At 60.4% G+C, this 56,295-nt stretch carries 55 protein-coding genes and 3 pseudogenes (1 of these 58 only partly in view); 24 read left to right on the plus strand and 34 right to left on the minus strand.

Features of this window, described 5'->3' with window-relative positions:
- Positions 1-1,412: 1,412 nt before the first annotated feature.
- The gene (locus AB4Z51_RS24195) at positions 1,413-1,568 is read right to left on the minus strand and encodes a hypothetical protein (protein WP_441498133.1); all 156 of its coding nucleotides are present in this window, start codon (positions 1,566-1,568) and stop codon (positions 1,413-1,415) included.
- Positions 1,569-1,707: 139 nt separating this feature from the next.
- Here AB4Z51_RS24195 and AB4Z51_RS24200 point away from each other — a divergent pair, with 139 nt between their 5' ends.
- The gene (locus AB4Z51_RS24200) at positions 1,708-2,028 is read left to right on the plus strand and encodes a hypothetical protein (protein ID WP_441498134.1); all 321 of its coding nucleotides are present in this window, start codon (positions 1,708-1,710) and stop codon (positions 2,026-2,028) included.
- Between the two features lie 264 nt (positions 2,029-2,292).
- Positions 2,293-2,535, plus strand: coding sequence for a hypothetical protein (locus tag AB4Z51_RS24205; RefSeq protein WP_441498135.1), 243 nt, complete (start codon positions 2,293-2,295; stop codon positions 2,533-2,535).
- A gap of 247 nt (positions 2,536-2,782) precedes the next feature.
- On the opposite strand, the gene AB4Z51_RS24210 is transcribed toward AB4Z51_RS24205, so the two are convergent.
- The 3 genes from AB4Z51_RS24210 to AB4Z51_RS24220 all read right to left on the minus strand — a co-directional run bounded on the left by AB4Z51_RS24210 (position 2,783) and on the right by AB4Z51_RS24220 (position 5,852).
- A complete protein-coding gene (locus AB4Z51_RS24210) occupies positions 2,783-3,022 on the minus strand; it encodes a hypothetical protein (protein WP_441498181.1) in 240 nt (79 codons plus the stop codon).
- A 538-nt stretch (positions 3,023-3,560) separates the two neighbouring features.
- Positions 3,561-4,130 (minus strand): peptidase S14, encoded by a 570-nt coding sequence (locus AB4Z51_RS24215; protein ID WP_028160915.1) that lies wholly within the window; start codon positions 4,128-4,130, stop codon positions 3,561-3,563.
- A gap of 450 nt (positions 4,131-4,580) precedes the next feature.
- The gene (locus AB4Z51_RS24220; protein WP_441498136.1) at positions 4,581-5,852 is read right to left on the minus strand and encodes a DUF892 family protein; all 1,272 of its coding nucleotides are present in this window, start codon (positions 5,850-5,852) and stop codon (positions 4,581-4,583) included.
- A 247-nt stretch (positions 5,853-6,099) separates the two neighbouring features.
- On the opposite strand from AB4Z51_RS24220, the gene AB4Z51_RS24225 reads away from it, so the two are divergent.
- Entirely contained in the window at positions 6,100-6,825 is a 726-nt protein-coding gene (locus tag AB4Z51_RS24225) for a Crp/Fnr family transcriptional regulator (RefSeq protein ID WP_441498137.1), read from the plus strand.
- On the opposite strand, the gene AB4Z51_RS24230 is transcribed toward AB4Z51_RS24225, so the two are convergent.
- Positions 6,815-7,036, minus strand: coding sequence for a DUF6894 family protein (locus tag AB4Z51_RS24230; RefSeq protein WP_441498138.1), 222 nt, complete (start codon positions 7,034-7,036; stop codon positions 6,815-6,817). The two genes, AB4Z51_RS24225 and AB4Z51_RS24230, sit on opposite strands and share 11 nt — an antisense overlap.
- Before the next feature lie 320 nt (positions 7,037-7,356).
- On the opposite strand from AB4Z51_RS24230, the gene AB4Z51_RS24235 reads away from it, so the two are divergent.
- From AB4Z51_RS24235 to AB4Z51_RS24245, 3 genes are all read left to right on the plus strand, one after another.
- The gene (locus tag AB4Z51_RS24235) at positions 7,357-8,121 is read left to right on the plus strand and encodes an EAL domain-containing protein (protein ID WP_441498182.1); all 765 of its coding nucleotides are present in this window, start codon (positions 7,357-7,359) and stop codon (positions 8,119-8,121) included.
- 834 nt (positions 8,122-8,955) lie between these two features.
- Positions 8,956-9,138, plus strand: coding sequence for a hypothetical protein (locus AB4Z51_RS24240; protein WP_441498139.1), 183 nt, complete (start codon positions 8,956-8,958; stop codon positions 9,136-9,138).
- Between the two features lie 325 nt (positions 9,139-9,463).
- Entirely contained in the window at positions 9,464-9,556 is a 93-nt protein-coding gene (locus AB4Z51_RS24245; protein ID WP_441498140.1) for a DUF2934 domain-containing protein, read from the plus strand.
- A gap of 743 nt (positions 9,557-10,299) precedes the next feature.
- Here AB4Z51_RS24245 and AB4Z51_RS24250 read toward each other — a convergent pair.
- From AB4Z51_RS24250 to AB4Z51_RS24260, 3 genes are all read right to left on the minus strand, one after another.
- Positions 10,300-10,533, minus strand: coding sequence for a hypothetical protein (locus AB4Z51_RS24250; protein ID WP_441498141.1), 234 nt, complete (start codon positions 10,531-10,533; stop codon positions 10,300-10,302).
- Positions 10,534-12,514: 1,981 nt separating this feature from the next.
- Positions 12,515-12,856, minus strand: a complete 342-nt coding sequence (locus AB4Z51_RS24255) for a hypothetical protein (RefSeq protein ID WP_441498142.1) — start codon at positions 12,854-12,856, stop codon at positions 12,515-12,517.
- 759 nt (positions 12,857-13,615) lie between these two features.
- The gene (locus AB4Z51_RS24260) at positions 13,616-13,816 is read right to left on the minus strand and encodes a hypothetical protein (RefSeq protein ID WP_441498143.1); all 201 of its coding nucleotides are present in this window, start codon (positions 13,814-13,816) and stop codon (positions 13,616-13,618) included.
- Positions 13,817-14,499: 683 nt separating this feature from the next.
- Here AB4Z51_RS24260 and AB4Z51_RS24265 point away from each other — a divergent pair.
- From AB4Z51_RS24265 to treZ, 4 genes are all read left to right on the plus strand, one after another.
- Positions 14,500-14,808, plus strand: a complete 309-nt coding sequence (locus AB4Z51_RS24265) for an SPW repeat domain-containing protein (protein WP_441498144.1) — start codon at positions 14,500-14,502, stop codon at positions 14,806-14,808.
- 8 nt (positions 14,809-14,816) lie between these two features.
- The gene (locus tag AB4Z51_RS24270; RefSeq protein WP_441498145.1) at positions 14,817-15,992 is read left to right on the plus strand and encodes a zinc-dependent alcohol dehydrogenase; all 1,176 of its coding nucleotides are present in this window, start codon (positions 14,817-14,819) and stop codon (positions 15,990-15,992) included.
- 29 nt (positions 15,993-16,021) lie between these two features.
- Positions 16,022-16,189, plus strand: coding sequence for a hypothetical protein (locus AB4Z51_RS24275; RefSeq protein ID WP_196236622.1), 168 nt, complete (start codon positions 16,022-16,024; stop codon positions 16,187-16,189).
- A gap of 267 nt (positions 16,190-16,456) precedes the next feature.
- Entirely contained in the window at positions 16,457-18,292 is a 1,836-nt protein-coding gene (gene treZ, locus AB4Z51_RS24280; protein ID WP_441498146.1) for a malto-oligosyltrehalose trehalohydrolase, read from the plus strand.
- Positions 18,293-18,756: 464 nt separating this feature from the next.
- On the opposite strand, the gene AB4Z51_RS24285 is transcribed toward treZ, so the two are convergent.
- The 4 genes and pseudogenes from AB4Z51_RS24285 to AB4Z51_RS24300 all read right to left on the minus strand — a co-directional run.
- A complete protein-coding gene (locus AB4Z51_RS24285) occupies positions 18,757-19,743 on the minus strand; it encodes an AI-2E family transporter (protein WP_441498147.1) in 987 nt (328 codons plus the stop codon).
- Positions 19,744-20,342: 599 nt separating this feature from the next.
- Positions 20,343-20,882, minus strand: coding sequence for a DUF4142 domain-containing protein (locus AB4Z51_RS24290; RefSeq protein WP_028160928.1), 540 nt, complete (start codon positions 20,880-20,882; stop codon positions 20,343-20,345).
- A gap of 9 nt (positions 20,883-20,891) precedes the next feature.
- Positions 20,892-21,383 (minus strand): YciE/YciF ferroxidase family protein, encoded by a 492-nt coding sequence (locus AB4Z51_RS24295; protein WP_028160929.1) that lies wholly within the window; start codon positions 21,381-21,383, stop codon positions 20,892-20,894.
- 402 nt (positions 21,384-21,785) lie between these two features.
- Positions 21,786-22,511, minus strand: a pseudogene (locus AB4Z51_RS24300) (exodeoxyribonuclease III); the annotation flags it as partial.
- Between the two features lie 338 nt (positions 22,512-22,849).
- Here AB4Z51_RS24300 and AB4Z51_RS24305 point away from each other — a divergent pair.
- Genes AB4Z51_RS24305 through AB4Z51_RS24315 form a run of 3 tightly spaced genes read left to right on the plus strand, consistent with a single transcriptional unit; the run spans position 22,850 to position 24,359 of the window.
- Positions 22,850-23,524 (plus strand): phosphatase PAP2 family protein, encoded by a 675-nt coding sequence (locus AB4Z51_RS24305; RefSeq protein WP_441498148.1) that lies wholly within the window; start codon positions 22,850-22,852, stop codon positions 23,522-23,524.
- Complete coding sequence (locus tag AB4Z51_RS24310; RefSeq protein ID WP_441498149.1) at positions 23,521-23,865, plus strand: DUF3147 family protein; 345 nt, start codon at positions 23,521-23,523, stop codon at positions 23,863-23,865. The genes AB4Z51_RS24305 and AB4Z51_RS24310 overlap by 4 nt, the downstream gene beginning before the upstream one ends.
- Positions 23,862-24,359, plus strand: a complete 498-nt coding sequence (locus tag AB4Z51_RS24315; RefSeq protein WP_441498150.1) for a DUF3147 family protein — start codon at positions 23,862-23,864, stop codon at positions 24,357-24,359. Before AB4Z51_RS24310 ends, AB4Z51_RS24315 begins: the two co-directional genes overlap by 4 nt.
- Positions 24,360-24,485: 126 nt before the next feature.
- Here the strand turns inward: AB4Z51_RS24315 and AB4Z51_RS24320 are convergent, their stop codons facing one another.
- From AB4Z51_RS24320 to AB4Z51_RS24330, 3 genes are all read right to left on the minus strand, one after another.
- Positions 24,486-25,271 (minus strand): sensor histidine kinase, encoded by a 786-nt coding sequence (locus tag AB4Z51_RS24320; RefSeq protein WP_441498151.1) that lies wholly within the window; start codon positions 25,269-25,271, stop codon positions 24,486-24,488.
- Between the two features lie 942 nt (positions 25,272-26,213).
- Complete coding sequence (locus AB4Z51_RS24325; protein ID WP_441498152.1) at positions 26,214-27,077, minus strand: hypothetical protein; 864 nt, start codon at positions 27,075-27,077, stop codon at positions 26,214-26,216.
- A gap of 576 nt (positions 27,078-27,653) precedes the next feature.
- The gene (locus AB4Z51_RS24330; RefSeq protein ID WP_441498153.1) at positions 27,654-27,836 is read right to left on the minus strand and encodes a hypothetical protein; all 183 of its coding nucleotides are present in this window, start codon (positions 27,834-27,836) and stop codon (positions 27,654-27,656) included.
- A 310-nt stretch (positions 27,837-28,146) separates the two neighbouring features.
- Between AB4Z51_RS24330 and AB4Z51_RS24335 the strand changes: the two are divergent.
- A pseudogene (locus AB4Z51_RS24335) lies at positions 28,147-28,706 on the plus strand (type 1 glutamine amidotransferase domain-containing protein).
- A 56-nt stretch (positions 28,707-28,762) separates the two neighbouring features.
- Positions 28,763-29,164 (plus strand): PPC domain-containing DNA-binding protein, encoded by a 402-nt coding sequence (locus tag AB4Z51_RS24340; protein ID WP_441498183.1) that lies wholly within the window; start codon positions 28,763-28,765, stop codon positions 29,162-29,164.
- A 203-nt stretch (positions 29,165-29,367) separates the two neighbouring features.
- Here the strand turns inward: AB4Z51_RS24340 and AB4Z51_RS24345 are convergent, their stop codons facing one another.
- Positions 29,368-31,149 carry a thiamine pyrophosphate-requiring protein gene (locus AB4Z51_RS24345; RefSeq protein WP_441498154.1) on the minus strand — a complete coding sequence of 594 codons (1,782 nt, stop codon included), beginning with the start codon at positions 31,147-31,149 and terminating at the stop codon, positions 29,368-29,370.
- Complete coding sequence (locus tag AB4Z51_RS24350; RefSeq protein WP_441498155.1) at positions 31,146-32,171, minus strand: aldo/keto reductase; 1,026 nt, start codon at positions 32,169-32,171, stop codon at positions 31,146-31,148. The genes AB4Z51_RS24345 and AB4Z51_RS24350 overlap by 4 nt, the downstream gene beginning before the upstream one ends.
- Positions 32,172-32,359: 188 nt before the next feature.
- On the opposite strand from AB4Z51_RS24350, the gene uvrA reads away from it, so the two are divergent.
- Positions 32,360-34,888: an excinuclease ABC subunit UvrA gene (gene uvrA, locus AB4Z51_RS24355; RefSeq protein WP_441498156.1), complete on the plus strand. Its 2,529-nt coding sequence runs from the start codon at positions 32,360-32,362 to the stop codon at positions 34,886-34,888.
- A gap of 92 nt (positions 34,889-34,980) precedes the next feature.
- Here the strand turns inward: uvrA and AB4Z51_RS24360 are convergent, their stop codons facing one another.
- The 4 genes from AB4Z51_RS24360 to AB4Z51_RS24375 form a co-directional block, all read right to left on the minus strand.
- The gene (locus AB4Z51_RS24360; RefSeq protein WP_441498157.1) at positions 34,981-35,283 is read right to left on the minus strand and encodes a plasmid stabilization protein; all 303 of its coding nucleotides are present in this window, start codon (positions 35,281-35,283) and stop codon (positions 34,981-34,983) included.
- Positions 35,284-35,459: 176 nt separating this feature from the next.
- A complete protein-coding gene (locus tag AB4Z51_RS24365; RefSeq protein WP_441498158.1) occupies positions 35,460-35,669 on the minus strand; it encodes a hypothetical protein in 210 nt (69 codons plus the stop codon).
- Positions 35,666-35,884, minus strand: coding sequence for a hypothetical protein (locus tag AB4Z51_RS24370; protein WP_441498159.1), 219 nt, complete (start codon positions 35,882-35,884; stop codon positions 35,666-35,668). The genes AB4Z51_RS24365 and AB4Z51_RS24370 overlap by 4 nt, the downstream gene beginning before the upstream one ends.
- 199 nt (positions 35,885-36,083) lie before the next feature.
- Complete coding sequence (locus AB4Z51_RS24375) at positions 36,084-36,347, minus strand: hypothetical protein (RefSeq protein ID WP_441498160.1); 264 nt, start codon at positions 36,345-36,347, stop codon at positions 36,084-36,086.
- Positions 36,348-36,569: 222 nt separating this feature from the next.
- On the opposite strand from AB4Z51_RS24375, the gene AB4Z51_RS24380 reads away from it, so the two are divergent.
- Complete coding sequence (locus AB4Z51_RS24380) at positions 36,570-36,785, plus strand: hypothetical protein (protein ID WP_441498161.1); 216 nt, start codon at positions 36,570-36,572, stop codon at positions 36,783-36,785.
- 227 nt (positions 36,786-37,012) lie between these two features.
- Here AB4Z51_RS24380 and AB4Z51_RS24385 read toward each other — a convergent pair.
- Positions 37,013-37,201 (minus strand): annotated as a pseudogene (locus tag AB4Z51_RS24385) (DUF6894 family protein); the annotation flags it as partial.
- Between the two features lie 1,059 nt (positions 37,202-38,260).
- On the opposite strand from AB4Z51_RS24385, the gene AB4Z51_RS24390 reads away from it, so the two are divergent.
- Entirely contained in the window at positions 38,261-40,819 is a 2,559-nt protein-coding gene (locus AB4Z51_RS24390) for an HWE histidine kinase domain-containing protein (RefSeq protein ID WP_441498162.1), read from the plus strand.
- Positions 40,820-40,848: 29 nt separating this feature from the next.
- The gene (locus AB4Z51_RS24395) at positions 40,849-41,355 is read left to right on the plus strand and encodes a response regulator (RefSeq protein ID WP_441498163.1); all 507 of its coding nucleotides are present in this window, start codon (positions 40,849-40,851) and stop codon (positions 41,353-41,355) included.
- A 58-nt stretch (positions 41,356-41,413) separates the two neighbouring features.
- Here the strand turns inward: AB4Z51_RS24395 and AB4Z51_RS24400 are convergent, their stop codons facing one another.
- The 3 genes from AB4Z51_RS24400 to AB4Z51_RS24410 are packed head-to-tail and all read right to left on the minus strand — an operon-like array spanning position 41,414 to position 43,017.
- On the minus strand, positions 41,414-42,145 hold the full coding sequence (locus tag AB4Z51_RS24400; protein ID WP_441498164.1) for an SOS response-associated peptidase: 732 nt from the start codon (positions 42,143-42,145) through the stop codon (positions 41,414-41,416).
- A gap of 2 nt (positions 42,146-42,147) precedes the next feature.
- The gene (locus tag AB4Z51_RS24405; protein ID WP_441498165.1) at positions 42,148-42,597 is read right to left on the minus strand and encodes a hypothetical protein; all 450 of its coding nucleotides are present in this window, start codon (positions 42,595-42,597) and stop codon (positions 42,148-42,150) included.
- Between the two features lie 18 nt (positions 42,598-42,615).
- On the minus strand, positions 42,616-43,017 hold the full coding sequence (locus tag AB4Z51_RS24410; RefSeq protein WP_441498184.1) for a hypothetical protein: 402 nt from the start codon (positions 43,015-43,017) through the stop codon (positions 42,616-42,618).
- Positions 43,018-43,109: 92 nt separating this feature from the next.
- On the opposite strand from AB4Z51_RS24410, the gene AB4Z51_RS24415 reads away from it, so the two are divergent.
- Entirely contained in the window at positions 43,110-43,403 is a 294-nt protein-coding gene (locus AB4Z51_RS24415) for a hypothetical protein (protein WP_441498166.1), read from the plus strand.
- Positions 43,404-43,650: 247 nt separating this feature from the next.
- Here the strand turns inward: AB4Z51_RS24415 and AB4Z51_RS24420 are convergent, their stop codons facing one another.
- From AB4Z51_RS24420 to AB4Z51_RS24445, 6 genes are all read right to left on the minus strand, one after another.
- Positions 43,651-44,559, minus strand: a complete 909-nt coding sequence (locus tag AB4Z51_RS24420) for a 3'-5' exonuclease (RefSeq protein ID WP_441498185.1) — start codon at positions 44,557-44,559, stop codon at positions 43,651-43,653.
- Positions 44,559-46,622 (minus strand): AAA family ATPase, encoded by a 2,064-nt coding sequence (locus tag AB4Z51_RS24425; protein ID WP_441498167.1) that lies wholly within the window; start codon positions 46,620-46,622, stop codon positions 44,559-44,561. Before AB4Z51_RS24425 ends, AB4Z51_RS24420 begins: the two co-directional genes overlap by 1 nt.
- A gap of 95 nt (positions 46,623-46,717) precedes the next feature.
- The gene (locus AB4Z51_RS24430; protein ID WP_441498168.1) at positions 46,718-47,164 is read right to left on the minus strand and encodes a hypothetical protein; all 447 of its coding nucleotides are present in this window, start codon (positions 47,162-47,164) and stop codon (positions 46,718-46,720) included.
- A 167-nt stretch (positions 47,165-47,331) separates the two neighbouring features.
- On the minus strand, positions 47,332-47,772 hold the full coding sequence (locus AB4Z51_RS24435) for a hypothetical protein (protein ID WP_441498169.1): 441 nt from the start codon (positions 47,770-47,772) through the stop codon (positions 47,332-47,334).
- Between the two features lie 174 nt (positions 47,773-47,946).
- Positions 47,947-48,519 (minus strand): hypothetical protein, encoded by a 573-nt coding sequence (locus AB4Z51_RS24440; RefSeq protein WP_441498170.1) that lies wholly within the window; start codon positions 48,517-48,519, stop codon positions 47,947-47,949.
- Positions 48,520-48,532: 13 nt separating this feature from the next.
- Positions 48,533-48,853, minus strand: a complete 321-nt coding sequence (locus AB4Z51_RS24445; protein ID WP_441498171.1) for a hypothetical protein — start codon at positions 48,851-48,853, stop codon at positions 48,533-48,535.
- A gap of 105 nt (positions 48,854-48,958) precedes the next feature.
- On the opposite strand from AB4Z51_RS24445, the gene AB4Z51_RS24450 reads away from it, so the two are divergent.
- On the plus strand, positions 48,959-49,222 hold the full coding sequence (locus AB4Z51_RS24450; protein ID WP_441498172.1) for a helix-turn-helix domain-containing protein: 264 nt from the start codon (positions 48,959-48,961) through the stop codon (positions 49,220-49,222).
- 254 nt (positions 49,223-49,476) lie between these two features.
- On the opposite strand, the gene AB4Z51_RS24455 is transcribed toward AB4Z51_RS24450, so the two are convergent.
- The 3 genes from AB4Z51_RS24455 to AB4Z51_RS24465 are packed head-to-tail and all read right to left on the minus strand — an operon-like array spanning position 49,477 to position 53,346.
- On the minus strand, positions 49,477-50,532 hold the full coding sequence (locus AB4Z51_RS24455; protein WP_441498173.1) for a hypothetical protein: 1,056 nt from the start codon (positions 50,530-50,532) through the stop codon (positions 49,477-49,479).
- Positions 50,533-50,572: 40 nt separating this feature from the next.
- The gene (locus AB4Z51_RS24460; protein ID WP_441498174.1) at positions 50,573-51,664 is read right to left on the minus strand and encodes a hypothetical protein; all 1,092 of its coding nucleotides are present in this window, start codon (positions 51,662-51,664) and stop codon (positions 50,573-50,575) included.
- The gene (locus AB4Z51_RS24465; protein WP_441498175.1) at positions 51,661-53,346 is read right to left on the minus strand and encodes a DUF6538 domain-containing protein; all 1,686 of its coding nucleotides are present in this window, start codon (positions 53,344-53,346) and stop codon (positions 51,661-51,663) included. The genes AB4Z51_RS24460 and AB4Z51_RS24465 overlap by 4 nt, the downstream gene beginning before the upstream one ends.
- Before the next feature lie 297 nt (positions 53,347-53,643).
- Between AB4Z51_RS24465 and AB4Z51_RS24470 the strand changes: the two genes are divergently transcribed.
- From AB4Z51_RS24470 to leuD, 3 genes are all read left to right on the plus strand, one after another.
- Complete coding sequence (locus tag AB4Z51_RS24470; protein ID WP_085399696.1) at positions 53,644-54,597, plus strand: LysR family transcriptional regulator; 954 nt, start codon at positions 53,644-53,646, stop codon at positions 54,595-54,597.
- A 142-nt stretch (positions 54,598-54,739) separates the two neighbouring features.
- Positions 54,740-56,173 (plus strand): 3-isopropylmalate dehydratase large subunit, encoded by a 1,434-nt coding sequence (gene leuC, locus AB4Z51_RS24475; RefSeq protein WP_434057388.1) that lies wholly within the window; start codon positions 54,740-54,742, stop codon positions 56,171-56,173.
- Positions 56,174-56,295, plus strand: partial view of a 3-isopropylmalate dehydratase small subunit gene (leuD, locus tag AB4Z51_RS24480; protein WP_085399695.1) — the beginning only. The gene runs 526 nt beyond the window's last position; only the first 122 of its 648 coding nucleotides appear in the window; the start codon lies at positions 56,174-56,176; its stop codon lies beyond the right edge, outside the window. It begins immediately after the preceding gene.

Consider the following 56,295-nt stretch of genomic DNA (forward strand, 5'->3'; position numbering starts at 1 on the left):
GTTCCTTCTCGCTGCAGCCGCCCAGAACCTCCGGAAACTAGCCAAGCTGATCCCAGCGCCGCAGCCAAAACCGACCTAAGAGGCGGTCGGTTCGCGCTGCGAATTGCGGCCGTCTTGCTCGAAGACCGACTTCTTCAACGGAATCGGCCAGATGCAGACACACGCCAAAATGAGATCTATGATTGACATGATTTATAATTGCAATCTAGAGCATACTATGACGAAGACTTTGCTCTTCACCTTTGAACGTGCCGTAGCTGCATCAACGATGTTGTCTGTATTCTCTTGGGCCGCTTCGGCAATTGCTTGATGTTGGATGTGATCGAGGCCGCCGCGACGCCCGCAACGGCACGCCAATGGTGTCCTTCCGGCTATCGGAGGGCAGCAGAAGGGTTTCGCAAATTTCAGTTCGGTCAATGTCGGAAAGAAGATCGACATCCGGGTTAGAAGCCAAGCCGTAATGCAGACCGTAATTAGGGAGCCACAGGCGGCGTGGGGCAGATAATCGCTATAGGCCCGGACGAAGCTCACGCGCTTGCGAACCGGCTCGTCAACAACACCTCTCTCGAGGTGGAGACGTCCCCCTAACACGCCGCTCGCTCGACCGGACAAACGGGCACTGTGTCTGGCGCGGAATGTCCTAGCCATACAGCGCTGCTGATCATATCCGCTGCGGGTCAAAGCCAAAAAGCTCCAGACGAGCAATGACCCCCGCTGTGCGCATCGGAACGAATATTTAGCACCACCTTGAATTATCTAGGAGACCCATCCCGGTCGCGTCCACGGCCTTGCTGGCGATGCTGGCGGGATGCACTTGAAGTCGCTGACGCTGCCCGGCGCGGGTAGCCGTGCGCAGCGGCTTGCTCGGATCACACGGCTCCGGCCAGAAAGTCCATACCAGCCTTGGACAAACTATCGACGTGTGGTGCGATGGGTTAGTTTAGCGGCTAGTGGACAGCAATGAGGTACAGCAAAGCCGTCGTCAACAGTACAGCAAAGACCGTGTCGGCATTCGGAGGCATCTTTTAGTCTCCTCCGCTAGAGCCTCAGTGCGGCTTCTGCGGATGCTGGCTTTGCGGCCTTGCAGTCTGGCATCTTGTTTTGCCCCCGATCACTTTCATCTTCCCGCCGAAAGCAGACGTGCCGCTGCTCCTGCTACACGAGCCAGGTGAAATGGCAATGGTTACCGCGCGGATCTGAACTCGGGGCCGTCCAGCTGGCCCGCGGGATTCACCCGTGACCGATCCGCTCGAAGCGCTGGCAGGCTGCGCCGCGACGCTGACAATAGAGAATGCAAACACGGTGCTGCTGTAGATAGGATAGTATTCATCATGTGCATCGGCATTGTTCGGGCCGCCATTCAGATTTCGTCGGGGCGGCAGCACAGTGCTTCCTAGCGAGAGCAAATTCCCTCAGTGCGTGTTCGTCTTCTGCCAGTTTTCAAGGTCGATGCCGGCCTCGTTGCGCTGCTCTTTCTCCGGATTGCCCTTCCAAGGCTTCTCCGTCTGCTTATGCGTCGTCTGATCGGACTGTCTCCGGGGATCGTCTTTTGGTGTTTCTTGGCTCATGTTCTCTCCTCTGTACACAGCACAAGCTTTGAGCCCCACAGGCGTTCCTCAGGCCGGAACTAATCGCACCGCGTCTACTTGAATCCCGGTTCTGTGGCGTGGAGTTGTTATGCGTCAGTCTCGCTGGACACCCTCGGTCGTGCCGGTCAACCCGCCGACAGTCTATCTCGTCGCCGATGATTTCGGGCGCGCGGGCAGCGCCTGGCGTGAGACGGACCTGAAGACCGCCGACCTCGAGACGGTCATTCAGGATCTGATCGGCGGCGAGTATTGCAGGCCCATCAAGGTCGTTGCCTTCAATACGGAAGAGCGCTGGTCCGAAGACGTTTCCGAAGATGTTGCCCGCGAGATCCAGCATCGCTGCGATCTTCTACTCAGCGACGTGCCTTCTCACCTTCAAGAATTCGTCGATCGCCACGCGCCGCAGGACACGCGACAGTTCAGCATGCGACTCGTCTAGCCATGGCATTCCAGCGAAAAAAGCCGGAGGCGTTCGGCGTCAAGGCGCCCTTTCGGCAGGCGATGGGACCGGCAAGCCCGATGGCCCGCCTATCGCGGTTGGAGCCCATCCCCAGCAAGGAACGACTTCGGGTGTGTCCAGCGCCGCGTTCATCCCATCACTGATTTAAAAATCCGCCCCATTGTGAGGAACAGTCGTTTGCTGGTGCGTTGTGCATGTGCGCGATCTGGAGCGCTCGGCATAAACTGGGTTCGGCACTCGGCTATGGCATACACCCTGACAATTTTTCTTGAGGACGGCGGCTCTCTGCCGCATAAGTTGGAAGAAGCCACAAGCGACCATGCTGCAATTGCCGAAGCGCTGAAGATTGTCGAGGGAAGACTGGGCGACGGGGGCAATGACCCTTTCGTTGTACGGGAGGATGGCAAGGTCTTTTATAAGTCGGGCACGATGCCCGACGGGACTGAGCTGGAGTGGCGGGACCCGCCAACGCCGCGACAGGGCTAAGCAATTCCGCCCGCACCCCACCTCTTCGCCAGAAGGTCATAGTCATGTCGAATAGACGGTGGGTGATCTTCTTGCTGGTTTCCGTATTGATTGTTTGCTCGATCGTCGCGGGCGCTCGGTACTATCTAAGCAGGTGCCATGGCATGGACGCGTGCGCCGCCGCCGAGGCCGAAAGCCTCGAGCGAGTTAAGCCAACCGAGCCACAATAGTTCTTCGGCGGCAAGCGGAAGAGCCCGTCCTGCCGAGATCAGTACCAGTCGCGGTTATTTTGGAAGCATGCCTGCTTCTTGCGGTCCCAAACGAAATCACCGCCGCCGCAGGGTGGACGGGGGCGAGAGGTCGCTGGGCATTCGTTGCGAACCTTGGCTCCTGTGTCCCAGCCGTCAACCACGCATGCGCCACCGCTTGTCATGTGACAACCCTCGCCACAACCACCCGCCACTTGCGTGCCACCAATAAACGCGAGAGCCGCGGTCGCCACGAGCATTCCTTGTAGAATTCTCAGCACCATCAAACTCCTCGTAAGCAAATGACCTCGATCGCGAAGGACGAGATCATAGCTCCTGCCGTGCCCCTTTGCTCCCAGTATTTACGGCCGACGATCTTGCACTCCCGCTCCGGTCCGCGGAAGATGAGCCAACCGACAAGGGGCGCGAGCTTTACATTGTTTGCGCGTCGCGACGTCGATAGAGTGGATGGCTCCTAGTTACATGGCAGCGCAGGCGGCCCCGGAAGACCCGGTCTTTCCTGCGCATTGAGTGCTGCTGCCCCGGCGCAGCTCTGCCGGCGGACGTCGTTCTGCTGGTTCGTGATCGCCTTGTCAGCAGCACTAGTGCAAAATCAACTGGACCGTTGGGCTGCCGCGTATCGCGCCGGTGCCTTCGGCACCTAAAATCCGAAGCTCAGACGCGGGCGTGATAGCTAGGCTCTCCTGTGAAGAGGGGCCTCCCCCTTTTCGGATCCAGCCAATGCGTTCGGCCTCCACAATCAAATCGGGCCGCCAAGGGCAGTAGGCGCACTCGGCACTAAAGGACGTCCTCAACAAGCCCGCGCTCCTTGGCTTCCTGCGCTTCCAAGTACCAGTTCGACGGAGCCTTATGGAGAAGCTCTTCAAGCGTAACATCTGAGCCGACAATGAGATTCTGAAACCCTTCATTCTGGATGGCGATTGAGCATTCGATTTCGTTGAGCGTTGCTTTCACGGTTGCGATGCATGTCGTCAAGGGGCCGTCGAGAGTCAACTGTTTCGAAAGCTTCCGCTCATGAACCATGAGTCGCGTGCCGCGGGCGAGGTAGCGGTTCTTGCGCGCGAAAAAACTCATGAACGTGGTGCCCGCCGAGTAGATAGCTGCTTTCCCCAGAAAGATAAATCGACGCTCGGGCTCCATCTCGCTCGCGAACCTTATATCCTCGCCCATCATGCGGGCGACTTCAGGGTCCCCGCCGAGCGTCGAGAGTTCGGTGACGACCATCTCGGCATCAGAGGCCTGGTCGAACTGGGTCCTAAACTTCGTGTACATTTCATAGTCGACGACACCTGATAAAGCGATGGCAGGTGACTTGAAGGCTATTGCTTTAAGGCGTTCCAGTTTCATTGCTCGGACCTTTCAGTTCACTGTCGCTATGCAGAGAACATGCCGTCGCTCCCGCAATGGCTTTCGCCACCGGCTTTAACCTGCGTCGGCTCGACGCTCTTACTCACATAGGAACGGGCTCACGAGCCGTGGCTTGAATCATCAGGCCGGATTTGTAGCGTACTGGTGCATATCGGCCTGCACGGTTCCTGCCTCCGGATCCTCCTCAGCAGTTGCCCCGGAGGCAGGGGCGTGCTTTTGAGCGTGTTTCCAGCTCTGGGACCAAGCCGGATGAGCTTTTGGATGAGCCTAAACGGCAGCTTGAAGCCGAAGTCATCAAGCGCGAATTAAAATTGCCGGATACGCTTTAAGGCTCGCTCCAGCTAAGCCAGTGAACACACGAAGCGCGGTCCAAGTAACGAACGCGAGGGGCACGGAGAGGGCCGGGTGCCCTCTCCTCTTAGCTGTCTCTTACGCAGTTTGCTCGATCGCAGCCGGCATTTTTGCGATGGACATCAAAGAGCGTGCGACCTGATTGAGCAACTGGTCTGCGTTTTCTTCTTCGGCCAGCGATTTCGAGAGGAGGTTGACGATCTGACTGTGCCGCAGCTGTTGCGCTAAACCGCGCGCCGTCGCATAGCCGGCAATCTCGTAATGTTCGACGCGTTGGGCGGCTCCGATTAAGGCGAGATCAGCAGCCGCATCCTCCTTGTCCTCACCCTCAGCGATAACTTCCTGGCCTTCTTCAACAAGGCCGGCCATCCCTTTACAGGGCTTGGCGCGGGCGGGCTTGCCAAGTAATTCGAAGCACTCGTTGATACGTTCGACCTGCGTTTCGGTCTCGCTGAGATGAAGTTCAAATAGCTCGCGCAACTGATCGAACCGCGCGGCTTCGGCCATCTTCGGCAGAGCTTTAGTGAGCTGCTTTTCAGCATGTAGAATATCGCGCAGCTGATCGATCAAGAGGTCGCTGAGGCCGGCCTCATCGACAGGCGACGAGCTCTCAGCGACGATTGCTGTCGACCCAGTTTCGCCACCGGCTTGAATGGCCGGAGATTCCGTGAAGACCCAGTCGCTGCCCTCGTTCCAGGGACCGCGCGTGTCGATTTCGCCGTGATCTCCGCTGCCGGTCGAGTCGTTGAAAAACTGGTTGACGAGGCCTGGTGTGGGCGCAATGCGGCCAATGCTGAAGGCGGGCTTGTTCATGCTCTCCAAGGCGGCCGAGAACGCCTTCATATGTGTAATCTCGCGGGTCATCAGGAACTGAAGCGCATCCTTGGTCCCGGCATCGTCGCAGAAATTGATGAGGCGTTCATAGACGATCTTGGCCCGCGCCTCGGCGGCGATATTGCTACGCAGATCGACATCAAGTTCACCGGTGATCTTGAGGTAATCGGCCGTCCAGGCGTTGCCTTGGGAATTGAACAGATTGACCCCGCCGCCGCCCGCTATAGCGATCAACGGATCAGCCTCGGCTGCCTCACGGTCGAACTTGGCCGGCTTGAGATGCATGCGGGCAAGCGTACCAACCACCTCGAGGTGACTGAGCTCCTCGGTGCCGATATCCATCAGAAGATCCTTGCGGTCGGGATCCTCGCAGTTGATCCCCTGAATGGAATATTGCATGGCTGCAGCCAGCTCGCCATTGGCGCCGCCGAATTGTTCGAGCAGCATGTTGCCGAACCGCACGTCAGGCTCATCGACGCGGACGGTGAACATCAGCTTTTTGACATGGTGATACATAGTAGGCCTCGACAGTGTGAGAGATACCTCTCGAACCGGCGGTTAGATGCGTTGTTCCTAATAAGGTGGGGCGACGCGTCCGGTCTAATACTTCGTTTTGCGAAGGCAGCGCCGAGAGGCGTAACTCGAAGGGGCGACTCTTTAACATTTGCGAAGAAACTGGACGCTCGGCTAAGAATTCGCTTGCTCATAGTGCCGTTTCTTAGCATTTGGCGATATTTGCACATCATCCGTAGGGGACAGCTAGATGACCAATTTGGCAACTGCTCTCGTTACGAAACTGAAGATCTCGAACGATTTGAGCGACGACGATCTCCGAGCGATTGAGGCGCTGCCGATCCGACGGCGTGATCTCGAGTCACAGCAACGCATTGTCGCTGACGGAGACAGGCCCACCGACTGCTGCCTATTGTTCAGCGGCTTCGCCTACCGAGCCAAGACGATCGTCGATGGACGCCGCCAGCTATTGTCGCTCCACGTTCCCGGCGAAATCCCCGATATGCAGAGCTTGCACCTGCATGTGATGGATCACGACCTTGTAGCCATGTCCCCGTGCGTAATTGGCTTGATCTCACACGACGCTATCAAAGCCCTCGGTCGCGCAAGACCTGTTGTGGCGGACGCTTTTTGGCGCGAAACGCTCGTTGACGCCGCCATTTTTAGAGAATGGATCGCTAACCTGGGCGGACGACCAGCAAATTCTCGCTTGGCTCATTTACTGATGGAAATCTACCGCCGGTTGGAAGCGATCGGTCAGGCGAGGAATGATGAGTTCGTGTTCCCAATTACCCAGGCTGATCTCGGCGATTGTTTGGGCCTTTCAGCGGTCCATGTGAATCGTGTCCTGCAGGAACTACGCCGGGAGGGTTTAGTCGAAGTACAGCGCGGCCGATTCCGCATTTTGCAGCGCGAGAAACTGGAGTCTTTTGGCGGCTTCGAAGACGGCTATCTGCACTTGAAGTCTACAAGTTAGCGATCGTCGTCGCCCGTATATCAATTCGGATTATGATCYCACCGTCGCGCCTTACTTCGAGCGTCCAGCATCCGCCGGGCTGGAGAGCGCTCTCGATGTCTCGGACGGTCAGAACCGCCTCGCGCCAAGCGGCCGTATCGTCCGGCAGATCGGTCCCTTCGTCATCTTCGAAGGGATGACCGTTTGCAATACTGAAGAAGTAGCGAGACATGATAAGCGAACGTGGTCGATCATCCCTCGTTCCTCGGCTTGCCAACGTCAGTGCTCAAGGAACTCGCGACTGGCTGCTCGGAATGGTGTGGGGAAAGATCTGGTCGGAGCGTGAGGCCCGATCGCAAGAATGATGAATTGTGGGCTTTGGGCTCGATAAGCATACGGGACACCGCTTTGGCCTTTCGCGGCCGGAGACGCGGGTAGTGTACAAAAGTGCACAGAGCCAAATCGCGGTTGGCGCTTTGTTTGGCGGAAAAGCAATGCAAGCTGTCTTTAACCGCTTTCCTTTACAATCGATTGGGAAATGGGGGACCGGTGATGGGAAAGTGCCAGGCGTGTTCAGAGGCATCCGAGCTGCCGTTTACGTTCAAGATGGCATTCCAACCGATCGTCGATGTGTCGCAGCACTCTATCTGGGGATATGAGGCGCTAGTGCGCGGCGCAAAAGGCGAAGGTGCACACAGCATCCTGAGCCAGCTCACGGAAAGCCAACTCTACCGCTTCGATCAGGCAGCGCGCGTGATGGCAATCGAAACGGCGGGAAAGTTGTTTGATGACCCCTCCGCACGGCTATCGATCAATTTTATGCCGAACGCAGTATATGAACCGAAGGCGTGCATTCAGAAGTCTCTTGCAGCAGCGCGACGAGCGGACTTCCCTGCGCGCAATTTGATGTTCGAATTCACCGAGAACGAACGTATGAATGATCCTGCGCATGTGGAGAACATTGTCGTCACCTACAAGAAACTCGGATTTTTGACCGCGCTCGATGATTTTGGAGCAGGGTATGCCGGCTTAAGTTTGCTCGCCCGTCTGCAGCCCGACTTGATCAAGATCGATATGGAGCTTCTCAGAAACATCCATGTCAGCCAAGCAAAGCAGGTGATTATAGCAGGCTTGGCGTCAATGGCACGCGATCTCAACATCATCGTGCTTGCGGAGGGCGTCGAAAGCGAAGCTGAATTGACGGTCCTTCGTGCTGCCGGCATCAAGCTATTTCAAGGCTATTATTTTGCCAAACCAGCGTTGATGTCATTGCCGCCCATCGACAACATGCCGAAGGCAGATAGTATGGTCGCGTAGGCACAGTGACATTTCGAATGTCGGGTACACAAATCGTTCCCGATTGCGTTATCGTCATAGTGCTTCCACATGTCCAATCAAGACAGCGCTGAAGCCGAGACTTCCGTTCCTGTTGTAAAGCGTTGCGGTGTTTCAGACCCAGCAAGCGTCGCTAGTCTAAGACATGCCACGGCTCTGCGCCAGCCGACGCAATGGGCCAACAGCGTAAGTTTCATTACGCTTCGTTGTCGTGGTTTCTCGGTGTGCCATCTGCGTAGAAGCACGCTTCTTGATTGTAGCCGCCTCATCAAGGACCGAGCAGGTGCCGCAGCGCTCTATCTCGGGAAAAGAGAAGGTGGGGAGTTGGGGTACATGGGCAATGTCGGGACCGACTGGTATCCCGCACGTGAGGCAAGATGCGTATGGCTCTCGACACTTGGTTAGCGGCGGAATTCGAATTCGCGACATCACGGGCGAAGGATTGATGCGCGCGAGCGCATCAAAAAGGTTTTCTAAGTCTTAACGATTGTTATATCGGCTTGCCGCTGAAAACCTTACTCTAAAACCATCGCATAGATCTTGGCACCCATCGGTGATGAGAACGCTAGTCGCGCTCCCGCCCTACTCAAGCGAGGAGGTACGCTATTGCTCAAACRACGTCGTATTAAGTTAGAAAAGTCGTTCGAAGAAAGTCTCGGCGAGGAGGCACTGCGGCTTCGCAGGCAGGCCGAGTCCTTGCCCCTAGGATTGGAGCGGGACCTCGTTCTTCGAAAGGCGCGTCAATGCGAGACCGGTTCTCACATGACCGACTGGCTGCGATCTGGCGGACTTCAGCCACCAGACTAGGAGTAAGCGATGACGAAAAAGCGCAGGCGCTTTAAGCAAACCGACTCCCTGGAAGCCAGACTTCAGCATTTTGCTCAAGACATGCGTCGTCAGGCTGAAAAGCTGCCCGACGACAAGGAGCGGAAGGCATTGCTGGAAAGAGCATCGAACGCGGATCAAGCAATCGACTTGGAGCGGCAGCTCCGTCATTAAGGTCCTCTCAGGGTGAGGAGCGGTCTGGCTCCTCTCTGACACAAACTAAGCCCTCGCTAGTCGGGGGCTTTTCTTTGGAACGTCGTACTCATCGAGGGCTTGGGACCTCATGACCGATGTGAAATGCTCAATATGCCAAGGTCTTGGTTGGGTCTGTGAAAATCACCCCGACAAAGCTTGGACCGAACATGATGGTGGATGCCCAGTGTGGAGCTGGGATGCCTTGTGAATGCAACAGGGCAAACGGTGAAGATACACCTGATGTGGAGGGCATCATCGAAGAGATCGAAGCGGCTCCTAAACGATTGCAGTGAGAGAGGCACACATGAAACATAAGATCGATGAAACCATCGCCACGCGAGCTTACGAGCTGTGGGAGAAGGCCGGTAAGGCGGAAGGACGGGACGAGGAGTTCTAGCGGCTCACCGAACAGGAGCTCATTAACGAGGACAAAAGCTCTCCCCGGCGCACGCCAGATACGCTTTAGACGAAGCGATAAACCGCCAGACTAACGATGATGTCGAAAGATGCGGGCCGTTATTTGTCCTTGCGTACGCTAATTAATTTCTTGCGCTATTCCGCGCGTAAGGCTGATGCCTTAACTAGGCACATCAGAACAGATTAGGACATTTGCAGGAACCAGCACGGCTTCAGTCCCACGAGGTAGGAACCTATCCAGAGACCCCGGCGCCATCACGCCCTCGGCCCGGCGCTGGGGTCTCGCGTGACTCATCGCTGAGGCTTTTAGGTTACTGCCTGTCCTTTCAAAGCTCGATAGGACTAGCGCTCGACACTCACGGGCCGATTGCAAAGGCCATCGGAGCATCAAATCACCTCGTCGATAAGGAGGTTCTTAAGCTCAAATCGTACAATTGTCGCCGACGTCTATCTCAAGCTTTCGAAGTTGCGTTGCCAACCAACCGCATGTCGGCATCGCGGACCGTCATCTCGCAGCGACTTTGTCAGCATTCCTTCGCGAGTCTAAGCGCTCGGGCCAGTCTATAGCCAAGGACGTGAGTTGGGTGGCAATCCGCGAAGATCGACCGGCCAGCGGCGCGATCGAGAGCGTCCAGCTGTCCGGGCATACCCGCGCTGATCGTTTGCTTCTACGATACTCTTGGAGGACCCGAACGAAATCTCGGTTCGGTGCAGGTTTTTGTCTTAGCTGTATTCATTCTCCGGCAATGAACCGGGCGGCGGCTTCAGTTCTTCAATCCCCGCCTCGATGATTGACAGTTCGTCCCGAACCGCTTCCGCCGCCTTGGCCGGATTGATGCCCGTGACGGCCTCGAGCTCAGCGAGTACGCGCCGGCGATGTGAGAGAAGATCTGACAGGGCGCGCCGGCTCTTCGCTTTCACGTAACCGGCGACGATTAACTCCATTGCTTTCGACATGCCAACTCCGAGCCCGCGCGGTTTTCCATCCCCAACGCAAAAAGGCCGCAGCGGGGGGCCGCTGCGGCCTCATTCTCAAAAAAATCCGGGTGAAAAACGATCTAAGTGAAATATGTTGCCAGCCCCGGTGAGCGGTAACCTACCGCAGCATTCACGCCGCGCAATGTCATCTATGTCACAGTCAAAAACGTATTTAACGCGGAACCGGTGAGGGAAGGCCGTCGAGGGCTGGCTGCCGGCGGGCCTTCAACCCCCAGCACCTAGCCGCGTACGTGCCCCACGGCCCTTCCCAAGTGGCTGACTAAATCCTGCTAATGAGAGGCTAAGATCTTTCGTTTGGGCGCGAGCCAATGCTTAGGTTCGTTGCTGCGGCGATCGTGCGGACCGACGTGGCACCGGCCGCAGCAGTGCCCCTAGGTCGCTTTTTGGTTGCTTGGCACAAGGTGCATGGACCCATGATTTGGGTCGTGGCACGATCTTGGCGTTTTGAGCGCCGCAATTCGTCTTGTTGGGCGGCCACTTTTGGACTGAGTCAGGCCGCCTCAGTTGTCGGCCTTCTCCTGATTGTCTCGAACTGCCTGCCTCAGCGTTTCGATGTTCAGCTTGGTGGCGCCCATGCGTGAGCGAGACTTGGCCCGGGTAATTTGCGGACAGTTCTTCAAACAGCTTCACGGCCCGACGCTGGCCCCGGCGTGACCGCTGTGAATGAGTGCAGTCAGACTTGATACGGCTTCCCGAACCCGCGTCGACGCGCGGGCGATCTTGTCGCAGATGATTTCAGCCAACTCGCCCATTTGAAAGCCCGTCTCGGCCTCTCGCGCCCCCCTGCGAAGGCCGCGTCCCGTACAGGGCCATGGGAAGCAATTCGGCCTCTTCGCACAGCAGTCGCGCGTGCTCGGCCATTCGCTCAGAGAACTGGGTCTGCTTGATCTGCGGCGATGGGGCTTCATCGGCTCACCTCCCCCGTGACGGCGGCGCCCCTAAACGAGGAACGCCGGATCCTCGGCTGCCCCCTCGATTTAAAAACTAATGTCCGCTTTGGAACTTAGAGACTCTGAGACGGGCGGCTCGTGCTGATGATGATGTTAATCATGGCGTGCATCGGCACTGGAGCGATCGGCTGATCATCGCCGCCATGGAGTGGCGAGTGCGTGGTTAGGCGCGCGCCTAGCGAACCTAGCACCTGGGATAGAGATTGAGGCGGCTCAGCGTCGGTCCGCCTCCGTGGTCACGGCCATCCCCCGGCGGAGCAATTCTCTGACCGCCTCCGCTTTGCTCGAGAGCCGTTGCGCGAACCAAAAGTCGTCGATCGCCCGCACCTCTTCTTGCGTCATATGGACTTGCAGACGGACTGTGCGAACACGTTCTCCCACGAGCACGAAACGCAGAACCAGACTTAAAGTTTCCGTTAGTCTATCGAACGGCAACAATCTGGGCACGATCCGATGCCCCCAGGTGGTCGCGTGTGTGTGCGCGCCTTAGTGCCGCCAGCCGTCCTTGTCGAACTCGATCCGACCTGTGGTCGCGCGCGCTTGGCTGGCCTCCTAGACAGCTGTCTAAGATATTTAAAGCCATCAAATGGCTATCGAGGTCCGGATCAAAGCGTTTTTATCATGGAAGTGAATTAGCGTTCAAGCTGCTCCTAAATAAAGGCCACCCGGTTGCGCTGCGATTGCTCGTTCTTGTGCAGATTACCGCTGCGCGATATACGAACCGTCTTGGAAAACCTGCAGCGCCCGCAAACGAAGGTGAGCTCCCGATAAGGGAAGCCGAAGCCTACAGGTACGTTCGCCGCCATAGGCCACGCGCTGCATTCGGAACAAGAAATCAGATATTCTTCCGGCGAATCTCTCATTTGCATCCTCAATTTGCCAGTTCGAAATACAAAAAGGCGGCTATTCGTCCGGGGCGAACTCGACCATCCCATTTCGAGTTACTTGGCGTATAACCGAAGTACACAGGCAGCCGGAGGGTGCGACAGTCAATGCATACGACGGTCACGGCGTGCTATCGTGCGCCATATCCCGGCCACGGCGGACAACACAGCTCGCAGGGCCATAATCACCAGAGTGATCTGCAGCCAGATCATCCCCCCGATTTCCCGGAGGATGAATTCGATGCGTGGCCCCCACGCTGATGGAATTGTATCCCCGATCGACTCGATAAAGTGCTGAAGCAAGCGCTGCGCGCCTGTGAGGAGTTCAGGCTTCTGATAGAAGGACCCCACCAATAGGGCCCAGCCAAGAATGACCGTGAAGAAGCGGAATGACTGGACCCGGGTGTGGTAACGCCAGCCTGGGCGGTCGTCAGTGGAGTGGACCATTGCCTAAAAGTCCAGGTTGCGGATGGTAAGCAGAAGCAACGGTCCGGGCCTTCGGGTGCCCGATTCGTTAGCCTGGGCGCGGTAGTCAATCAGACGTTTGTGCGGTGCCCATTGTCTTGCGCCGCACCCGGAGGGCGCCGCGTCTGCTTTCGCACCAAGCTTGCGTTCGCCCCAGCTCCTTTGCAATTAGTAGCCAGGTGGCCCCAGACGCCCGCATATCCCAAAGCTTAGCCTCGTCATGAGCCGACCAGGGTTTAAGCCGGTAGGCGAAGGCTCGCCTGTCGTAAACGGCATCACATCCTCATTCGCTCGACGTATCAGCTTCTCGATAGTTGGCGACGGGCCCCGTACAATGGAGGTTCAGCAACGAGGCTGATCATACGGCTCGAAGCCGCTGAGCCTGGCCAGAAATTGAAAACGTCCTTCTTCCTTGAATGCGGATTTGATAGCAGTTGTTCCTAAAACATCGCCAGCGGGCTCCGCTTCATCGCGGGGCCAGCGCGGGTTCAATGATATTAGATAGCGGCGGCTTGCGCCTTACTCTGACGGTTTCGCGCGAGCTGCTGCGAGATGCTTTGCGCCACGCGCTGTTGTTCGCCCCTCGCGCCACGACTTCTCCGTCCAACTCAAGAACAAGCCTGCACGCCATGAGCCGCCGGATGCTGCGGACCGAAATTGATGGTGAAGTTTAGTATGTCAGGAGACCGTTCTTGCATTTGTATTCCGGGGCGGCAACGTCTCACGCACGCTCGATAACAATTACGGCTTCTGCGGGTCATCGCGACGCTGCGCAGCCGCAGTATTGCGATCAAGCTGAGCCCGCTCGCTACGGCGTAAGCGGCCCGTCTTCATCACGCCATAGAGAATCGCGCCCCCGAGCACAAATGCGCCGATAAACCACCCCCATAAAAGCGTGGCCGAGGTATCACCCAGCAACATGCCGACACCGCTATTGCCCATTGGATTCTCCTAAGGATTGAAACCGACCAATCGCGTCGGATTGACGATGTTCCTATCCGCATTTGGCAGTACAAACCCCTTCAACTTAGGTGACCAATTCTGGCGCCCGCCCGGGGTATGCTCCTAAACAATCGGCTGTCATGTGTCCGACCAACTTTCCTCGCGTAGAACGCGCAGATATCGTTGCCGACTCCACTGGAGGGGTAACGGGAGGGTCATCGACGGACCCGGCGGATGTCTTAAGCAATTTTGTGATAGGTTGGCTGCCCGTGAAATTAACCCTTGGAGTTTGACCCGATATCGCCTGTCGGTCCTCAACGCGAGCTCGGCTACAGCGCGGCGCGACCGGCAGCAATAAGTCCATCCCAGGTTTGGGACCGACCGCTGGCACAGATGATAATCCTTTCGGCGGCGACCATAATACCCGTGACCCGGACCATAGGCATGACGTGGCGTGTAATATCCAGGGTCGTAGCCCAAGGGCCGTGAGCGCAATAGGTCATGCCGGGTCCGTTGGTGACACCCGCAGGACAATCAGCGCTCTGTAGAGTTGCTCTGCCCAAGGCACCCGCCGCGACCCGAACGGCTGCCCGGCAACTATGTCCAGCAGCGCACCTAGAGCCTTTAGGAACGCTTCTTCTACCGTCAGGTTGGTTCGGTACTCTCACTGGACTGAGGCATTCATGCGTTTCATCCCGACCATCGCTCACGGGATCGCGGACTACATCGTCGGCCTCATCGCGCTCGGGGCCGCGGTCATCGGCTATAGCCTTCTCACTGACTATGAGCTCGGCTTGATAAGGGTGCTCAGGCTCCATCTTCATCTTCTTTTGGATGGCCTGTTCGGCGCCGCTATGTTGGTGGTTCCGACGCTTCTGCACGTTCCTTTGCGAGACAGCGCGCTCGTTTATGTAATTGGCGCCCTGTCCATCTTCCTCTCTTTCACCACAAAGATCCGGGCGCAGGGCACTGCGTCAGAAGCAGCAGTGTAGGAGAATTTATGAAAGCACTCTGTTGGCACGGCAAAGGGGACATTCGCTGCGACAACGTTCCCGACTCGAAGATTGAAGACGGGCGAGACGCCATTATCAAGATGACAGCGTGCGCGATCTGCGGGTCGGACCTCCATCTGATGGACGGTTACATTCCTTTCATGGAAAAAGGCGACGTGCTCGGCCACGAATTTATGGGTGAGGTCGTGGAGGTCGGAGCCGACAACAAGAAGCTGAAAGTCGGCGACCGTGTCGTCGTCCCGTTCACCATTTGCTGCGGCGAATGCGAGCAATGCCGCAAGGGCAATTGGTCGGTTTGCGAGCGCACAAACCGTACGGCGGACAATGCGACCAAGGCTTTTGGCTACCCGACTGCGGGCCTGTTCGGCTATTCGCATCTCACTGGAGCGTACGCGGGCGGCCAGGCGGAATACGTCCGCGTACCCTATGCGGACGTCTCCCCGATCGTGATCCCGAACGGGATGAGCGACGAGCAAGCGCTCTTCCTCGGCGACATCTTTCCGACCGGTTGGATGGCCGCCGATAATTGCGAGATCGAGCCAGCCGACATCGTTGCGATCTGGGGCTGCGGACCTGTGGGGCAATTCTGTATCAAGAGCGCTTTGATGCTCGGCGCCGCACGCGTCATCGCAATCGACAACGTTCCGGAGCGTCTGGCGCTGGCTAGGCTGTCGGGAGCCGAGGCCCTGGACTACGACGGCGTGGACGAGACCATCCTAGATAAGCTGAAGGAGATGACCGGTGGTCACGGTCCCGACAAGTGCATCGACGCCGTCGGCGCGGAATCGCACGCTACCGCCTCGTTCGACGCCGTCCTCGACAAGGCGAAGGCCGCGGTGCTGCTTGGCACCGACCGCCCCCACGTGCTGCGGGCGGCCATCATGGCGTGCCGGCCGGGCGGCATCGTCTCGGTGCCAGGCGTCTACGGCGGCTTTCTCGATAAGATTCCCTTCGGTGCGGCCATGAACAAAGGGCTGACTATCCGTACCGGGCAGACCCACGTGAACCGGTACGCGCTCGATCTGCTGCGCCGGATCGAGGAGGGCCAGATCGATCCGAGCTACATCATCACCCATCGCGCCAAGCTTCAGGATGGGCCGGGCCTTTACGAAACCTTCCGGGACAAGAAGGACGGTTGCATCAAGGTAGTCCTCACTCCTTGAACCGTCGGTCCCAAAAATAGGAGAGGTCAATGCCCGACAAACCGATCAATGGCCGCGAACCGAATTTCTCTGAAGAGGATCTGCAGCGCGAGAAATTAGGACCTCGCGGAGTCCCTGGCAAAGAAAGCCCGACGAAGATGACCCCGCAGCGGAAGAAAAAGACGCCGAAAGACGTCGATCCGGGCCACACCGCGTAGTGGTCGCAGCGCAGATAAATGAATGGATGTGGTCCATACTTGGGACGCGCCTAGTCGTCGGGCGCGTCCCCTAGCCACAATGCACTGCGCGCGGAGCTCACTGGAAGAAATCTAACCCTCGAAAGAAGGCAGGTCAGAATCGAAAAGCCTATCCACAAGAAAGGGGCCGGCCCTTTCCCAATCTGGGCGACAATATCCGGGCCGGTCGCGAGAAAACCGCCAATACGAAACCATCGCAAAGAAGGCAATGGGAAAGGCGAGGACACGTTGCACGAACAACTGGGCATCACAAGCAAGCATAGAAGTCATGGCCCGCAGGTAACGCCGCACGGAGTTGTCTTCAATCTCTGGGCGCCCTCGGCCAACTCGGTTGAATTGCTTGAAGAAGGATTGAAGCCCCAGCCAATGCCAAAAAGCGCGGATGGTTGGCATCAGTTTTTCAGTGCGCTTGCACAGGTCGGCAGCCGTTACCAATTCCGCGTCAACGGCGACCTTGTAGTCCCTGATCCCGCGTCGTGCTTTCAACCCGATGATGTGGCTGCGCCCAGCGAAGTGATCGACACGAATGCCTTGCGCGATACCATTCTGTATCCGGGCCGCCCATGGGCCGAGGCCGTGATCTATGAGCTTCATGTCGGCACCTTCTCGGAAGAAGGCACCTACGGTGGCGTCGAGAGGAAGCTCGACTACCTGCGCGATCTCGGGATTACCGCCATTGAACTCATGCCGCTCAATGACGTGCCCGGGCGGCATAACTGGGGTTATGACGGCGTGCTGCTAAACGCGCCAAACGCGCGCTACGGAAGGCCGGAGGAGCTGAAGCGCTTGCTTCGCGCAGCACATAAACGGGATATGATGGTTTATCTCGATGTCGTCTACAATCATTTCGGGCCGCAACTGAATTTTTTGCATAGTTACGCGGAAAGTTTTTTCACCGACCGTCATACGACGGGCTGGGGTCCGGCCGTCAATCTCCAAGGCAAAGACGGCGCGTTCGTTCGGCAATTTCTGATCGAGAATGCCATGCTATGGCTTCGGGACTATGGCTTCGATGGCTTACGTTTCGATGCCGTTCATGCGTTGCAAGATGATTCTACCAAGCACTTTCTCGTTGAACTGGCAGAGACCGTTCGTAGTCAGTTGATTGGCCGGCAAGTCCACCTGATGCTCGAAAATGAAGCCAATCAGGCTCATCTGCTCGAGCGAAGAAGTGGCCGGGCAAAACTCTACGATGCGCAGTGGGGCGATGACTTCCACAATGCCCTGCATGTCCTGTTGACCGGCGAAGACGAGGGCTATTACCGAGCATTTGCCGATAAGCCGCTTGTGCATCTTGCCCGGGCGCTTACGGAAGGCTTCGCCTACCAGGGGGAGGTGTTTCCGCTACACGATAAGCCGCGCGGCGAGCCTAGTGCGCATCTCCCGCCGGAAGCCACCATCTTCTTCGCCCAGAACCACGACCAGGTCGGTAATCGTGCGTTGGGTGAGCGCCTGACCCAGCTTGTCAGCCCGGAGCAGCTTAAACAGGCCATGGTCCTGCTGCTTCTCAGCCCGCATATTCCGATGCTGTTCATGGGCGAGGAAGCGGCAGCCGAGACGCCCTTTCTCTTTTTTGCCGATTGGCAAGGGGAGGCCGCTGATCTCACACGCGAAGGACGGCGAAAGGAATTCGCGCATTTCAAATCGTTTTCGACATCGGAGATGCGTGCTCGGATTCCGGATCCCTGCGACGAAGCGACGTTCAAAGCCTCCAAACTGAACTGGGGGACCCTTGAAAGCGCACCACTCAGTCAGGAACTCCACGCCCTCACCAAAGAGGTGCTGGCGATCCGCCAAGAGACAATCGTGCCGCGTATCAAGGAGGGCTTCACGAAGGCGAAAGTCGAGCTTTTGGAATCGCATGATGGGCAGTCTGGGGGCCTGAATGTTCATTGGGAAACAGCGAAGGGTGAGGTGTTGCAAATCGTTGCCAACTTCTCACGCCAAGCTATCCTGCGACCGTCGCTGATCGAAGGCGAGACGCTTTGGGGCACGGAGACGGCGAGCGGCCACCTCTATCTGCATCCGGCCGACATTATTGTTCGCCTGCAACCTACCCTTTGAGATGCCGCCAGATGTTGATTCACCTGGAGCTTCTCACTGCCTCGCCACTGCAAGGTCCTGTTTAGCGGCAGACCCATTTCCCCACGGCACTTGGAGGGGCCCCTTGAATGATTGCGTCGATCCATCAAACGAGAACCCGTTCTTGTCTTCAGCGGGGGYGGCCCGGCCGGACTCACGGCCGCCACCTATCTTACCCGGTATCGACGATCGGTTGCCGTTTCTGCTGGTGAAAGTCGCGCTGCCTGATCCCGAAGAGCCATAATTATCTGGTTTTTCCTTCCGGTGTCTCCGGCGACGATCTTCACGAACGGCTTCGGGACCCGCGCAGCCTGCCGAGGGCCCTTATATCTACGTTCGGGATCTCCACATCGATTCCCTCAAGAGGAAGACGCGGATTTCCGTTAGTTCACTAGACAAGCCAGTGACCGCTGCCAGAACACTCAGATCACCGGCGGGGCCGCCCCTCATTCCTGCGACGCTGGTCGAAATATCCACTCACGCCACATCGACAGTAGCGCTGCCATGATGACTGGGCCGACGAACAATCCAATAAGGCCGAACGCTGCCAACCCGCCGAAGATTCCGACGAACGCCATCACAAACGGGAGCCTTGCGGCACCGCTGACCAGCGTCGGCCACACGAAATGATCGCCTGCGAGCATCACGATCGTACCCCAAACGAACACGGCAGCCGCAGCGTATCCGCTGCCACCCGTCGAAACCGTTACAATCGCCGCCACGGTAAAGGCCAGCCACGCTCCGAACGGAATCATCGCGAATGCGGTCGTAAGGACCAGGAAGGTCAAAGCGTTCGGCACACCGGCCACAAAGTACATGAGGCCGATCGCGATGCCCTCGCCGACTGCGACGAGCACAGTTCCGTTAACGGTCGCTCGCGTCGCATCGACCATTTTCTCGACAAGGCCCTCTCCTGCTTCGCCGAAAAGACGATCGCAGGTCTCCAGCACGCGGCTGGCGACTGCGCGCCCATTCCGCAGCAGAGCAAACAGAGCCAGAAGTGAGAAAAACAGGAGAAATAGACGGTGGATCAACTGGCCGCCGAGTGTCGTGAACAGATCCGACACATTGTCGGCATTCAGTGTCTTCAGCCAAGCAGTCGCAGCCTTTGGGTCCGACAGATTGGCTCGCCACCAATGCTGGGTACTTTCGGCTGCGATGGGCAAGCGGGCGACCCAATCCGGCACGTCGATCCCGCCTTCGCGCGCCTGTTTGAACCATTCGAGGAGCAGTTCGCTCTGCTGGGCGATCGTATACACTCCCAGCGAGATGGGCGTGACGAGGATCAGCGCAACGAGCACGGTGAAAACGATCGCGGCCGCCGGAGAGGGCCCCCCATGAATCGCGTCGCGAACTTCAAATATAGCGGCCACAAAGCGACAGCGAGAATAGTCGCCCATATCAATGAAGGCAGAAAGCTGGATGCCGTCCACAAACCAAGCGCCACCAGCACAAGCGCGAACGCGACCCGCCCGTTCGTGCGCGCGCCCGGGCCGAGAGGGAGCGGTCCGTTCGCAGCCCGCGCTGTCGCGTCACGGCTCTCGGTCTTAGATCGCTTTGCGCTTGCTTTTGCCGTATCAGTCATGGCCTCCGCGCTGGCCCTCTTCGCTAACGCGAAATCGTCGTGGATCGGTCGATCGAAACCGGTTCAGCGCTCGACGAATGCGGACTACCGGGACTTTGCCCACCGTAGCCGAGTTGTCTACGGTGTTTGCTGCCAAGGCTGCGGCTTCGGCCTCCAGATTTGAGGTTGCGCCGGCATCCTTCCCGCTAACTTCGCCCGTTGCGCCCATATCAAGTCCTGCTCCGATTGCCCGATGTACAAACCTGGCCTAAGAGCTAGTGTCCGTACCCGGAACTCACTTTCTCTTGCGAGTGTAACGCCGAAAACTTCACTCTACGGGACAGCGTCGCTCCAGCCCTCTCCGTCACCTACGTGGGCCCGAAACCAACTAGTTTCGACGGTTAGGTGGTGCCAAGCAACCAACCGTTTCATGAAAATAGCCGCCCTTGGGGCGGCTATTGGGTTTGCCTATTTACGGCTTTTGTTCATATCCTCCGCCATTTCGAGATGATGCTGAAGCGCCGGCAGCGTCTTGCCCGCCCAATCCTTCAACTTCGGATCGTCCCCGCCCTTGGCATAGCGCTCGAAAAGCGACGTCGCGTCCTTGTGGGCGCTGACTTGCATCGGATCGTACTCCGACGCGAAATCATCGGGCTTCGCATCCTTCAGCTTGTCGAGCTTTTTTTGCGATGAATCGTCGAGAGCAGTCGGGAGCGCGGCCTTCATATCGCCGGAGACCAGGGCCTTTAGTTCGGAGCTCGTCTTGGTGTGATCGGTGATCATCTGGCCTGCGAAGGTCTTCTCGGTCGGATTTCCCTTCTGCTGCGCAATCTTGGCGGCTTCGATCTCGAGCATGTCGCTCATCGCCGCTTCCTTGATGAAATCCTCGGTCTTGGGCGCGATGCCGAGGGCGGAATTGATCCCGGTCTTTTCGCCGGCCGACTGGCCGAGCGCGGTGCTTGACAGGAAGACGGCGCCGAGTGCGGCGACGGCAAGCGTGCGTTTCATGATCGACTCCTATGCTGCTTCGGCATTTACGGCCGTATCGGCCAATTTGCTGAGTGCGTCATCGGTCTTCTTCTCTTCAGCCAGCGTCTGGTCCAAGAGCTTCACCGCGTCCTTCATGCCGAGTTTAGCCGCCCAGGTCTTGAGCGTGCCGTACCTCGAAATTTCGTAGTGCTCGACGGCCTGTGCGGCGGCGAGCAACCCCGCGTCGAGCGCGGGCTCGCCCTCGTATTCATCCATGATCTCGGTGCCCTCATCGAGAATGCCTTCGATCGCGTCGCATTTCTTGCCGCGCGCAGGCTTGCCAAGCAGTTCGAAGATCTGCTCAAGCCGCTCAATCTGACCTTCGGTCTCGTCGTGATGCTTTTCAAAAGCCGCGCGAAGCTGGTCGGAGTCGGCTGCCTTCGCCATCTTCGGCAGCGCCTTGTAGATCTGCTTTTCGGCGTAATAAATGTCCTTAAGGGTATCCAGAAACAGCGCGTTCAAATCCTTGGTAGCCATGATGTCCTCTCACTGCTTAAATTTGGTACCCAACAACACGAACTCGTGAGTATGGTTCCTTGCGAGGTAGTTTTGTGCGAGGCAAACCGACACAGCGCTAGTCTGCAGTTAGTCGATCAGCAGCACGGTGGTGGCATCCTGTCGGAGGTCGCCGGTTTCGAGGTCGTAGTCCGCTTCGCGCAATCCTAAAGCAACGTCGAGATGAGGTGTACTTGTCGAGATTGGGCGCGCGCGGATTTTGACGTGCCAGATCGCGGTGCTTCACGAACGGATCGGAAAGCGCATCCCCTTCGATGCCGTGCCCCGCGATCAAATTGATCGACCTACACGATGTCTTGCTAGATCGAATGCTTGGCATCAGCGCGGGTTGCGACGACCTTGCTTTCAAACTTCTTTCGATGAGAATCACGCGATCCGCCCCCCGGACGGCTTTCTCCGCCTGGAGGCCCCCCGGCGAGGTGACTTCAATTCGATCCAGACGGCGCGTGGTCGCTCGCTTCACGCTCGCCGCGCACGTTCCGATCGACGCTGGCGGCTTTCAGTCGGGGGCGATCGCGGACTGAGGAGCAGGTGGTCGAGCCTAAGGCCAGCGTCTCGAGGCCGGCGGTTTCTGAGATAGCTCCAGAAGGTGTACATCCGATCGCCCGGATGCAAAGCCCGCAGCGCGTCCGTCCAGCCGGCCAACAGCTTCGCCTAGGCCGCGCGGGGCGCCGGCTGCAACAGCGCGTTGTCCTTGAAAGATCGCGTCGCGTAGATGTCGAAGTCGGTGGGCACGACGTTGTAGTCGCCGGCGAGGACGGCGGGGACGTCCTGCGCCAGCAATTTGCTCGCGTGGTCGTCAAGCCGATCGAACCAGGCGAACTTGAACTCAAATTTGGGACGGGACTGCGGGTTGCCGTTGACTAGATAGAGCGAGGCGATCGCGACACCCTCGACGGCGGCTTCGATGTACCTGCTCTGCTTGTCGTCGACATCACCAGGCAGCGCGTCGCGGACGAGGACCGGTTCACGTATCCGGGCGGGGATCGCGACGCCGTTCCAGGACCGCTCGCCCTACCCGGCCTTGTGAATCGCATCGGCGGGGAAATCGGCCTGCGCGCATTGTAGCTCCTGCAGGTACACGACGTCCGGAGCGGGTGATCAAGCGCTTCACAACCAATCCGTTTGAGCAGTTCCAGCGCTGCCGAAGCCTAACARCAGGTTCGGTAAGAGAGCGCGCAAATCTCGCGCGACCGCGAAGCATCCGGCATCATGGGAGTACGGTCTCCCCCTGCCCGCCGACGACAACCAGCAGAATAAGGAACCTCTGCCACAATTTTCCGTCTCGAAGCGTCGCCTCCTTCTTCACATCAGCGATGCGACCGCTGAACCCCTTCCAGCGGAGTTCCATTGTGACAGATTGATGAACCCAGAGGACGGATGCGCGTTGGAAGGACCCAGCTTTTTGGATCCTTCGGAGCTCTGCATCGATGGCCGCGAGATTTCGACCACTTCGGCAAAGCGTCGGCGAACCGCGTCTGCCCGTGACCATTCGGCCCACGACGGCGGACGTCGAAATCGCGCGCACCATCGCGCGTAGAACCAGTGAGCCCTCGGAGGAAATCGCTCGCGCGCTGACCTGGGGCGCCGACGAAAAGGTGCTTCTAGCTCTGACGGCCATCGGCTGGCTCGCCTCGCGGGGCGCCGACGAGGCTCTTCGGCGGGCCGCCAACCACGCCGTGCTTGTGGCGGCCACGGCATCGTTGCTTCCCCACGGAATGAAGCTGGTCTTTGACCAGGTCCGTCCGGATCGCAGGACGGTGGTGGGCCATCTTCATGGGATCTCGTTTTCTGGCAAGCGCGAGGATGCCTTTCCCTCCGGCCATGCGCTGCACATGGGAGCGCTGGCGTCTGCGGCCGGCACTCTACCGGTGGGGCCTCGTCGCGCGGTGCGCGCACTCGCGGTCTGCCTGTCGCTGACACGTGTGGTGGTTCTGGCGCACTGGGCAAGCGATGTAGTCGCCGGATTCGCCATCGGCATTGCCTTGGAGCGCTTCCTCCGCACCTGGTCCGGGTTCCCCCAAGGAAACGCTCGTGCCGATCCGGGCTCGGAGAAACCTAAAGGGCCCCAAAGGCGATCGAAAGACAGGAGCGCAGCCGGATGACGGAGTACGTCGTTCGTTTTTTGGTGGGCGGCATCGTCGTGTCGGCGTTCTCGATGCTCGGAGACATTCTGCGCCCGAAGAGCTTCGCAGGCTTGTTCGGAGCGGCACCATCCGTCGCCTTGGCGACGTTAGGCATCGCCATCTATATGCATGGCGCCGAGTACGCCGCCCGGCAGACGCTGGCCATGTCCGCGGGGACCGTCGCCCTCGCCGCCTACGGCGGGACCGTCTGCCATCTGCTTATGCGCGCACGGCTTCGGGTCGCCATCACGACGATCATTGCGGTCGTCGTCTGGTTGGTCGTCTCGTTCGGCCTACTGGCTGTCGGAGGGCTGACATGAGCCCGGTCAGCTTGTCGCCATCATCGCTCAAAGAAGGCCGACCGTACGAATACGTGGTACGGTTTGCGCTGGGAGGAGCCGCCACCGTCTTCACAGGCTTCATGAGCAGCCGATACGGTGCGTCCGTCGGAGGCCTGTTCCTGGCATTTCCTGCAATATTCTGCGCAAGCGCAACCCTGATCGAGAAACACGAAATTAGGCACAAACGCGAGGTGGGACTGGATGGCCGCCGCCGGGGCGCACAAGCGGCCGCACTGGAGTGTGCCGGCACCGTGCTAGGCGCCGTCGGCATGCTGGCGTTCGCGCTCACGTTTTCGCTGACCGTTAAGCACAGCGTTCCCACCGCGTTCATCGCGGCATCGCTTGCCTGGGCGGTCGTCTCGATCACGGGCTGGTGTATCCGCCGCAAGATGCGGACGGTTCGTAGATTTCGGGGATCCCAGAAATTGCTCTCGTGGAAGCCGTCCGGCCCGGAGGGAGGCGCTTCGCGCTGATTCAGCCATTCGTCGGAAGCCGACCGCTAACAGCGCGTGCATCGGCAGTCGTATGGAGATATTCAGGCCGTCAGGCTCCCAATGGTACTCGATCGCGCCGCCGAACTGACTCGACTGTCCGCCTGGTCAACGTACCGCCGAAGCCCGTCCTGGCTGGGGCGGACGGCGTGGATTGCCTCGCTCCCTCCACTCGAGGTCGAAGCGCTTCGGAAACTGCCCAGGAGACAAGGAGCTTTCCGTCCGGGTGCCCAGGGCCCCGTGCTTAGCGGCATTTGTCGCCAATTCGTGAAGGATGAGCGCAACCCCAGTTATCGCTTTCGGAGAAATCGACACGTCAGGCCCGGTGAGGCAGAAATTTTTGGAGCCTGGCTGCGCGTATGGCTCGAGGATGTCGGCTACCAAGCGTCCCAAAGGTACCGCGGTCGGTTCGACCGGTTCCGATTCCGACAGTCTGGGTTGGACGAGCTCATGAGCCTTTGTCAGGGTCTGCAGCCGCCCGCGCACGGCCGTCGAGTATTCCTCCATGCTGGTGACCGAACGGGCGCTCATCACCAATAGCGAGTCCGCCAATGCGAAGACGTTCTTCACGCGGTGGTTCAATTCACGGAGAAGGAGGCCGCGCTGCGCCTCGGCACGCTCTCGGGCCTGCTCGTGGATGCTGCGTTCGATCGCGATCGCGGTGGTGCGTGTCACCATGCCGATCGTTTCCAGATCGCGCTCCGTGGGCTCCTTCGGTTGGCGATAGTAGTTCGCGAACGTCCCGAGCAGGCGACCGTCCGCCGCTCGTATCGGCATCGACCAGCATGCGCGCAGTCCGTGGCGCAGCGCTAGGTCGCGAAAGTCGGCCCAGAGAGGGCGGTCGCGATGTCGGCGGCGATGACCGGATTTCCCGTAGTGGCGGCCGTGCCGCACGACCCCACCCCGTATCCGACGGCAATGCCGTCGATGGGCGCGTAGTAGTCGGCAGGCACATCAGGATGATGTCGCGCATGACCGCGTCGCGCGCCGTCTCACGCGAAAGAATACGCTCTTGCCGATAAGTTCCAACGGCGGAGCCTGACATCGCAAAGTGGCCGTAGCGGGCTATCTGCCGTCCGATGAGAGGGTCTACAAAGGTTCTCGGCGGTCAGAGCCTGCTGCGACGATACGCGAGGCCGTTGTATTCGCCGCATTCGCCTTCGGGATCGATCGCAGCCGCCCATCACGCGCCGGCGGGCGCTTTCGACAGCGACAACACCGCGGCGACGATTTCCGATTGAAGATTCCCGCAGTGACAGGCTGCCCGCCACCGGCGGCTTCCACCGGGGAGAAGCCCGTCGCGTAGATGACGAGTTGCCCGGGATGTTGTTCTCGGCAACGTTTCCCCGACTTTCGCATTCCGGAAAGGTGAGCGTTCCCGCCGCTATCCGCAGAGAGATCAGCACATCCAACCATGCCGATAACGGCGATCGCCATGACACTCGGACGAACCCACGTCGCGCAGTTCTGGCGCAGATTTCCCGCCAAACCTCAACAGGGTTCGACCGGTCCAGCGGCTGACAGTATCCATCGCGATCAATCATTGGATACGTGGACAGAAAAAGCGAGCGCGGGGCCGACTACTCGCGCTTGGTAATAGGTCGGATCCTGTGGGGATCCTCGTCGGACGCCCGGTAATCAGTCCGGGCCCGAAGAACGCCGAGCAGCTTATGTTTAGTCGGCTCCACGATGGGGCTTTGGCCGGCATCGGCGGGCTAATTACTCGAACATCATGCCGCCGATGCCGGTCCAAAGTTTAGCGCAGAAGCATGATCAGGATGATGAGTGGGATCGGAATTCCGACGAGCCAGAGCAGGATGGGCATGTTTTCTCTCCTTAGTTGCGAGCGAGCGATGTTTGGGCGATCGTGGCACGGTTTTTTCGCCCCCAGGTGCCGTCGCGAAGTCCRCCGCCTTCCATTGCGGCGAGCGTTGCCGAGAACGCGCCGATGAACAGCGAAAGCGTCAGCCAGATCGCCGTCTGCATCGCCGCCTTGCGGGCGCTGTCCAGGTCGGCCTTGACCTGGATCACCACGTCGTTCACGCGCTTCTCGGCGTCGGCCTGACTTAAGCCCGTCCGGGCGGCAACGACCTTGGCCACATAGGTTCGGTCTGCCGGGTTGACGTCGTTTCCGCTTCGGAAATCCGAGGCCAGCAGACGTAGCAGTTCCGGACGAGGATCGGAGGCGTTTTGTCCCTGAGCGTTCGGATCGTTGGGGCGCAGCAGCGTGTCCACGTACCCTTCCATCGGTCCCGAGGCCGCCGACGTCGCCGCAGCCTGGGTCGCGCCACCGAGCGCGCCGCCGATCAGCGAACTCGCGGGAGACGCCAGAAGCATAGCCCCGAGCACAGAGGCGACCGCCCAGGCGAGAAACCCATGGGCCGTGTCCCGGAACTGCACTTCGGTGGAATGGACGCCGACCCATTTCGTCCGAAGACGGCCGGCGAGGTAGCCGCCGATGGACGACGAGAGCATCGCCATCACGATGAAAAACAGCCCAGTACCAATCTTGAAGGTAGTCGCCGAGACGCCCGAATTACCCCAGGGCGAGACGACGGCAAAGCCCATCCCGACACCAAACGAGATCAGGACCAGCGTAATCGAAAGCGACGCTGCAGCACCTGCGAGCACTGCTGCCCAAGACACCCCGGCTATCGACAGTTCGGACGCTTCTTGCTGCGTGTTTATTGCTTCGGACATGTTAACCGCCTCCGATGTTTCGTGCCCAAGAAATGCGCAAGAACTGCGGAAGTTCCGTGGATGAAACTCGGAGATGAAGTACGGTTAAAAGTGTGGCGGGCGGTAGCGCCCATCAGCGTCTCGGGAGGCGGATCGTAACGTCGTCCCCCCGGTCCCTAGAAAGACGGCGACCGTGCCGCCGTGCGCTTCGGCGCTCAACCGCGTGTTGTAAGGCCGAACCCGAGATGAGGATGTCGTCCAAGACCTTCGACTTGGCCGCGGGTCCTCGACCGGAAGATTGTGCTCTCGGCCGCGCCCGAGATCGAAGAGCCTAGATTATGGATGCTGATCTCGACGAACTCCGGATACTTGCCGTCGATCGTAGTGGTGATGGGGGCGGAGGCGTCCCCGTACTGGATGGCGTTGCCGAAGAACAGACAGCGCCTGACCCCAGCGATCGGCGTCCCAACCCCCATTAGGATCGCCTTCGCGCGTAACGCCATTTGAGATCCAAGCGAAGCAAGGCTGCTCCTCGGCTCGGACACGAGGTGATCTTTAGGCGGTCGCGGCGCACCATGCACTTATTCGCGAAGACATTTAGCCGCCGGAAGCGGCCGACGACAGCCGCGACCAGTCCATCGACGCAGGCGGATCCGAGACGTCGGCAATCTGAACCATGACCTGGGTCGGCCGGCGCCTCTTGGCCACCTTATCGAGTGAGGCTTTGTCGCGGTCGTTCATCGCCACTTTCGCGCCCTCCGCGACGACGCGTGCAACCATCAAGAAACTGCGGCGCACGACGGCCGAAAACTAGCTTGTCACGCAACACAAATCCAGCCGATGGCAAGAGTAAGGACTTTTCGCTCTTGGCGCGCCGTCGCTTCCCCAAATACTGGAAGCTGACCCGTGACAAGGATGACCTCTACCTCGCTGTAGAACCCTGTCGGTCATGCGACAATCTCGTGCTGCTCTCCGACCCTCGCAACGGTCGTCGCGACGGTTTGTCCTAGTTCCCGCCCGATCCAGCTTTTCAGGAACGATGTTCGGGACGATCGCTTGGTGGACAAACCCCGAAACAAGGATTGGACCAATGGATTTGATCGGCAAAAAGATCGCCATTCTCGCCACGAACGGCTTCGAGCAGGCCGAACTGGAAGTTCCGCTGGAACGGTTGAAGAAGGCTGGCGCAACGGTCGACGTGATCTCGCTCGCCGCAGGCGAGATCAGGGGCTGGGACAAGAAAGATTGGGGTCGGCCCGTGAAAGTCGACAAGACACTCGACGAAGCACGGCCGCCAACTACAACGCGATCGTTTTGCCCGGTGGGCAGATCAATCCGGATCTCCTGCGAGCCGAACCCAAGGCGCTGAAGTTCATCAGTGATATATTCGACGCAAAGAAAGTCGTGGCGGCTATCTGCCATGCTCCTTGGCTTTTGATCGAAACAGGGATCGCGAAAGGTCGCAATATGACCTCCTTCAAGTCAATCAAGACGGACGTCGCGAACGCCGGTGCCAAGTGGGAAGATGCGGAGGTCGTCGTCGATCAGGGCGTTATCATTTCCCGCAACCCGGGCGATCTTGAGGCCTTCTGCGCGAAGATCGTGGAAGAGGTCAAGGAAGGTCGACACGCCCAGCGCAGCGCGGCCTGACGACGATGTAGAGCGCCAAATTATCGGGCGAGGCCGGCTCGGAGACCCGCGTCGCGATCCTCGAATCAGGCGAGGAAGCATTCGCGACGCTCACGAAATTCGCCAACGACGCCGGCATCACGGCGGCATCTCTCACGGCCATCGGCGCCTTCGAAAGCGCGACCGTCGGCTGGTTCGACTTCGAGAAGAAGACCTACAAAAAAATCGAAGTCGCGGAGCAGTGCGAGGTGTTGAGCACGATCGGCGATATCGCGGTCGGTGACGATGGAAAGGCCAGCCTCCATGTGCATGTTGTCCTGGGTCTTGCCGACGGCTCGACGCGCGGCGGGCATCTTCTCGAAGGAAAGGTTCGGCCGACGCTCGAGGTCGTCATCACGGACACGCCAGCACGGCTCAAACGCAAGAAAAAGCCGGATCTCGGTATAGCGCTGATCGACCTTGCGACAGCAAGAACATGAAGCGTTGACGTGGCGATCCGGACGGCTGGCCTCCACCGCTTAAGCATTGTTTGCGACACGACCTAGGCTATTCTGGTCTAAAGCCTCGCGTCTTTTGGTGGAGATGGTGGTTCCGACTTGATCGAGTACCAGATCTGGTCGTCCTACATCAGCGCGATAGGGTGCACGCTCGCTGTTGGGCTTTCTATCAGACCACGGGCTCTTCAGTCTCTCTTGCCGAAGAGCCCGTCGACAACCTGTCTTGCCGTGTCGCCGATGACACGGCCGGCTCCTCTGTCTCCCTTAGCCATCGCAGCCATAAAGGAGCGGGCCTCCTTGAACGTGACGTGCGGTGGAAGCGGGGCCACCTCGGGATCTGTCTTCACCTCCAGGACGACAGGGCGATCACTCGAAAGTGCCTCCTGCCAAGCGGATGCGAGGCGGCCAGGAGAATCAACGAAGATCCCCCTAAGCCCGAGCATTTCGCCGAACTTCGCGTACGCGAAGTCGGGGATATCCTGTGAAGCTTCGAATCTTGGGTTTCCCTCCATAACTCGCTGCTCCCAAGTGACTTCGTTGAGGTCCTGGTTGTTGAATACACATACGATCCATCGCGGATCCGCCCAACGCTTCCAGTACTTCTGGACCGTGATGAGTTCAGCCATGTTGTTCATTTGCATTGCTCCATCGCCCACAAGCGCGATGACTGGCCGGTCCGGGTGCGCGAACTTGGCCCCAATGGCATACGGAACTGCTGCGCCCATCGACGCCAAGCCTCCCGAAAGCGATGCGGCTTGGCCCTGCTGCACCCGAAAATCGCGGGCATACCAGTTGGCGCAGGATCCGCTGTCACTGGTCACAATGGCGTTGGCAGGCAGCAAGGGCGACATTTCCCAGACAACGCGTTGCGGATTGACCGGATTGGCCTTCGCATTGGCACGACCTTCCAACTTCTTCCACCACTCCGATATGTTGGTCTCGATCGTCTTCGCCCATTCCCGATCCTCCTTGCGTTGGATTAGGGGCAGGAGCGCCTTGAGGGTCGCAGCGGCGTCGCCGTGAAGGCCGACGTCGACGGGATACCGCAGCGATAGCATCGAAGCTTTAATGTCGATCTGGACAGCGCGCGCGGCCCCGTCTTTGGGTAAAAACTCCGACCAGGGAAAGGCCGTTCCGACCATCAAGAGCGTATCGCAGCCTTGCATAAGATCCCAGCTTGGCTCGGTCCCGAGCAGACCGATAGCTCCGGTGACGAAAGGCAAGTCGTCTGGCAACACATCCTTACCCAGCAATGCCTTCGCAATGCCTGCTCCGAGCAAGGTCGCCATTTCGATGAGCTGAGGAGCGGCGCCGCGCGCGCCCGCGCCGACCAGAATAGCTATCTTCTTGCCAGCATTCAGGACCTCGGCCGCCTTCGATAGGTCCGCATCCTCTGGAATGACCTTGGGCTTGGAATAGCCAACTCCAGACCGCGTAAACCCGTGAGCCACCGCGGGCTCTTCGTATTCCTCGTCCTGAATATCTTTCGGCAAGATAATGACGGAAGGTGTGTTGTCGGCTTTAGCGATCCGGATGCTGCGGTCAAGAAGGTGCCGCACTTGGGCAGGGGAAGCGGCTTCCTGCACGAAGCCAGCGACGTCCGCAAACATCCGGTCTAAGTTAAGTTCCTGTTGGTAACTGGCACCTCGAACGGTTGCCTCAGCCTGCCCGCAGATTGCCAGAACCGGGGCATGGTCCAGTTTGCCATCGTACAACCCCGTGATGAGATGAGTTGCTCCCGGGCCGCCGGTCGACAAGCACACCCCTAATTCACCGGTGAACTTGGCGTGCGCGACCGCCATAAAGGCGGCCATCTCCTCGTGTCGCACCTGGATAAATTCAATGTTGTCGGCGCGCTGCAGCGCGCCGATCACACCATTGATGCCGTCGCCCGGATAACCGTAGATCCGACGCACGCCCCACGCGTGGAGCCGTTCGACCACAAAATCGCCGACCTTCATGCTCAAGCCTCCGAAACAGCAGGGAGCGAGGCACTTTTTTCGATCAAGCCTTGTTCCTTGAGATCACTCCAGAAATCCGAAGGGATCTTGGCCTGGAGCGAATTCCAGTCTTCCTGGATCTGATGAGCGCTCCTTGCCCCCACCACCAGAGCGACCGCGACGTCGGCCGCCGCCGAAAACTGAAGTGCGGCAGTTCGGAGGTCTACGCCGTAAAGAGAGGCGACCATCCTGAGCTTCTCGCGCTTCTCGATGACAGCAGGGGGAATTTTGAAATTCTCTTTTCCGTAGTTGTAGCGTGGACTCCCTGAGATGAAGCCGGCGTTGAGAGAGGAGCCAATGACAAGCGAGACTTTCTTCTTGCGCACAACCGGGAAAAGCTCGTTCACCGCACTTGCGTGATCGATCAACGAATACTGGCGGGCGCACAGGCAGACGTCAGGATCCGCATCTTCCATGACTTTGAGTATGGGGAGCGGGGTATTCACGCCAATGCCCCAAGCGCGGATGATACCTTCATCACGCATTTTCGAGAGAGCCGGAAACGCTCCTTTACGGGCGATTTCGTACTGTTCTTCCCAACCGTTCGGAAAAAAGGCGAAGTCCGGCGAGATGTCGTGTACGAACGCTACGTCCAAGCTGTCGACGCCGAGGCGCTGCAGGCTGTCCTCGATCGAACGGCGCACACCGTCGGCGGTGTAATCAAAAATGATATCGTTCGGCGAGTCTGACAGCGGATAGATATCCGCATGCTTGTTGCTCTTTGACGCCTTGAAAAGCTTCCCGACCTTCGAGGAGAGCACATAGTCTTCGCGCTTCTGGTTGTGCAGAAAATGACCGAAGCGACGCTCGGAAAGTCCAAACCCATACCAAGGCGCCACGTCGAAATATCTAACGCCCATCGCCCATGCGCCTTCAAGGGTTGCCTCGGCTTCCTTATCGGTATGTTTGTTGAACTCGTTGCCGAGAGAGACGCCACCAAGGCCGAATCGGAATTCCGGTTTGAAGATCTGTCGCGCGCGGTCATTCATAGAGAATCCTCAACATTTGTTGGGAATTGAACGACGGGCGCGAAAGCCGGTTCCTAGACGTAAAATCACAGGAGCTTGGCTTTCGGCACTGAAGGGACGGCCAGTGACCGTCACGGAACCGGTCATTTCTTGGAGACTTTTCACTTCGAGACGGCCATAGCGTTCCGCGAGTGGCGAGGACCCATACGATGGACAAATCGCTGATCGGCGATAAGGGCGAGCGGAATCTCCATGCAGACGGTGGTTTCGTCCGTGTCCGCGGCGCCCGCGAGCACAATCTGAAGGACGTTTCGCTCGAGATACCCCGAAATGCGCTCGTGGTGTTCACGGGCGTGTCCGGATCCGGAAAGTCGTCGCTCGCCTTTGGGACCTTGTATGCAGAGGCCCAGCGGCGCTACCTGGAATCGGTCTCACCGTACGCCCGCCGCCTTTTCCACCAAATGGCAGTGCCCGAGGTCGACTTGATCGAGGGGCTTMCCCCCGCGGTGGCTTTGCAGCAGCAGCGAGGCTCGCCGACGACCAGGTCATCGGTCGGCAGCGTGACGACCCTGTCCAATCTGCTGCGAATGCTATACTCGCGCGCCGGCGACTATCCGAAGCACCAAGCGTTGCTGTATGCGGAGTCGTTCTCGCCCAACACGCCCGAGGGCGCTTGTCCGAACTGTCATGGCATCGGCCGCGTCCATGCGGTCGACGAACATTCACTCGTTCCCGACGACACGTTGACCATCCGCGAGCGGGCTATAGCCGCGTGGCCAAGCGCGTGGCAAGGCCAGAACTTGCGCGATATTCTCGTTACCCTCGGCTACGACGTCGACAGGCCGTGGCGCGAATTGCCGAAGAAAGATCGGGACTGGATCCTGTTTACCGACGAGCAGCCGACCGTGCCGGTCTACGCGGGCTATACGCCTGCCGAGACGAGACGAGCACTGAAGCGGAAAGAGGAGCCGAGCTATCAAGGTACCTTCACAGGGGCGCGCAAATACGTGCTGCAGACGTTCGCCACGACGCAAAGCGCTATGATGAAACGGCGGGTGGCGCAATTCTTGTCGAGCTCGAATTGCCCTGTTTGCAAGGGGAAGCGACTCAAACCCGAACCGCTGTCCGTCACATTCGCCGGAATGGATATTGCTGAGATCTCTCGACTTCCGCTGAACCAACTTCAGTCGTTGCTCGGCCGGCACCTCGACAAGAGAAGCAAGCAATTCGCCAACCATCCCGAGAAGGCTCTCGTGGTGCAGCGGATAACGGAGGACATGTCGGCGCGTCTTGAGGTGCTGCTTGATCTCGGTCTTGGCTATTTGACGCCTGAACGCAGCACTCCGACACTGTCGCCCGGCGAACTGCAGCGCCTTCGATTGGCGACGCAAGTCCGGTCTAATCTATTTGGTGTGGTCTATGTGCTGGATGAGCCCTCGGCGGGACTGCACCCGGCGGACACAGAAGCCTTGTTGCGCGCCCTCGACCGTCTGAAGTCGGCCGGCAATTCGCTGTTTGTCGTCGAGCACGAGCTCGACGTGGTGCGGCACGCCGATTGGATCGTCGACGTCGGCCCTGACGCAGGCGCGCAGGGAGGGCGTATTATGTACAGCGGCCCCTTGGCCGGCCTGAAGGACGTAAAAGCGTCTCGGACGCGACCTTATCTCTTTAGCCAGCACGAAACGGCAGTGCGGCCTCCAAGAAGTCCCAACGGCTGGCTTAGGCTTCGCGGTGTCACGCGCAACAATCTTGATCGCCTCGACGCGGAAATTCCGCTCGGCGTGTTTACGAGCGTCACGGGGATTTCGGGATCGGGCAAGTCGAGCCTCATTAGTCAGTTTCTTGTTGATGCCGTTGGCGACGAACTGGGTAAGCGCAAAGAGCCGGTCGAAGCGGATGACGGCCTCGAGGTTGCGGTAGAGACATTAGGCGGAGAGATTGCGGGAGGCCTCGACGAAATCAAGCGATTGGTCGTGGTCGATCAAAAGCCGATCGGCCGGACGCCGAGGTCGAATCTTGCGACCTACACCGGCCTGCTGGATCATGTCCGCACGCTCTTCGCCGAGACCAAACAGGCCCGTGCACGGCGCTACGATGCCGGCAGATTCTCCTTCAACGTGGCGAAAGGGCGTTGCGAGACTTGTCAGGGAGAGGGTTTTGTGTGCGTCGAACTCCTCTTTCTGCCGAGCGTGTACGCGCCCTGTCCGACATGCAAAGGCGCACGCTATAACGCCAAAACGCTGGAGATAAAGGTCCGGGAAAAATCGATCGCGGATGTACTGGCGATGACCGTTGACGAAGCGTTCGAATTTTTCCGAGACGACAATCTACTAGCCCGGTCTTTGGGCGTCCTTCGTGAGGTCGGTCTGGGCTATATCCGGCTCGGGCAGTCGGCGACCGAACTGTCAGGAGGAGAGGCGCAGCGGGTCAAGCTCGCCACCGAGCTGCAACGGGCGCAACGCGGGCAGACGCTCTATGTTTTGGATGAACCCACGACGGGGCTTCATCCGCAGGACGTCATTAAATTGATGGGGCAACTGCACGGCCTCGTCCAGGCCGGCAACACGGTTGTTGTGGTCGAGCATGACATGACGGTGGCCGCTGCCAGCGACTGGATCATCGATATCGGGCCCGGAGCCGGCGACGAAGGCGGTCGAATAGTCGCTTCGGGGACGCCGGCGCGGGTTGCAAAAGAGCCGCTGAGCAGGACGGCGCGGTATCTTGCGACAGTCCTTTGAGGTCAAAGGACGCTGTTGATCGGCGCCATGAAGCACAAGCGATCCAAGGAAAAAGAAGGCTTCAAGACCCATCTTTCTCTCCATTCGATTATCTAGGCCGCGCGTCGCTTTCTGGTCTTGGCCGCCTTCTTGGCGGACTTCGAACGCTCCGACGCCGGCCGCTTGGCCGATGCCGCGCCTCCCAATCGACCACCCTTCCGGGACGGCGAGTGATCTTCCTTAGTGCTACGACCCGAGCCGCTCTTCTTCCCGCCGTGGGTTTCTTTATTGACGGTCGCCCAGGCGCGCCGCTCGGCTTCCTTCTCGGGAACCCCGCGATGCTCATACCCTTCTTCAATGTGCTCGGCCTGCCTTTTCTGCTTGTTCGTGTAACTTGATTTGTCGCCACGAGGCATCTCGTTGCTCCCGTCGATTGAAAAATATTCGTTTTAAGACTGGAAAGGGGCCGCCAGTTCCTAGCTCGAGATGTCATTCAACGCGGGAGCGATACCGGCTCCAAGCATGCACGCGACGACGCGGTCCCGCTGCTCACCATTTATTGCGATGAGAACAACGATGGCGTGTCGTCCTGTCAGGCGGACTTTTTGATCGCCTCCGAGAGAGCTGCGCGAGCCACCTCGGTCAATCCGGACAACGTCTTGTTTCCTTGCACGGCGCTGTCGAGCAGCTTTTGTGCGATCTCCCGTCTGATGTCGTGATCGCCCCCATGAGGGAGGGATCGACAAGCTTCCTCGAGGGCGACATCGAGATTGGCCATCGTCCGGTCGTCTATCGCTTTCATGGTTCGTCGTTGCTCCGGGTCGGCGGCTGCGGTTCGCTCGAATGGGACCATTCGTCCATATGGGACGCGATATCTGCCGGGCGGACCTTTTTGAGCATCTCTTCGCGATCGGTGCCGGGCGGAAGATTCGATGCCTTCTTGAGGGCTTCCTCGGCGAAATTGGCGAGCCGGTCTTTGAGGGAAATTGATTGCTTGAAACGACGCCGTTTCGACATGGCGCAGCTTGCTCCTGGGGCGGGACCACAACAGTGTTCTCGTCGCCGATAGTTGCCTCGGGCCGCTCAGCGACGGACCAAATTTAAGGCCCGGCTGTCGGAGGTGCCAACAGGAAAAACGGCCTAAGCGCCTTCACAATTTCTGGAACCAAACACGTTACGGCGCCGCAAAAGATCTTCCTTTTTGGCCGCTTGCCCCTCAATGCCCTGGCAGGCACTCGGGGCAAGTGTCGCCGATCGATCCCAGCACGTCGCCGACCTCCGCGACGGCTTCCTCCGGCGAGAAGCCGGGCGGAGGATCCTGGCTGGCGATGTCGAAGGCGCGATCACGGGCATGAGGATCGGCGCGGTCCCGCGCCCAGCCGTGCTCTTCGCATTCGTGAATAGCGCCGGCCTCCTGCAACACGGCGAGTGCCCAGCCGCGGAGCGTTCGGGTCGCTGGTCGTCGTTCCTTGGTCAGCATCGGTTCTGGCCTCTCCCTAAGCGAATCCTTGTGATCCTCGATTCGTTCCGGACCGCCACATGAGATTGTGATTTCGGATCCGGCACGGCCTCAGAAACTCAACCGTTCCGCCGATCGCGCGCGAGTCCCGGCAATCGGCCTATCTGCACTGGATTTGAGACCTATCGGCAGCCGGGAGGAACATGCCCGCCTTAGACTGGTTTCCTTCCCATGAGTGAGCCCTTGCCCGTCGTCATGGAAAATTCGATTCAGATCGCCTGGGATTACCTTGAGCGCACCGGTGACCTCGGCGATCCGTCGGTTGCGAGTAAGGTTCTGCTGGAGTCAGTGGAAACAATGGTTCGTCGCGGCGAGCGTCGGGTCTTGATGCTCTCGAACGTGGCCATAAGCGACTACAAGAAGTTCCGTGCCGACCGCCCGCTGGAGTTGGTCACCTGATAGATCCCGATTGCCAGATCTGCTTCGGCTTGTGCTGGGTCTGCGAAAACCACCCGTTCCAGACTTGGGACGAGTAGGGCTGTCAGTGCGGGGCGGGCATGCCATGCGAATGTCAGCAGGCGAACGGTCTGGAAGAACCCGATGTCTCGAAGGTCGTAGCGCGATCACCCACACCGAGAACGCAATAAGCGCCGTGAGAACGATCGCAGCTACGATCACGAGCTTCGTCACTTCGGCTTCTCGGCACTGATACGCAGGGTGTAGAGCGGGTTCTGAAACTCATCGACGACCTCCATGCTCCAGTCCTCTTGCGGGCGCAACTTGCCGTCGAGTCCTTGCAGAATCTGTCCAGCGGTCACCGTCGCCTCCCGCCAAGCCGCATGCTTGTCGGGCAGCTCCTCGCCCTCGCGGTCTAGTTCGGTCTGGCCATGAGCGGTCGGGCCTGCACCTGCTCAACGATCGAGGGTGACGCAGCATTTGCTTGCGGCCCAGTTTCGAAGAGCGCGCTCAGCTTCTTCAAGCTCACAGTCTCTGGCCCGGCAAGAACGTCGAACCTTCTCCAGCGCCGTCAATAGGATCTGCAAGGGRCTCCTATGCTCGGCCCGCAGCGACCCCGCCTGATCGCCCTGACGATATCGTCCGGATGATAAGGTTTCTTCTGGATTTTGGCAGCGGCTTGCGCAGCCGCGATTTCTCTCGCAATGGCGCCCACCGCGGACGCAAAGGGCTGCATCAAGGGCGCCATCGTCGGAGGCGTCGCCGGGCACATGCAGGACATGGCAAGCTCGGCGCTGCTGCCGGCTGCGTAGTCGGTCATCACGAAGCGAACAAGGCAGATGTCAACAAGGCAAACGCTCAGGCGCCTGCGGATCAAAAGTGATCGACCTAAACCGCGCGCCGGGTCATCGCGCGGTTCTGTCGTGTATCTGCGAGATCGACGACAAGGCCGAAGCTATCCGAGTGGGCCTCTATCGTGCGCGACCTTCCGGGCAGGTAGCCGATCGATCCAAGCACTTCGCCGATCTCCGCGACGGCACCCCCGGCGAGACGCCGAACGGTGGATCGTGGCGCTCCGGTCGTCGGCAAGTCAAAAACTTCCAGCAACGCGTGGCAGTCGTCGACGTCCCTGTGGGCCTTAGCGGAAGAATCAAGCGCCGTTCAGCAGATAGCCGAGTTGGGCGCCCGCGAAGCCGTGCGAGCGCCAGTCGAAGTGGATGGTCTTTCCTCTAGCGGTCCTCGGATGTGGACGGCTTGTCGGTTTCGAGCTCATTACGGTCAAGCAACCACACCCTACCGCAGAATAGGTCGCATCTTTTACACTGCTTACACGATCTGGCGGTCGGGAACCCAAAAGGCAAAAAAACGTTGTCTCGCGGGCTCGAAATATCAATCCACTGAAAGAATTACCTCCAGACACGCTGCGCCCCAAGCGTGAACCTTTCTGCCCGTTTACTGCGTCCCTTTCCAGGTGTTACGTGAATCCGCCCGTCGACCTCACGAACTGCGACCGAGAGCCCATCCACACGCCGGGGAGCATCCAGCCCCATGGCGCGATGCTCATCTGTGACCCGGCTACCGGCATCATCTCCCATACGTCCGCCAACGCTGCTTCTTTCCTTGGCCTAAAAGACGACGGGATCATCGGAAAAACCTTGGGCGATACGATCGGCGAAACCGCCGCCCACGACTTGCGGAATGCCGCAGCTAAGGCCGGCGGCTCGCAGACCGCCGGGGCGCTGCGGGCCCACAGGCTCCCGAACATCGAGCAACCTTTTGACATCACCATCCATACGCACGATCGGATGCTGTTCGTGGAACTCGAAGTGTCGGCGTCTGCGTCCCCGAACGCGGACGATCCGCTGGACATGACGCAATCGGCCGTACGCCGTATCGGCCTGGAAACGAACATCGAAGGCATCGCGGCCACGGCCGCTAAGCTGGCCAGGGCCATGCTCGGCTACGACAGGGTCATGGTCTACCGCTTCCTGCACAATGGAGCCGGCCAGGTCATAGCCGAAGCGAAGAACGCCGGCTCTCACAGTTTCATGAACCAGTTCTTTCCCGCATCGGATATCCCGGTCCAGGCGCGACGTCTTTACCTCCTGAACTGGATCAGGATGATCGGCGACGCTGCTTACAGGCCAGTGCCCATTCTTCCTCTTTCGGCGGAGGAGGTCTCGCCGATCGACATGTCGTACGCGCACCTGCGCAGCGTGTCGCCGATCCACTGCGAGTATCTCGCAAACATCGGCGTGGCCGGTTCGCTCTCGATCTCGATCGTCGTGGACGAGAAGCTCTGGGGGTTGATCGCCTGTCACCACGACAAGCCTCGGATCATCCCCCTTCCGCAGCGCCTCGGCGCGGAACTGTTCGGCCAGTATTTTTCACTGCAGGTCGCGGGCGCCGAACGGCGCGCGGAGTTCCTCGCGGCGGGCGCGGCGCGGCAGAAGCTGGATACTATCGTCGCATTGCTGACCCCCGACGAGCCGGTCAACAAGATTATGGCCAGCCGGCTCGAGGATTTCGCTTCCTTGATTCCTTGCGACGGCGCCGGGCTGTGGCTGGACGGAAAATGGAGCCATACCCCGTCCGCCCCGCCGGCGGACAAGATACCCCCGCTGGTGGAGTTCATCGATGAAACCGCCGACGACACGATCTGGCGGACCCATGACCTTCGGACGATGCTCGGAGATGCGGACTACGGTAATCTCGTGGCCGGCGCCTTGGCGGTGCCGCTGTCGTCCCACGGGCGCGACTACCTGTTCTTCTTTCGCAGCGAGGAGGCCTACAAGATCGAATGGGCCGGCGAGCCGAAGAAGACGATCGTCAGTAGCCCCTTCGGCGACCGGCTCACGCCGCGCGGCAGCTTTGACACGTGGCGCGAAGAGGTGCGCGGACAGTCCAAACCCTGGACCGACGCAGATCGCGCGGTGGCGGAATCCATCCGGAATTACCTCAGGGACGTCGTGCTGCGTCACGCGGAAGCGACCGCCGACGAGCGTGCCTTCGCCGATCGGCGGCGTCGCATGCTCAACGACGAACTGAACCATCGCGTGAAGAACATCATCGCGCTGGTCAAATCCATCGCTCAGCAGACGGGGGCCAACGCCAAGACGGTTGAGGACTATTCGCGCTCGCTCGAAGGCAGGCTCCGTGCACTCGCGTTCGCCCACGACCAGTCGCTGAGCGGTCAGGGCGGCGATCTGCTCTCGTTGATGGAAGCCGAAGCCAGCCTACATCGGTACGGAAACGACGAGGATCACGTCGCGGTCGACGGGCCGCCGCTCGGATTGACCGACCGGGCGTTCGGCGTCGTGGCTTTGCTGATGCACGAAATGATGACGAACGCCGCCAAGTACGGCGCGTTGTCGACTTCCGACGGCCGCCTGTCGATCAAGTGGACCCTTTCGGATGTCGGCGATTGCGAGATTGACTGGGTCGAGACCGGCGGTCCGGCGGTCGTGGCGCCTTCCGAATTCGGCTTCGGAAGCAAGCTGATCCGCACGTCGGTCGAGTACGACCTCGGCGGCGAAGTGACGATCGACTACCGCCCGACGGGTCTCGTCGGAAATTTCAAAATCCCAGGGCGACACGTCATGTCGCCCTTCATGACGCGGACGGTGGCTCATTCCCTGGCCCCGCCGGCGAAGAGCGATCAATTGGACGGACTCGCGGTGCTCCTCGTCGAAGATCAGGCCTTGATCGCGATGGATACGGAAGAGGTCCTCCTCAAGCTCGGTGCCGCGAAGGTCTACTCCGTGCCGAACGTCGCGGCCGCCATGGCGACCTTGAACGCGTCATTGCCGGCCGTCGCGGTTCTCGACCTCAATCTCGACGGCGAGACCTCCGCACCGCTTGCGGACCATTTGCAGAAGCGGGGCGTGCCGTTCCTGTTTGCCACCGGCTACGGCGACTCGGTGACGATACCGGAGAGGTTTGGGAACGTTCCTGTCGTTCGGAAGCCGATCACATTGGCCGATCTAGCGAAGAAGCTCGGCGTCGTGCTGGCGACCGAGCCCGGTGCCAAGCGCTAACTTTCGGGTCTTGGGAATCGGAACGATTGATGGCGGCAGAACTTGTCGCTTGCCGTTGGCGGAGCTTCGGAATTTGGTCTGGGTCGCCGAGACAAACCTTGTTTTTGAATCCATCGATATTGAGTCAGCCCAGCCATGTCGGATGGCGATTTTCGGAACGACTGAAAATGAGTCCGCGTAAATATGCTGTCCTGGTCGTTGAGGACGACCCATTGCTCCGAATGCACGCGATGGATGTCGTCCATGACGCGGGCTTCGTTCCCGTCGAAGCCAAGAATGCGGACGAGGCGATCGCGATCCTGCATGCCCGCTCGGACATCACCGTACTTTTCACGGATGTGCAGATGCCCGGTTCGATGGACGGCGTGAAGTTGGCTCATGCGGTGCGCGACCGTTGGCCCCCGATCAAGATCGTGGTCGTGTCAGGAAAGGTCTTGCTGACGGAGGACGACCTTCCGTCGGGCAGCCGGTTCTTCGCCAAGCCGTTCCATGTGGGGCACATGATCGCGGAACTGCAACGGATGGTCCTTGGCTGACGCCGGGAAAACGGTGGCTTGGGAAACGCCAATTCAACCGGTGAGGCACGAGTGATACCTACCCCGCCGATCCGGAGTTCGCGATGTCTTCCTTGGCCCCTCGGGCGACGATCCGCAGCGTGTCGTCCGGCAGCGGTCGCTGCAGCTTTAGGGCTTCCTCCGCCGGCGCGGTCATCCAGATCTCGACCTCTTCCGGCGTCGTCAGAATCACGGGCATCGCCTTCGGATGGATGGCGAAGACTTCCGTGTTCGCCTCCGTCGTCAGGAAGGCGTAGAGGTCGTTGGTGGTCTCACCTTCCTTTATCTTCCGAACCGACGTCCAGTTCGCCCAGATGCCGGCGAAGCATGCGAGCGGACGGCTCTCGTCGAGCGCAAACCAGATGTCACCGCCTTCGGCCTTATTGAATTCGCTGAACGAGTTGAACGGCACCACGCACCGGTTCTCGACGCCGAGCCACCGCGTCCAGTGTTTGCTCTTCACGTTGCGGATGTTGGTCGTGCCGCCGTCGGGCTCCATCCGGAGCAACTCCTTAAAGTCGACGGTCTTGCCTTTGGCGCGAAGCTTTTCGGCGCGCTTCTTCGTGGCGTCCATCAACGCCTTGGAGGAAGACGGCATGCCCCATCGTGCAGTCGCAAGCTCACGGCCGTCGGCGCCGGTCCGGACGATGGGCGCCTCATAGTCGGGAAAGACGCCAGGCATAGCCGCGAGGTTGCCGACGTACCGGTTGACAACGCGGAACAGCGCGCTGATGGCAGCTTGGTTAGTGGTGATCGAGTAGAGATTGCACATCGTCAGGTCTCCGAAGCGGCCTGGCGGGGGCGCTGCGTCAATTGTAGCAGCGTGGCCGGCGGGCGGCGATTAGCCCTAACGCATTTGCTGCATCGGAGCCGGCTCGCTAGGTCGTGGATAAACGTGGTCGGCGGGTGCCGCAACGTGGCCAAATCGACGTCGCGCTTCGACTTGCAGCGAGAGCACTCGATCTCAAGCCATGGATAGCCACCGTTGACGGCCTGGTCGACCGCCGGCGACGGATCGATCGGGCCGCCGTCGGCCCACATGCGCTCATTCCAAGACTCGCAGAGTAACTTATCGGCCTGCCTGATTAGGGCCTCACCCTTTGCCCGAGACTCTGCAGATTGCGCCGTGAGGATCGTCGTCATCGCGCGGGCCCGGCCGAGCTCCTTGCTCAGTGCCTTGCGGTCGCCTCCGGAAAGGGGCGTCGGGTGGTGTTTGGGGGCCATGGTCGTCCAATCGGCGAACTAGGTGACGTCGTAATATGGCCAGCAGCCATCTTCCTCATGGCGCCCAGTCCGCTGCGCGCAGGTATTGTCCAATAGCCGCTGGCCGACGTGCTTCCAGATTGCGTCCGGACCGTAGAGGCGGGCGGCGTCGACCTTCTGGATCTCGACGATCCTGGCGCAGCGGCGGCACCCGACCCTCAGAAGATGTTGCGGAATCTGGTCTAACCGCAGCGCTGCTTCAAATTTCGCTGGCCGCGCGTCTGCGCGGGGGTCATCCAGGAGCGCCTGCCAGTATTCCGGCGGCAGATCGGCGTCGGGCGCCAATCCGGGCTTCTGAGGCACGTTTCTGCCGCCGAGAGTGGCTATCTTGTCCATCTGCTTGGGGGTTGGCATGCGCCAGCTCGCGGGTCGGTCCGTCATGATCATATAGAACATAACAAGAACACCGGAGTCGAGACCCGGCGTGAAAAATAATTGTCTCTGAGGGCGTGTATGCTGTCGGACCCCATACCTTGCCGTTCGTCTTTGATCCAAGCCGACCCGAATTGGAGTTCTGCGTAGGCCCCACGCGCCAACTGGAAGAGCTTCTGCGTCTTTCTTTTGTCAATTGTCCGGTTGATGTGATCAACCAAAGCGGTGCAGGAAATACCATCCGCCCGGAGGTACAGCCCAAAGGCGAAAACGTGGTCGCCGTGATGGAGGCGCTGCAAAGCGTCTGTCGGGAAGCTGTACCGGCGAAGGTGGCAAAGCCTGCTAAGAAGCCGCGCCCAACGTGGGACAAGCGCGTGAACCGGACGTTTCGATGACCTGCCATCATCTCTGATACTCACGGCTTGCTCAGGCCGGAAGGGGCCCATGTTCGACACCATGAACGACTTGCTCAACGAGAATCCTGGGAGCGCAGGGCGGCGTCGCTTCAAGCTACCGATGTCGCTCGCGAGTCTCGAAGTGTCGGCTGACGGACTGAGACCAATCATTCATCATCTCGAAGTCGGATAGGCCGAGCCGCTATCGCTCCGACTAAAAGCTTCCCTGGACGCGGTGGGGTCCAGCTCAATCGGATCTTTCCGAGTAACGCTCGTAGGCGGTCAGTAGCCGCGCTTCAATGGGCGGCGCCGGTTGGCGGTAGATATCGATCCGAAGAAATTCGCATTCGGCCTCAATGGAATCTTGGTCGGTTTCCGTGCACCAGGCGCCGGGCGCCATGCCCTTGCCGGCCTCCCAACGGTACCCCCGGAGCTTCAGGCGTTCTCGTAGGGCGAACGGAGCGCCCACGGCACGAAGCCGCCACCTAGGGCGACGCGCGGAATCCAAGAGAACGCTGAAAGCGGTCCGCCCGGTCCGCGGCAACGGACGCGAAAGCACGTCAAGCGCAGCCTCGCAATCGTGCATCGCGCGATGGCCGTCGAAGAAGCGACCATGGCCTGCGGCCAAAGCCGAAAGGCGCGCGCTCTCGAAACCCTCCGTAGCCCAATCGACTTCGCGCAACGAGCAGGCCCACGGTTTCGTCGCAAAGGACGGGAGGAGCCGTTCGCAAAATCTGCGGTCGAAGGCTGCATTGTGAGCGATCACTAGAACCGCATCTTCGATGAATTCGTCCACGGCGCAGCAGTCGATGCTCCGACCGACGACCATTTCGTCGGTGATGCCGGTCAACCTAGTGACGTCTGGCGAAATCGGTCGACCTGGATCGCGCAGTTGATCAAACGAGCCCGCAGGGGCAACGAACGAGCCATCGGTGGAGTAATTGAAGGCGAGCATGGCCAGCTCAATGATCTCGTCGGTCGCCGGATCCAGGCCCGTCGTTTCAACGTCAACGAGCACGCCACGTCGCATCGGAGTTCCGGCAGGAGGAAGAGAGGGGTTTGCTAGACGCAATCGCCTGAGGATCCGGTATTCGCCACTGCTCTCGAGCAATGCTGCCAGTGTCTCCAGATCCGGGGAGCTTGTCGCTTCCGGCATCACGTCAAGGCGCTCCCGTTTTCGTCCGCTTCGAGGATGTCTCCGTCGCCGACGAACGTGCGGGTCAGGATCTTCGCGATCTCTTCGCCCGAGAGGAAGCCCTTCTCGATGAGAGCGTCTGCGATGGCCAGCACCTCGCCCTGGCGATTTTCGACGATCGTGCAGGCCCGCTTTTGCAGTCGCTGCAGCATCTCGTCGACCCGATGCCGGACGGTCCGATCGAGCCGCAACTCCTTGAGCGCCGCGTCGGCGTCGCCGACGAAGACCAGGTTGTTGTCGCCCAATCCAAGGGAGAGCTCCATACTCGCCGCGAGGCGCGTCGCCATTGCCAAGTCGGACCGGTCGCTTCCACCGGCCCCTGCGGAAGGGGCGCCAAGCAGCACGATTTCCGCGGCGCGCCCTGCCAAGATGCCGACAATCTGTTTCTCGATCGACTGGCGCGTGGCGAGATCGATTGATGCGGGGTCGATGCTGGTCACGCCGCCGGCGCCCTGACGACCGCCGATCCTGACCGATCTGACCTTGCCGACGCCGGCGGCGATGGCGGCGACGACATGGCCGGCTTCGTGGATGGCGATACGCTTGAGCGCTGCCGGCGGAACGATCGCTGCCGGCATGACGGCACGCTTGAGATCGTCGGTGGAAAGATCGCGTGCGGCGACCCGTGCCGTGCGGCGCGCGCTTCTTACCGTCTCCATGATCTCGGCCGGCGTGAAACCATCCAGCATGTCCACCAGAGATCGCAGTTCCTGCTCCGGCAGACTGTCGCGCACGTGAAAGCGGAGGATATTGAGGATGCCCTCTGCGCCAGGTGTCGTGATTTCGATGGTGCGCTCGAGCCTTCCGGGCCGGAGGATCGCCGGATCGATGGCCTGGATGCGGTTCGTTGCGCCGATCACGACGACGCCCTCGCGTCGCGCGCTGGTGGCGTCGTCCAGCAGCAACATGAAATCCTCGATCACCGGCATCCACCAGTCCCGCCCTCTGGAGCTCAGAGAGTTTCTGGACGGCAGGCCGTCGATTTCGTCCAGGAAAAGGATCGAGGGTGCCGCGGCGATCGCCTTCGCGAAGAGTTCGCGTTGCGCCTTGATGACGCCGTCGAGGTAGCCGGAACTCGATGCGAAGAGCTCGCCGACGCTACCTACGATCAACGCCGATTCGCATGCGCGAGCGATGCTTCTCGCGAGCACGCTCTTGCCCATGCCCGGCCCCGAATGGAAGACGGCCCCTCTGTCGACTGCGCTCCACGGCAGACTTCCGGCGCGATACTCCCGAATGTCGCGCGCCAACGCCAAAGCCCAGTCCCGGGCGGCGCCGTATTCGACCGCTGTTTCGAGGAGTGGGACGTCGTCCGTTCCGACTTTGCCGATGTGCACTTTCGCCGCCGAGGACAAGCGAGTCTTGATGTCTCGCTCCGTGCTGCCCGGTCTCATGACCGCGACGACGTCCTCGAGGTCGAGGCCGATGAGATCGTGCTTCTCGATTAGCGTCGCGACGTCGTACACCTTGTGGATCGCCTCTTCGACGATGTTCGGTACGAACTTGAGGCGAAGTCGAAAGTCCGCGGCCGCAATGAGCGTCGACGGAAGAACCTGCTCCGGGGCGACGGCGATGCCGACCACCGACGCTCCAGCCGCTAGGGCGGTGGCGACGTCCGCGTTACCGACGGACGGCTGATGTACTCTGCGGTCGGATCCATCGCGTGCGAAACAGGTCCACTTTCGTCCGAAGGGGCGCCGCGCGAAGAGATCTTTCACGGGCGAGATCCAAGCCGTAGACGGAACCGAGATCACGAGGGCCCGGGAGGAAGAAGTTTTCAGGGCTTCCCTGATAGCGGGCGTGAGCGCGGCAGCGAGCGCGGCGGACACCAGTGTCTCGCGCGGCGTGAATGAATCGGGAATGATGTCTTCGGCCGCATCCGTGGCGCAGTCGTCGCACGAATCTTCGTCGAAATCCTGTTCGCTTTCTAGACACTCACGCGCAGTCGCGCTCAACGAGGCCAAGCGGGAGAATCCCTTGGTCGCGCGCGCGTGGCTCTGCTCGTCTCCGTCGCCGTGGCTCATTGCCGTAACTCCATGTCGAAGCTGCCCGGTAGCGGCGGGGACCCGTCGCTACCGGAATGGTCGATGTACGATCGTGCGCTATCTGCGGTCTCATCTCAGGGCTCCAGCCCGGCGCGCGCGAGGAGCGGCCGCATCGCGCGAACGGTCCAGGAGGTGGCGAGCCGCTTCTGGCGGGTCTTCGCCTTCGGCAACCGCCTGAGCACCCAGGCGATCACCAGGCACGATGCGGCGTCGCCTTCGCACGCGCAGACCACCAGAGATGTCATGCAGATGTCGAACTTCAGGGTGTGGGAGTTGTGGACCCCCATCGCCAGCACGATGGCGATGGCGGCGGAGGCGTCGCCCGAAACCGCATCGCGCCAGCGGGGCTCGGCGAGCATCGCGACGTTGGCGACGGCGGCCTTCATCTGGCCGAGCGAGGGCGCGTGGAAGTTGTCTGCCCTCGTGCTGCGCCACCAGCGCAACGCCCTGAAGGACATCTCGTCCATCGAGCGGAATTCGGGGGTGGCGTTCTCTTGGGGGACCTTGCGCTGCGTACTCACTCTACTCTCCTCTGATGACCATCGAGACGGAAATCATCTTGATGTGATATGTCACATAGCACGGCCGAGACGAGATTGGTAGCATAAAGTCACCGAAGTTACAGCTTTGGCTACCGGTTGGTTAAGGGAATCGTTCTAACTTGCACTGACATCAGGCGACGTACCGCTCACCCGTTCGTTCCGATCGCGGTTCGGTTCGCCAACAAGGCGGAGGCGCGAAGCGCCCAGGAGTACGCCAGGTCTTCCTTCGCGCGGATCCTCTTCATGCGACTGATCACACTCGCGACCACGACGCACGCGCCGGGGCTGCCCTCGAAGGCGCAGATGACCAACGCGGTCATCGCGAGGTCGAGCTTCGACTGGCACGGCCCCAGGGCATCGATTGACAGCACGAGATTGAACGCGCTGGCGGCATGGCCGGCGACGGCTTCGCGCCAGCGCGGCTCGTGGAGCATTTCGATGTTGGCGATCGACCCGCGCATGACGTCGATCGCCGAGCGGTGGAAATCGGGCGCCGGCACCGAACGCCACCACACCAGGGGCGACGACGCCCTGCCGGCCTTGGTCTTGCCGCGTGAGTTGCGGCGGGGTCTGCTATTCGCGTTCATCTCTTCTCCTGATGTTCGTCGTTCACGTGCCGGCGCGCCACGACGCCGAATTGGTGGTGGAGAGCTCTCGAGAGCTCTCCACCGGTCGGGAGAGCGTCTCTGCTCTCCACCTCGCCACGCCACGCCGGGCCGTGCCACTAGCTCGCCGGGCCACGCCCCACCCGTGGGTGTCCGCTACTCGATGATCTCCACCGAGAAGTTGCCGTTGATCGGGCGCCAGTCGCCCAAACCCTTCATGAAGCCCGCGACGACGAAGAGATCATGGATCTGCTCGCGGTCGAAGATGCTCGGGAAGTACAGCGCCGTGAACTCGGCGCTCCAGTCGTTGAAGCACGGCCGCGTGCGCATCGTCCGCGCGCCCTTCACCCTCACACCGACGCGCAGCCTGAACTTTTTGTCCTCCCAGAGTTCGTCGAGATCGGCGGGCCCGTCGTAGATCAGCGGAGCATGATGCTCGACGGTCATGCCGACCTTCGCTTCGTCGCCGCGGCGCCGTGTCTTGGCGGCCGCGACGAAGGTGGCCATCAGCGCCTCCGCCGGAATGCAGGGAGAGCCGACGTCCAACCACAATCCGCCGTTCCATTCGACGCGTCCGATCTCCTCGTGATCGGCCTCCGTTTTCGAACGCTTCTTGGTGAGCCGCATCAGGTTCTTCGTGATGGGATCGAGCGGATCGGCCAAGCGTCCGCAATGCATGACGAGACGTTTGGTGCCGGTGATGCGAAGCCGGATGCTTTCGGCGTGCATGATTCCAGTTCTCCTACTTCCAGGTGGGATCGACGAGGGAAATGCGCGGGTCGCGAAGAGTGGGGACGTCGGCCCGACGGGGGCGGCGCCGCCGGTAGCCGCGCCGGCGGAGGAAGCTGGTTACTTCCTCATGACAGTCGCGGCAGATGGCCAGCAATTCGCCGCGCTGTTCGCAGCCGAGATGGATGTACGTAGCGTGGTGGGCCTCGATCGGCGACGCTTCCGTTCCCGGACGGAAACAGATGCGGCAGCGGTATTGGGCTTCCTCCAGTTCCGCCAGGCGGACCGGCGAGGTCCGCCACTTCTCGCTCGCGATGTAGTGCCAATATTTCATTCGGCTTCCCCATTATGTGATAAGTCACATAGCACGCAACGGCGAGCTTTGGTAGCACCTTGCTACTGAAATATTGAGGATGGTTAACCGCGAGTGAAGGACGACTTGAGCGACGAACTTCTTACCCCGACTCTCATCAGAGCGGCGAGGGCGCTCCTGGAATACGATCAGGAAGCGCTGGCCGAGCGGCTCGGCATTTCCCGCAAGACGCTCGCGCTCATCGAAACGATGAAGCCCGGCGGCCCCGTCGATCCGAGACGGCGCCGGGTCCTCGAAGAGATGAAGGCGAAGATGGAGCACGAAATGCACGTCGAATTCATCTTCAGGGGAGACTCGACAGGCGAGGGGGTCAGGCTACGACGTCGTTAGCTTCGGTTTTTGGAGGGAAGCCGGACGGCGATTGCTCCACGGTCGAGCCGATCGTTCGGACCGTGATCAGCGCGCATCAAACGGGCGATTGCGGAACACGCAATATCCTGAGACAAAACCACAAACTCGCTCGGCCCGTCGAAGGGTAGTTGAAAGCGACTTTCGCGGCATTGGCACGCAAGCGCTGTCGGGGCATCAACCGAGGATGATCAAGAAGCCGCTATAAACATTGCCGAGCGGGCCGATGCAGCGAGTCAGCCGGCTAGAAGAGCAAGTGCGGCATCGTCTTTTGCGGCAAAGCCGGAAATGCCGAGAACTTTCCACCTGGCCAGGATGTCGCGGGCCGCGCGAACTTCCTTAAAGTATTCTCTCAAGACGACGGTATCGTTACTCCACGCGATCTGCTCGAGCACGTCTCGGTGAACAAGGTCCTGTGCGCTCGCTCCGGGCGCCCCGGAATTGGCGATGGCTCGCACGCTGCGTTTGAGGGCGTCGGTCCAAAACCCGTCGTGGCCTGCCTCCTCCCAGAGGAATTCCGCGAGCGCCCGGGCGCACAGCAATGCCGCGGCGCCGGTCTCGGAAGCGCAGATAAGGATCTCGATGTCTGCGGTCCGATGCACGCCGAAGCCGTTGTCCGCGAGCACGCGCAGGCCGCCTTCCACTTCTCCGAGGCCGAAAGCAAGACCCTTACGCGCCGCTTCGCGGCGCTGCTGGCGATCGGGTCCCGGCAACTCGTCACGTTGCTTGCAGCGATCCCAGGCCGACGGGCCCACGTCGATCTCGACTCCGCCTCGCGAAGGCACGGCATAGAAGACCGGCTCGCCAGCCTCCACGAGAACCTGGTTGCCGCAGAACGCCAATCGCAGCCTATTCGCTTGAACATAACCCCAGCGCAGTTCCCTGTCCGATTCGCCGACGGAGCGGACAGAGCCCTGGTCGAACAGGTTGAGCGGCCAGCGCCCGGTCGGTACCGAAATGGACGGGTCGATCGCCAATACGGCCTGCGGTAGGCCGGTGGCCGCGGCCTGGCTGAACTCGGCGGGGCTTACGAAGCCTTTGCCGTCGCTTCGCGACAGCGGCCACCAGAATTTCTCGTCGAGAACCCGCACGGCATAATCCCGGCACTCGTCCGGAGCCAATGGAAGCGGATTCGACTTGATGCGGTAGGCGATCGGAGCCTCTTCCGGCTCGACGAGTGGGATCATCACCGGCCGCTGGTCCATGAACCAATCGGGCCTCATGGTGCGACAGCGCCGGGGGACGAACCACTGCTCGTACGGAACGCGGATGGTGAGGGGCACTTCATTCATGGAAGCTTCTCTGTGAAATCGGTTGCTGCGACCCGGTTGTCTAGGCGGCCGGATCGGTGCTTGGCCGGTCGTCAAGATCCAGGCTTCCGAGCATCGAAAGGGCCTCTTCGTCGATCTCGGAAAGCGGCTCGAATGCCTCCAGCCGATCCAGAGCCTTGCGCGCAGCATCGACGCGGTCCGCATGGTCGCCGAACTGCCATCGATATGAGAGGGAGACGAAGCGTCGGAGCAATTCTTGATCGGCGCGAAGCGTCGACGGTGGGCTCGTCCTCGACGCATCCTTCAATTCAGGGAGATCACGCCGCATCTCGGGATGCCAGCATGCGATGTCACGCAGATTTTGGGCCGAAGCCCGCACGCACAGAGCGGCGGAAGAACTCGGAACGTGATCAGAAAAGGCCGTGGATTCGGAGTGACAATTGACCTCGTATCCGAGATCGTCGATCACGGCGAGGGCGAGATCCTTCTCGTCGAGCCCGAACGCGAACGAAGTGGAAGCGCAGGTGATCCGCTCCTTGCGATCCGGGCCGGTGGTCATGAATCCCCTGCCGAGCTTGTGGTCGTAGTACAGTCGATCGAGATCGGAATGGCCGATTTCCAGATCGACGCGCCGGCTTACGTCGTCACGATTCGCATACCAGACCGGGTCGCCGCCGTTGAACAGGACGCGACCGCCGCAGAAGATCACGTTCGAGGCATCCCGCTCCGCCTGTTTCGCCTGGACCTCGCGATTTGAGTCGTCGAACTTCTTCTCGTCTTTGCTGAGCACACGGCCTTCCAGAAACTCCTTCAGCGTCCGGGCCTGATCGACGTAGTATGTGCGGCGGAGCGGGTCGAGAACCCGGCTTACTTTCCACCAATCGGCGCCGGCTTGCTGGATAAAAGCCGAAACCTCCAGCGGATTGCCGCTGCGATCGAACATCTGCCACCAAAGGGAGCCGCCAAACGCCCTGACCTCGTGATGTTGACCGTTATACGGGGAAGTCGTGATGCCGTAGGCGAGCGGTGCCTCCGCAGGATCCACTTCGACGATCTCGACCGGCTGCACGCCCGTCAGGTAGGCGGGACGGCTCCTCCTTCCGCGCCGGACGACGTACGTGACCCGATAGGTGAAGCGGTAATCGAACTTCATGCCGCCGTCCCCCGCTCGCGTTGAGCTGCGGCGCGCCGACGGATCGTTTTCGGATCCGAAGCGAGTTGCTCCGGGCTGCGCCGGACGCGCCGGTGCGGCACGGGCGGCTCGTTCAGGGCCGCGATCTCGTAGCGCGGGTAGAGCTCGATGGCCTTCCGCAGCGTCCTCACCCACCGGTCACCGTACTTGAGACTGATTTTCTTGATCTCGTTCGGATCGTCCGATCCGCCGTGCCCCGTGATGAAAGCTTCGACCTCGGAGTGCATATCGACGTCGCGCGCGACCGACTTGAAGCGATGGCGCCAGCCGTGATTCGGTGCGACGCCAGTGACCTTGAGGCTGTTGACGACCCACTCTCCGAGCCGCTCGGCGATCTTCTGCCATTGCGGACCGGCGTTCTCACCGCCCTCGGCGCGTTTGGGATCGTAGAACAGCGGCAGGCCAGCCTTCCGACGTTTGTCGACGTAGTGGAAGAACTTCTGTTCTTCGAGATGCGAGTGCACCGGGATGACGCGCTCGTAGTCGCCCTTGGTCACTTCGGGGCGCAGATAGAAGCAGACGATGCCGGTCTCCGGATCCGGTCGGATGTCGGAGGGCAGGAGCGAGGTGATCTCGTTCACGCGCGCGCCGGTGTAGGCGCAGATCCAGGGGATCCAGCGGCGCGCCGCCCGCGTCTCGGGCGTCGTCAGGTGCGAGAAGGTGCCGAGCGTGGCGGTGAGGATCTTCTCCGCCTGCGCGTCGGAGAATCCCTTTTGGTTCGACTGCTTCGTCGGCTTGACGCCCCGGACGCGAATGCGGGAGAACGGATTTTCTCCCTTGAACTTGCTGCGCTCGATCTGAAAGCCGGCGGTCGCCCTTAGGGAAGCGATCCAGACTTCGCGAATCGACTTTTTCGCGATTCCTTGCTCGCCGAGATGGTCGGCCCACTTGTAGGCGTCGTCCCTCGTCATTCGGCAGAGGTCGGTGTGCCCTATGAATGAACAGAACGCCGCGATTTTCGGCCGCCAACGCTTGGCCGTCGGACCGTTCGCTCCACCCTTGATGTCCGCCTTTTGGCAGTAGAACTCGAATGCTTCCAGCAGATCGATGCGCGCCGACAACGAGGGCGCATTCTTGTCGAAGGCGTCGCTCTCCGAATAGTCCTGCTTCCTGGCGGCCCGCGCGAGGTCGACCGAAACTTGGCGCCGAGCTTCGACGAACATGGGCAGGAAGCGCTTACGGTCGGCCTCCGTCAGGTCGTAGCCGGTGCGGCTCAGGAAGTCCTCCAGCGCCTGCTCGTCGAACTCGCGCTGCTCGTCGTTCTCCTCCTCATCGCGAACATGGGTGCCGTAGGCCCATTTGGCGCCCGGGGGCGGATTGCGGATCAGGGCCTCGCGACCCTGCTCGTGGACGACGCGCTGGAGGCCGCTGAGGTCCCAGTCGGTCATGTTCCGCGCCGGCTTGACCGCCTTCTTGGCGGCGTCTTGGGCGGCCCGCAGCCGGTCCTCCCATTCCCTGTCCAGATCGAGGCTGAGTTTGTTGCACCTGACCTGGGCCGTCTTGAAGTGGTCGGTCTCGAGCGAGCGCCAGACCTCCCGGCGTCCGACGACGGCCCGATAGCGCTCCGGGACCTTCTTGCGGAGCCAGTAGATCTCGCTCTTGAAGGTCCCGTCCTTGTTCTTCTTGCGGACCGGCCCCGGCATGCGGTTGCTTCCCAATGGTGTAGCCCCTTGGTGTAGCCCCGGGACATGCAGGAAGCCCTTATTCCGTCGATAAAATTTGAAATATCAGCGGGTTAGACTAACGGGGGTGGTGGGAATCCCTCCCTCTCCGCCATATCAAAACGGCTTTGAGAAAGCCCCGTCAAAGACAGCCTCTCTGCGTCGCGGCAGCCTCTGGTGTCGTCCCCGGGGGACCATAATCTGACACCGCACTTGCGACCGGCCGCAAAGCTTCTCCACAATGGCCCCCTAGCGAGGGCCCGGTCGAGGATCTGACGGATGACCGCCAAAATCGATCTCCTCACGCTGCAATTGTTCGTGGCGATCGTCGAGGAGCAGAGTATCGCGAAGGCGGCGGAGAAGAAGAACATCGCTGCGTCCGCGGTCAGCCGCCGCGTCTCGGATATCGAGGATTTGTTCCAGGTCGAGCTGCTGCATCGTCATTCGAAGGGGATCGAGCCGACACCGGCTGGCTTCGCCCTGCTCGAGCACGCCCGCATCATCCTGGGAAATTTGAGCAAGCTCGAGAGCGAGCTGACGGGATACCGGCAGGGCAAGCGCGGGCTGATCCGGATCTGTGCCAACAAGTCCGCGATCCTCGAAGCCCTGGCGGATGAGCTCAGCCTGTTCCTGGAGCGGCATCCGTTGGTCCACATCGACATCGAGGAGGATCTCAGCCCCGCGATCGTGCGCGCGGTGGTGGAGAACCGGGCCGACATCGGCATTTTCGGCGGCAACATCGACGGTCAGGATCTGGAGCTGCTGTCCTATCGCAGCGACAGCCTGGTCGCGCTGGTCACGCGCGACCACCCGCTGGCGGGCCGCAACAGCGTTCGCTTCCGCGAGCTGGTCGATTTCGATTTCGTCAGCCTGGAGAAGGGCAGTTCGATCGAGACGCTGTGTGTCCGGGCCGCCGCGGCTCTCGGGCAGCACCTCAAGGTGCGCATCCGCGTCAGCAGCTTCGATGCGCTGTTTCGCGTCGTCGATGCCAGGATGGGGGTTGGTGTCGTGCCGCTGGAGATCGTTCGCGACCGCTACGGCGTCGACAGTCTCGTCACCGTCCCGCTCGATGAGTCCTGGGCGCGACGCGACCTGGTCATCGGCGTGCGCGATTACAAGTCGTTGCCCTCGGTCACGAAGCTGCTGGTGGAGCATTTGCGGACCCATGATGATGCGCGTCTCACCACAGGCGGTGTCTCCGACCGGCTGACGGTCGTGCGCGGCAGAAGCTAGCATCGCTCGTGCGAGAGGCCAGCCATCGCCGGCCGCGATGGCACCCTGCTCAACCGTCACTGCACATTTCCGCGACGGACTTCTATCCTGCTTCTCAAGCTCGCTGCCGGTCGGCATGATCGGCGGCAACACGGCACATCAGATGCCGAACAGGGGAGGACGGATCGTGGACACGCGTGGCCGCACGCTGCTGGCCAAAATCTGGGACCAGCATGTCATCGCCCATGTCAGCGATGACACCGATCTGCTTCACGTGGATCGCCATCTGCTGCATGACCTCGGCGGCTCCAGCGGCCTGATCAATCTCAAAAGCCGCAACATTCCGGTCCACAATCCCGAACTGACCTTCGCCACGCCGGATCATGCGATTTCGACGGCGTCCGGGCGTGCCGGCACGATCAAGACCGGGTGGGAGCTGTTGGCGGCGTTGCGGACCGAGACATCCGCCAGCGGCATCCGGCTGTTCGACCTCGACCAGCCGGGGCAGGGCATCGTCCATGTCATCGGGCCGGAGCTCGGGCTCAGCCTGCCCGGCTGCCTGATCGTTTGCGGCGACAGCCACACCTGCACCCATGGTGGGCTCGGCGCGCTCGCCTTCGGCATCGGCTCCAGCGAGCTCACGCATGTGCTGGCGACCCAGACCATCATCCAGCGCCGGCCGAAAACCATGCGCGTGACATTCGACGGCCGGCTGCCGTTCGGCGTGACGGCGAAGGATCTCATCCTCGCCTTGATCGGCCATGTCGGCGCCGCCGGCGGCACCGGCTATGCCGTCGAATATGCCGGCAGTGCCATCAGGGACATGCCGATCGAAGGGCGGCTCACCATCTGCAATCTGTCGGTCGAGCTCGGCGCCAAGATGGGGCTGATCGCCCCGGACGACACGACGTTCGAATATATCCGCGGCCGTCCCTACGCGCCGCAAGGCGAGATGTGGGAGCGCGCCGTCGCGGCCTGGCGGACGCTACAGAGCGACAGCGACGCAATGTTCGATTGCGAGGTGTCGATCGATGTCGGGGCCATCATCCCCCAGATCACCTGGGGCACCAGTCCCGAACACGTCCTCGGTGTCGATGGCCGCATTCCGGATCCCGCTGATATCGCCGATCCCGCGCGCCGCGGCGCGATCGAGATCGCGCTCGACTATATGGGCCTGAAGCCGGGCGCGCCGATCGCCGGCACGCCGGTGGATTGGGTCTTCATCGGCTCCTGCACCAACAGCCGTCTCAGTGATCTGCGCGCCGCAGCCGAAATCGCGCGCGGCCGCAAGGTTGCGCCGGGCGTGCGGGCCTGGGTCGTGCCGGGTTCCGAGACCGTCAGGCGCGATGCAATGGCCGAAGGGCTCGACAAGATCTTCATCGACGCGGGCTTTGAATGGCGCGAGCCCGGATGCTCGATGTGCCTTGCCGCAAACGGTGAAACCGTGCCGCCCGGCCAGCGCTCGGTGTCGACGTCGAACCGGAATTTCATCGGCCGCCAAGGGCCGCGTGCCCGCACCCATCTGGCGAGTCCGGCCATGGCCGTGGCGGCGGCGGTTTCCGGTGCCATCGCCGACGTCCGAACCATGGAGCGCTAGATGCCCCAAGCCTTCACCAAGCTCACCGCGACCGCAGCGCCGATCATGCGCACCAATGTCGATACGGACGTCATCATCAGCATCAACCGCATGATCGGAAATTCCGTCCGCGGCAGTCTCGG

It is taken from the genome of Bradyrhizobium sp. 2TAF36 (assembly GCF_052114925.1).
Taxonomy (GTDB): Bacteria; Pseudomonadota; Alphaproteobacteria; order Rhizobiales; family Xanthobacteraceae; genus Bradyrhizobium; species Bradyrhizobium barranii.

Excerpts from the sequence above, each read along its gene's own strand:
- AB4Z51_RS24195 (WP_441498133.1), bottom strand. The coding sequence starts at position 1,568 with ATGAGCCAAGAAACACCAAAAGACGATCCCCGGAGACAGTCCGATCAG.
- AB4Z51_RS24205 (WP_441498135.1), top strand. The coding sequence starts at position 2,293 with ATGGCATACACCCTGACAATTTTTCTTGAGGACGGCGGCTCTCTGCCG.
- AB4Z51_RS24210 (WP_441498181.1), bottom strand. The coding sequence starts at position 3,022 with ATGCTCGTGGCGACCGCGGCTCTCGCGTTTATTGGTGGCACGCAAGTG.
- AB4Z51_RS24215 (WP_028160915.1), bottom strand. The coding sequence starts at position 4,130 with ATGAAACTGGAACGCCTTAAAGCAATAGCCTTCAAGTCACCTGCCATC.
- AB4Z51_RS24220 (WP_441498136.1), bottom strand. The coding sequence starts at position 5,852 with ATGTATCACCATGTCAAAAAGCTGATGTTCACCGTCCGCGTCGATGAG.
- AB4Z51_RS24225 (WP_441498137.1), top strand. The coding sequence starts at position 6,100 with ATGACCAATTTGGCAACTGCTCTCGTTACGAAACTGAAGATCTCGAAC.
- AB4Z51_RS24235 (WP_441498182.1), top strand. The coding sequence starts at position 7,357 with ATGGGAAAGTGCCAGGCGTGTTCAGAGGCATCCGAGCTGCCGTTTACG.
- AB4Z51_RS24240 (WP_441498139.1), top strand. The coding sequence starts at position 8,956 with ATGACGAAAAAGCGCAGGCGCTTTAAGCAAACCGACTCCCTGGAAGCC.
- AB4Z51_RS24245 (WP_441498140.1), top strand. The coding sequence starts at position 9,464 with ATGAAACATAAGATCGATGAAACCATCGCCACGCGAGCTTACGAGCTG.
- AB4Z51_RS24250 (WP_441498141.1), bottom strand. The coding sequence starts at position 10,533 with ATGTCGAAAGCAATGGAGTTAATCGTCGCCGGTTACGTGAAAGCGAAG.
- AB4Z51_RS24255 (WP_441498142.1), bottom strand. The coding sequence starts at position 12,856 with ATGGTCCACTCCACTGACGACCGCCCAGGCTGGCGTTACCACACCCGG.
- AB4Z51_RS24260 (WP_441498143.1), bottom strand. The coding sequence starts at position 13,816 with ATGGGCAATAGCGGTGTCGGCATGTTGCTGGGTGATACCTCGGCCACG.
- AB4Z51_RS24265 (WP_441498144.1), top strand. The coding sequence starts at position 14,500 with ATGCGTTTCATCCCGACCATCGCTCACGGGATCGCGGACTACATCGTC.
- AB4Z51_RS24270 (WP_441498145.1), top strand. The coding sequence starts at position 14,817 with ATGAAAGCACTCTGTTGGCACGGCAAAGGGGACATTCGCTGCGACAAC.
- AB4Z51_RS24275 (WP_196236622.1), top strand. The coding sequence starts at position 16,022 with ATGCCCGACAAACCGATCAATGGCCGCGAACCGAATTTCTCTGAAGAG.
- AB4Z51_RS24290 (WP_028160928.1), bottom strand. The coding sequence starts at position 20,882 with ATGAAACGCACGCTTGCCGTCGCCGCACTCGGCGCCGTCTTCCTGTCA.
- AB4Z51_RS24305 (WP_441498148.1), top strand. The coding sequence starts at position 22,850 with ATGGCCGCGAGATTTCGACCACTTCGGCAAAGCGTCGGCGAACCGCGT.
- AB4Z51_RS24310 (WP_441498149.1), top strand. The coding sequence starts at position 23,521 with ATGACGGAGTACGTCGTTCGTTTTTTGGTGGGCGGCATCGTCGTGTCG.
- AB4Z51_RS24315 (WP_441498150.1), top strand. The coding sequence starts at position 23,862 with ATGAGCCCGGTCAGCTTGTCGCCATCATCGCTCAAAGAAGGCCGACCG.
- AB4Z51_RS24330 (WP_441498153.1), bottom strand. The coding sequence starts at position 27,836 with ATGGTTGCACGCGTCGTCGCGGAGGGCGCGAAAGTGGCGATGAACGAC.
- AB4Z51_RS24350 (WP_441498155.1), bottom strand. The coding sequence starts at position 32,171 with ATGAATGACCGCGCGCGACAGATCTTCAAACCGGAATTCCGATTCGGC.
- AB4Z51_RS24360 (WP_441498157.1), bottom strand. The coding sequence starts at position 35,283 with ATGCCTCGTGGCGACAAATCAAGTTACACGAACAAGCAGAAAAGGCAG.
- AB4Z51_RS24365 (WP_441498158.1), bottom strand. The coding sequence starts at position 35,669 with ATGAAAGCGATAGACGACCGGACGATGGCCAATCTCGATGTCGCCCTC.
- AB4Z51_RS24370 (WP_441498159.1), bottom strand. The coding sequence starts at position 35,884 with ATGTCGAAACGGCGTCGTTTCAAGCAATCAATTTCCCTCAAAGACCGG.
- AB4Z51_RS24375 (WP_441498160.1), bottom strand. The coding sequence starts at position 36,347 with ATGCTGACCAAGGAACGACGACCAGCGACCCGAACGCTCCGCGGCTGG.
- AB4Z51_RS24395 (WP_441498163.1), top strand. The coding sequence starts at position 40,849 with ATGGCGGCAGAACTTGTCGCTTGCCGTTGGCGGAGCTTCGGAATTTGG.
- AB4Z51_RS24400 (WP_441498164.1), bottom strand. The coding sequence starts at position 42,145 with ATGTGCAATCTCTACTCGATCACCACTAACCAAGCTGCCATCAGCGCG.
- AB4Z51_RS24405 (WP_441498165.1), bottom strand. The coding sequence starts at position 42,597 with ATGGCCCCCAAACACCACCCGACGCCCCTTTCCGGAGGCGACCGCAAG.
- AB4Z51_RS24410 (WP_441498184.1), bottom strand. The coding sequence starts at position 43,017 with ATGACGGACCGACCCGCGAGCTGGCGCATGCCAACCCCCAAGCAGATG.
- AB4Z51_RS24420 (WP_441498185.1), bottom strand. The coding sequence starts at position 44,559 with ATGCCGGAAGCGACAAGCTCCCCGGATCTGGAGACACTGGCAGCATTG.
- AB4Z51_RS24425 (WP_441498167.1), bottom strand. The coding sequence starts at position 46,622 with ATGAGCCACGGCGACGGAGACGAGCAGAGCCACGCGCGCGCGACCAAG.
- AB4Z51_RS24435 (WP_441498169.1), bottom strand. The coding sequence starts at position 47,772 with ATGAACGCGAATAGCAGACCCCGCCGCAACTCACGCGGCAAGACCAAG.
- AB4Z51_RS24440 (WP_441498170.1), bottom strand. The coding sequence starts at position 48,519 with ATGCACGCCGAAAGCATCCGGCTTCGCATCACCGGCACCAAACGTCTC.
- AB4Z51_RS24445 (WP_441498171.1), bottom strand. The coding sequence starts at position 48,853 with ATGAAATATTGGCACTACATCGCGAGCGAGAAGTGGCGGACCTCGCCG.
- AB4Z51_RS24455 (WP_441498173.1), bottom strand. The coding sequence starts at position 50,532 with ATGAATGAAGTGCCCCTCACCATCCGCGTTCCGTACGAGCAGTGGTTC.
- AB4Z51_RS24460 (WP_441498174.1), bottom strand. The coding sequence starts at position 51,664 with ATGAAGTTCGATTACCGCTTCACCTATCGGGTCACGTACGTCGTCCGG.
- AB4Z51_RS24465 (WP_441498175.1), bottom strand. The coding sequence starts at position 53,346 with ATGCCGGGGCCGGTCCGCAAGAAGAACAAGGACGGGACCTTCAAGAGC.
- AB4Z51_RS24470 (WP_085399696.1), top strand. The coding sequence starts at position 53,644 with ATGACCGCCAAAATCGATCTCCTCACGCTGCAATTGTTCGTGGCGATC.
- leuC (WP_434057388.1), top strand. The coding sequence starts at position 54,740 with ATGCCGAACAGGGGAGGACGGATCGTGGACACGCGTGGCCGCACGCTG.